General features: G+C 37.2%; 63 protein-coding genes, 1 tRNA gene and 1 pseudogene (2 of these 65 only partly in view). 12 read left to right on the top strand and 53 right to left on the bottom strand.

Annotated elements, in window-relative coordinates; all coding sequences use genetic code 11:
- From nrdR to nagA, 40 genes and pseudogenes are all read right to left on the bottom strand, one after another.
- Positions 1-290, bottom strand: the 5' portion of a protein-coding gene (nrdR, locus tag AC6FXG_RS00565; RefSeq protein WP_075573852.1) for a transcriptional regulator NrdR. Its footprint begins 175 nt before the window's first position; only the first 290 of its 465 coding nucleotides appear in the window; its start codon is at positions 288-290; the stop codon falls past the left edge of the window.
- A 57-nt stretch (positions 291-347) separates the two neighbouring features.
- Complete coding sequence (gene ftsZ / locus AC6FXG_RS00560) at positions 348-1,412, bottom strand: cell division protein FtsZ (RefSeq protein WP_075573853.1); 1,065 nt, start codon at positions 1,410-1,412, stop codon at positions 348-350.
- 45 nt (positions 1,413-1,457) lie between these two features.
- Complete coding sequence (locus AC6FXG_RS00555) at positions 1,458-1,796, bottom strand: small basic family protein (RefSeq protein WP_500571137.1); 339 nt, start codon at positions 1,794-1,796, stop codon at positions 1,458-1,460.
- On the bottom strand, positions 1,796-2,461 hold the full coding sequence (locus AC6FXG_RS00550) for a DUF881 domain-containing protein (protein ID WP_500571136.1): 666 nt from the start codon (positions 2,459-2,461) through the stop codon (positions 1,796-1,798). Before AC6FXG_RS00550 ends, AC6FXG_RS00555 begins: the two co-directional genes overlap by 1 nt.
- Entirely contained in the window at positions 2,448-3,170 is a 723-nt protein-coding gene (locus AC6FXG_RS00545) for a DUF881 domain-containing protein (protein ID WP_500571135.1), read from the bottom strand. Before AC6FXG_RS00545 ends, AC6FXG_RS00550 begins: the two co-directional genes overlap by 14 nt.
- Positions 3,160-3,924, bottom strand: a complete 765-nt coding sequence (locus AC6FXG_RS00540) for a cell division protein FtsQ/DivIB (RefSeq protein ID WP_500571134.1) — start codon at positions 3,922-3,924, stop codon at positions 3,160-3,162. Before AC6FXG_RS00540 ends, AC6FXG_RS00545 begins: the two co-directional genes overlap by 11 nt.
- 1 nt (position 3,925) lies before the next feature.
- Positions 3,926-4,981, bottom strand: coding sequence for a UDP-N-acetylglucosamine--N-acetylmuramyl-(pentapeptide) pyrophosphoryl-undecaprenol N-acetylglucosamine transferase (locus AC6FXG_RS00535; protein WP_500571133.1), 1,056 nt, complete (start codon positions 4,979-4,981; stop codon positions 3,926-3,928).
- Entirely contained in the window at positions 4,978-6,087 is a 1,110-nt protein-coding gene (locus tag AC6FXG_RS00530; RefSeq protein WP_500571132.1) for an FtsW/RodA/SpoVE family cell cycle protein, read from the bottom strand. The genes AC6FXG_RS00535 and AC6FXG_RS00530 overlap by 4 nt, the downstream gene beginning before the upstream one ends.
- The gene (murD, locus tag AC6FXG_RS00525) at positions 6,077-7,381 is read right to left on the bottom strand and encodes a UDP-N-acetylmuramoyl-L-alanine--D-glutamate ligase (RefSeq protein ID WP_500571131.1); all 1,305 of its coding nucleotides are present in this window, start codon (positions 7,379-7,381) and stop codon (positions 6,077-6,079) included. The genes AC6FXG_RS00530 and murD overlap by 11 nt, the downstream gene beginning before the upstream one ends.
- Before the next feature lie 7 nt (positions 7,382-7,388).
- Positions 7,389-8,348, bottom strand: a complete 960-nt coding sequence (gene mraY, locus AC6FXG_RS00520; RefSeq protein ID WP_500571130.1) for a phospho-N-acetylmuramoyl-pentapeptide-transferase — start codon at positions 8,346-8,348, stop codon at positions 7,389-7,391.
- A gap of 17 nt (positions 8,349-8,365) precedes the next feature.
- Entirely contained in the window at positions 8,366-10,531 is a 2,166-nt protein-coding gene (locus tag AC6FXG_RS00515) for a penicillin-binding transpeptidase domain-containing protein (protein ID WP_500571129.1), read from the bottom strand.
- A gap of 2 nt (positions 10,532-10,533) precedes the next feature.
- Positions 10,534-10,953: a septum formation initiator family protein gene (locus AC6FXG_RS00510; RefSeq protein ID WP_500571128.1), complete on the bottom strand. Its 420-nt coding sequence runs from the start codon at positions 10,951-10,953 to the stop codon at positions 10,534-10,536.
- An 8-nt stretch (positions 10,954-10,961) separates the two neighbouring features.
- A complete protein-coding gene (gene rsmH / locus AC6FXG_RS00505) occupies positions 10,962-11,894 on the bottom strand; it encodes a 16S rRNA (cytosine(1402)-N(4))-methyltransferase RsmH (protein WP_099950375.1) in 933 nt (310 codons plus the stop codon).
- Complete coding sequence (mraZ, locus tag AC6FXG_RS00500; RefSeq protein WP_075573865.1) at positions 11,894-12,328, bottom strand: division/cell wall cluster transcriptional repressor MraZ; 435 nt, start codon at positions 12,326-12,328, stop codon at positions 11,894-11,896. The genes rsmH and mraZ overlap by 1 nt, the downstream gene beginning before the upstream one ends.
- 179 nt (positions 12,329-12,507) lie before the next feature.
- The gene (gene deoC, locus AC6FXG_RS00495; RefSeq protein ID WP_500571127.1) at positions 12,508-13,164 is read right to left on the bottom strand and encodes a deoxyribose-phosphate aldolase; all 657 of its coding nucleotides are present in this window, start codon (positions 13,162-13,164) and stop codon (positions 12,508-12,510) included.
- Positions 13,151-13,810 carry a TIGR01906 family membrane protein gene (locus tag AC6FXG_RS00490; protein ID WP_500571126.1) on the bottom strand — a complete coding sequence of 220 codons (660 nt, stop codon included), beginning with the start codon at positions 13,808-13,810 and terminating at the stop codon, positions 13,151-13,153. Before AC6FXG_RS00490 ends, deoC begins: the two co-directional genes overlap by 14 nt.
- Positions 13,794-14,519 (bottom strand): YebC/PmpR family DNA-binding transcriptional regulator, encoded by a 726-nt coding sequence (locus tag AC6FXG_RS00485; RefSeq protein WP_500571125.1) that lies wholly within the window; start codon positions 14,517-14,519, stop codon positions 13,794-13,796. The genes AC6FXG_RS00490 and AC6FXG_RS00485 overlap by 17 nt, the downstream gene beginning before the upstream one ends.
- A gap of 1 nt (position 14,520) precedes the next feature.
- On the bottom strand, positions 14,521-15,237 hold the full coding sequence (nadE, locus tag AC6FXG_RS00480; RefSeq protein WP_500571124.1) for an NAD(+) synthase: 717 nt from the start codon (positions 15,235-15,237) through the stop codon (positions 14,521-14,523).
- Positions 15,234-15,869, bottom strand: a complete 636-nt coding sequence (locus tag AC6FXG_RS00475; protein ID WP_500571123.1) for an IMPACT family protein — start codon at positions 15,867-15,869, stop codon at positions 15,234-15,236. The genes nadE and AC6FXG_RS00475 overlap by 4 nt, the downstream gene beginning before the upstream one ends.
- Positions 15,838-17,061 (bottom strand): GTPase HflX, encoded by a 1,224-nt coding sequence (gene hflX / locus AC6FXG_RS00470; protein WP_500571122.1) that lies wholly within the window; start codon positions 17,059-17,061, stop codon positions 15,838-15,840. Before hflX ends, AC6FXG_RS00475 begins: the two co-directional genes overlap by 32 nt.
- Before the next feature lie 154 nt (positions 17,062-17,215).
- A complete protein-coding gene (locus AC6FXG_RS00465) occupies positions 17,216-17,983 on the bottom strand; it encodes a peptidylprolyl isomerase (RefSeq protein ID WP_500571121.1) in 768 nt (255 codons plus the stop codon).
- Positions 17,980-18,306 carry a DUF1667 domain-containing protein gene (locus AC6FXG_RS00460; protein ID WP_500571120.1) on the bottom strand — a complete coding sequence of 109 codons (327 nt, stop codon included), beginning with the start codon at positions 18,304-18,306 and terminating at the stop codon, positions 17,980-17,982. Before AC6FXG_RS00460 ends, AC6FXG_RS00465 begins: the two co-directional genes overlap by 4 nt.
- Positions 18,290-19,633, bottom strand: coding sequence for an MATE family efflux transporter (locus AC6FXG_RS00455; protein ID WP_500571119.1), 1,344 nt, complete (start codon positions 19,631-19,633; stop codon positions 18,290-18,292). The genes AC6FXG_RS00460 and AC6FXG_RS00455 overlap by 17 nt, the downstream gene beginning before the upstream one ends.
- Positions 19,626-20,384 carry a type I methionyl aminopeptidase gene (gene map, locus AC6FXG_RS00450; RefSeq protein WP_075573874.1) on the bottom strand — a complete coding sequence of 253 codons (759 nt, stop codon included), beginning with the start codon at positions 20,382-20,384 and terminating at the stop codon, positions 19,626-19,628. The genes AC6FXG_RS00455 and map overlap by 8 nt, the downstream gene beginning before the upstream one ends.
- Positions 20,385-20,443: 59 nt before the next feature.
- Complete coding sequence (locus tag AC6FXG_RS00445; protein ID WP_500571118.1) at positions 20,444-22,447, bottom strand: heavy metal translocating P-type ATPase; 2,004 nt, start codon at positions 22,445-22,447, stop codon at positions 20,444-20,446.
- A 337-nt stretch (positions 22,448-22,784) separates the two neighbouring features.
- Positions 22,785-23,714: a carbamate kinase gene (locus AC6FXG_RS00440; protein ID WP_500571117.1), complete on the bottom strand. Its 930-nt coding sequence runs from the start codon at positions 23,712-23,714 to the stop codon at positions 22,785-22,787.
- Between the two features lie 12 nt (positions 23,715-23,726).
- Complete coding sequence (locus tag AC6FXG_RS00435; protein ID WP_500571116.1) at positions 23,727-24,488, bottom strand: nucleoside phosphorylase; 762 nt, start codon at positions 24,486-24,488, stop codon at positions 23,727-23,729.
- 171 nt (positions 24,489-24,659) lie between these two features.
- Positions 24,660-24,905 carry a GlsB/YeaQ/YmgE family stress response membrane protein gene (locus AC6FXG_RS00430; protein WP_500571115.1) on the bottom strand — a complete coding sequence of 82 codons (246 nt, stop codon included), beginning with the start codon at positions 24,903-24,905 and terminating at the stop codon, positions 24,660-24,662.
- A gap of 52 nt (positions 24,906-24,957) precedes the next feature.
- Positions 24,958-25,128, bottom strand: a complete 171-nt coding sequence (locus tag AC6FXG_RS00425; protein WP_099950359.1) for a CC/Se motif containing family — start codon at positions 25,126-25,128, stop codon at positions 24,958-24,960.
- Positions 25,129-25,262: 134 nt separating this feature from the next.
- Positions 25,263-26,621, bottom strand: coding sequence for an L-cystine transporter (locus AC6FXG_RS00420; RefSeq protein WP_075573880.1), 1,359 nt, complete (start codon positions 26,619-26,621; stop codon positions 25,263-25,265).
- Positions 26,622-26,630: 9 nt separating this feature from the next.
- On the bottom strand, positions 26,631-27,176 hold the full coding sequence (locus AC6FXG_RS00415) for a hypothetical protein (RefSeq protein ID WP_500571114.1): 546 nt from the start codon (positions 27,174-27,176) through the stop codon (positions 26,631-26,633).
- Between the two features lie 130 nt (positions 27,177-27,306).
- Positions 27,307-28,161, bottom strand: a complete 855-nt coding sequence (locus AC6FXG_RS00410; RefSeq protein ID WP_075573882.1) for a PSP1 domain-containing protein — start codon at positions 28,159-28,161, stop codon at positions 27,307-27,309.
- A gap of 51 nt (positions 28,162-28,212) precedes the next feature.
- The gene (locus tag AC6FXG_RS00405; protein ID WP_500571113.1) at positions 28,213-29,067 is read right to left on the bottom strand and encodes a DNA polymerase III delta subunit-related protein; all 855 of its coding nucleotides are present in this window, start codon (positions 29,065-29,067) and stop codon (positions 28,213-28,215) included.
- The gene (gene darA, locus AC6FXG_RS00400; RefSeq protein ID WP_075573884.1) at positions 29,067-29,393 is read right to left on the bottom strand and encodes a cyclic di-AMP receptor DarA; all 327 of its coding nucleotides are present in this window, start codon (positions 29,391-29,393) and stop codon (positions 29,067-29,069) included. Before darA ends, AC6FXG_RS00405 begins: the two co-directional genes overlap by 1 nt.
- Positions 29,394-29,475: 82 nt before the next feature.
- Positions 29,476-30,078 (bottom strand): dTMP kinase, encoded by a 603-nt coding sequence (gene tmk, locus AC6FXG_RS00395; protein ID WP_500571112.1) that lies wholly within the window; start codon positions 30,076-30,078, stop codon positions 29,476-29,478.
- Positions 30,078-30,992, bottom strand: coding sequence for an S-layer homology domain-containing protein (locus AC6FXG_RS00390; RefSeq protein ID WP_500571111.1), 915 nt, complete (start codon positions 30,990-30,992; stop codon positions 30,078-30,080). The genes tmk and AC6FXG_RS00390 overlap by 1 nt, the downstream gene beginning before the upstream one ends.
- The gene (locus AC6FXG_RS00385) at positions 30,993-31,445 is read right to left on the bottom strand and encodes a hypothetical protein (RefSeq protein WP_500571110.1); all 453 of its coding nucleotides are present in this window, start codon (positions 31,443-31,445) and stop codon (positions 30,993-30,995) included.
- A 65-nt stretch (positions 31,446-31,510) separates the two neighbouring features.
- Positions 31,511-32,800: pseudogene (ptsP, locus tag AC6FXG_RS00380) on the bottom strand (phosphoenolpyruvate--protein phosphotransferase); the annotation flags it as partial.
- 18 nt (positions 32,801-32,818) lie between these two features.
- Positions 32,819-33,103 (bottom strand): phosphoenolpyruvate-utilizing N-terminal domain-containing protein, encoded by a 285-nt coding sequence (locus AC6FXG_RS00375; protein ID WP_500571109.1) that lies wholly within the window; start codon positions 33,101-33,103, stop codon positions 32,819-32,821.
- Positions 33,091-34,203: an N-acetylglucosamine-6-phosphate deacetylase gene (gene nagA, locus AC6FXG_RS00370; protein ID WP_500571108.1), complete on the bottom strand. Its 1,113-nt coding sequence runs from the start codon at positions 34,201-34,203 to the stop codon at positions 33,091-33,093. Before nagA ends, AC6FXG_RS00375 begins: the two co-directional genes overlap by 13 nt.
- A 117-nt stretch (positions 34,204-34,320) precedes the next feature.
- Here nagA and nagE point away from each other — a divergent pair, with 117 nt between their 5' ends.
- A complete protein-coding gene (nagE, locus tag AC6FXG_RS00365; RefSeq protein WP_500571107.1) occupies positions 34,321-35,784 on the top strand; it encodes an N-acetylglucosamine-specific PTS transporter subunit IIBC in 1,464 nt (487 codons plus the stop codon).
- Positions 35,784-36,245: a PTS sugar transporter subunit IIA gene (locus AC6FXG_RS00360; RefSeq protein ID WP_500571106.1), complete on the top strand. Its 462-nt coding sequence runs from the start codon at positions 35,784-35,786 to the stop codon at positions 36,243-36,245. Before nagE ends, AC6FXG_RS00360 begins: the two co-directional genes overlap by 1 nt.
- Positions 36,246-36,555: 310 nt before the next feature.
- Here the strand turns inward: AC6FXG_RS00360 and AC6FXG_RS00355 are convergent, their stop codons facing one another.
- The 8 genes from AC6FXG_RS00355 to AC6FXG_RS00320 form a co-directional block, all read right to left on the bottom strand.
- Positions 36,556-37,296: a hypothetical protein gene (locus AC6FXG_RS00355; protein ID WP_500571105.1), complete on the bottom strand. Its 741-nt coding sequence runs from the start codon at positions 37,294-37,296 to the stop codon at positions 36,556-36,558.
- Between the two features lie 138 nt (positions 37,297-37,434).
- Positions 37,435-37,523 (bottom strand) — tRNA-Ser (locus AC6FXG_RS00350).
- Positions 37,524-38,024, bottom strand: coding sequence for a tRNA adenosine(34) deaminase TadA (gene tadA / locus AC6FXG_RS00345; RefSeq protein ID WP_500571104.1), 501 nt, complete (start codon positions 38,022-38,024; stop codon positions 37,524-37,526). It lies immediately after the preceding tRNA gene.
- Position 38,025: 1 nt separating this feature from the next.
- On the bottom strand, positions 38,026-38,646 hold the full coding sequence (locus tag AC6FXG_RS00340; protein WP_500571103.1) for a YARHG domain-containing protein: 621 nt from the start codon (positions 38,644-38,646) through the stop codon (positions 38,026-38,028).
- Positions 38,643-39,620: a beta/alpha barrel domain-containing protein gene (locus AC6FXG_RS00335; protein WP_500571102.1), complete on the bottom strand. Its 978-nt coding sequence runs from the start codon at positions 39,618-39,620 to the stop codon at positions 38,643-38,645. Before AC6FXG_RS00335 ends, AC6FXG_RS00340 begins: the two co-directional genes overlap by 4 nt.
- Positions 39,610-40,587 carry an LCP family protein gene (locus AC6FXG_RS00330; RefSeq protein WP_500571101.1) on the bottom strand — a complete coding sequence of 326 codons (978 nt, stop codon included), beginning with the start codon at positions 40,585-40,587 and terminating at the stop codon, positions 39,610-39,612. Before AC6FXG_RS00330 ends, AC6FXG_RS00335 begins: the two co-directional genes overlap by 11 nt.
- A gap of 1 nt (position 40,588) precedes the next feature.
- Positions 40,589-41,488 carry a hypothetical protein gene (locus AC6FXG_RS00325; protein WP_500571100.1) on the bottom strand — a complete coding sequence of 300 codons (900 nt, stop codon included), beginning with the start codon at positions 41,486-41,488 and terminating at the stop codon, positions 40,589-40,591.
- Positions 41,489-41,551: 63 nt separating this feature from the next.
- The gene (locus tag AC6FXG_RS00320; protein WP_500571099.1) at positions 41,552-42,247 is read right to left on the bottom strand and encodes a phosphatidylserine decarboxylase; all 696 of its coding nucleotides are present in this window, start codon (positions 42,245-42,247) and stop codon (positions 41,552-41,554) included.
- 74 nt (positions 42,248-42,321) lie between these two features.
- Between AC6FXG_RS00320 and pssA the strand changes: the two genes are divergently transcribed.
- From pssA to AC6FXG_RS00295, 5 genes are read left to right on the top strand one after another with little or no spacing between them, the layout of a single operon-like run.
- Complete coding sequence (pssA, locus tag AC6FXG_RS00315; RefSeq protein WP_075573901.1) at positions 42,322-42,858, top strand: CDP-diacylglycerol--serine O-phosphatidyltransferase; 537 nt, start codon at positions 42,322-42,324, stop codon at positions 42,856-42,858.
- A 14-nt stretch (positions 42,859-42,872) separates the two neighbouring features.
- Positions 42,873-43,580: a purine-nucleoside phosphorylase gene (deoD, locus tag AC6FXG_RS00310; RefSeq protein WP_075573902.1), complete on the top strand. Its 708-nt coding sequence runs from the start codon at positions 42,873-42,875 to the stop codon at positions 43,578-43,580.
- A complete protein-coding gene (locus tag AC6FXG_RS00305; RefSeq protein ID WP_075573903.1) occupies positions 43,568-45,067 on the top strand; it encodes a hypothetical protein in 1,500 nt (499 codons plus the stop codon). The genes deoD and AC6FXG_RS00305 overlap by 13 nt, the downstream gene beginning before the upstream one ends.
- Positions 45,058-46,557, top strand: a complete 1,500-nt coding sequence (locus AC6FXG_RS00300) for an NAD(P)/FAD-dependent oxidoreductase (RefSeq protein WP_500571098.1) — start codon at positions 45,058-45,060, stop codon at positions 46,555-46,557. The genes AC6FXG_RS00305 and AC6FXG_RS00300 overlap by 10 nt, the downstream gene beginning before the upstream one ends.
- Entirely contained in the window at positions 46,554-47,108 is a 555-nt protein-coding gene (locus AC6FXG_RS00295; RefSeq protein WP_500571097.1) for a hypothetical protein, read from the top strand. The genes AC6FXG_RS00300 and AC6FXG_RS00295 overlap by 4 nt, the downstream gene beginning before the upstream one ends.
- Before the next feature lie 397 nt (positions 47,109-47,505).
- Here the strand turns inward: AC6FXG_RS00295 and fusA are convergent, their stop codons facing one another.
- Both fusA and AC6FXG_RS00285 read right to left on the bottom strand, forming a co-directional pair.
- Positions 47,506-49,566, bottom strand: coding sequence for an elongation factor G (fusA, locus tag AC6FXG_RS00290; protein WP_500571096.1), 2,061 nt, complete (start codon positions 49,564-49,566; stop codon positions 47,506-47,508).
- A gap of 176 nt (positions 49,567-49,742) precedes the next feature.
- A complete protein-coding gene (locus AC6FXG_RS00285) occupies positions 49,743-50,666 on the bottom strand; it encodes an epoxyqueuosine reductase (protein WP_500571095.1) in 924 nt (307 codons plus the stop codon).
- Between the two features lie 54 nt (positions 50,667-50,720).
- Here AC6FXG_RS00285 and AC6FXG_RS00280 point away from each other — a divergent pair, with 54 nt between their 5' ends.
- From AC6FXG_RS00280 to AC6FXG_RS00260, 5 genes are read left to right on the top strand one after another with little or no spacing between them, the layout of a single operon-like run.
- A complete protein-coding gene (locus tag AC6FXG_RS00280; protein WP_500571094.1) occupies positions 50,721-51,860 on the top strand; it encodes an FtsW/RodA/SpoVE family cell cycle protein in 1,140 nt (379 codons plus the stop codon).
- A 1-nt stretch (position 51,861) separates the two neighbouring features.
- Positions 51,862-52,311, top strand: a complete 450-nt coding sequence (locus AC6FXG_RS00275) for a hypothetical protein (RefSeq protein WP_500571093.1) — start codon at positions 51,862-51,864, stop codon at positions 52,309-52,311.
- Positions 52,312-52,315: 4 nt separating this feature from the next.
- Positions 52,316-52,924, top strand: a complete 609-nt coding sequence (locus tag AC6FXG_RS00270) for a DUF1700 domain-containing protein (protein WP_169922821.1) — start codon at positions 52,316-52,318, stop codon at positions 52,922-52,924.
- Positions 52,924-53,169 (top strand): hypothetical protein, encoded by a 246-nt coding sequence (locus AC6FXG_RS00265; RefSeq protein ID WP_099950322.1) that lies wholly within the window; start codon positions 52,924-52,926, stop codon positions 53,167-53,169. The genes AC6FXG_RS00270 and AC6FXG_RS00265 overlap by 1 nt, the downstream gene beginning before the upstream one ends.
- A 12-nt stretch (positions 53,170-53,181) precedes the next feature.
- Positions 53,182-53,784, top strand: a complete 603-nt coding sequence (locus AC6FXG_RS00260; RefSeq protein WP_500571092.1) for a thymidine kinase — start codon at positions 53,182-53,184, stop codon at positions 53,782-53,784.
- A gap of 103 nt (positions 53,785-53,887) precedes the next feature.
- On the opposite strand, the gene AC6FXG_RS00255 is transcribed toward AC6FXG_RS00260, so the two are convergent.
- The 3 genes in view from AC6FXG_RS00255 to nrdD are tightly spaced (each overlapping or abutting the next) and all read right to left on the bottom strand, a layout consistent with a single transcriptional unit that may run on beyond the window.
- Positions 53,888-54,334 carry an ASCH domain-containing protein gene (locus tag AC6FXG_RS00255; RefSeq protein WP_500571091.1) on the bottom strand — a complete coding sequence of 149 codons (447 nt, stop codon included), beginning with the start codon at positions 54,332-54,334 and terminating at the stop codon, positions 53,888-53,890.
- On the bottom strand, positions 54,321-54,815 hold the full coding sequence (gene nrdG / locus AC6FXG_RS00250; protein ID WP_500571090.1) for an anaerobic ribonucleoside-triphosphate reductase activating protein: 495 nt from the start codon (positions 54,813-54,815) through the stop codon (positions 54,321-54,323). The genes AC6FXG_RS00255 and nrdG overlap by 14 nt, the downstream gene beginning before the upstream one ends.
- A protein-coding gene (gene nrdD, locus AC6FXG_RS00245) for an anaerobic ribonucleoside-triphosphate reductase (protein ID WP_500571089.1) crosses the window boundary here: on the bottom strand, positions 54,815-56,488 show its 3' portion. 474 nt of this gene lie beyond the right edge of the window; 1,674 of the gene's 2,148 nt are visible here — the last part of the coding sequence; the start codon falls outside the window, past its right edge — the gene reads right to left on this strand; it ends in the stop codon at positions 54,815-54,817. Before nrdD ends, nrdG begins: the two co-directional genes overlap by 1 nt.

Here is a 56,488-nt window from a genome sequence, read left to right as displayed (position 1 = left end):
TTTCTGCATTCTCTTTCGACATTATCGACAATCTTATTCATAGTTTCAGAAGTAACTGGTCTTTTTTCACAGGCTCTAATGATACCTCTTAAGATCTTTTCTCTATCAAATTCTTGGGTAGATCCATCTTTCTTTGAAACTAAAAGTGGAGCCATCTCATATCTTTCATAGGTCGTAAACCTAAATTGACACTTGAGACATTCACGTCTTCTTCTAATTGTTTTATGGTCTTCGCTTTGTCTACTATCAACTACTTTTGAATCATGGTAGCCACATCTTGGACAATACATAATTACCTCCTATTACATAACAAAAAGACGCTTGTTTACCAAGCGCCTAATCTAATACTATCCTCTTAAGAATGGCGGAATATCAAGCTGCCAAGGATCTGCTTTCTTTTCTTCTTTATCTTCTGTTTCTTCTGAACCTTCAACTGCATCTGCTTGTTTGCCAGCAGCCTTGCCTTCGAATTCAGTTGCAATAACTGTAATCTTGATTGAGTCACCAAGTGATTCATCAATACCAGCACCGAAAATAATATTTGCATCTGGGTCAACCGCTTGTCTAATGAAGTCTGATGCTTCGTTTAATTCAAGCATACCCAAATCTTCTGAACCTGTAATATTAATAAGAACAGATTTTGCACCTTCTATAGATGTTTCTAGTAGAGGAGATTCAATTGCAAGCTTTGCAGCTTCGGTAGCACGATTATCTCCTTGAGCAAATCCGATACCCATGTGAGCAATGCCTTGATCTTGCATAATTGTTTTAACGTCTGCAAAGTCAAGATTGATTAAGTTAGGTACTGAAATCAAATCTGAAATGCCTTGAATACCTTGTCTTAAAACATCATCAGCCATCATAAACGCATCTCTCATTGTCGTTTTCTTTTCAGAAATTTGAAGAAGTTTGTCGTTAGGGATGATAACTAGAGTATCAACTTTCATTTTTAATTCAGCAATACCTGTTTCAGCATTTCTCATGCGTTGTCTGCCTTCAAATGTAAATGGTTTTGTGACAACACCAACTGTAAGTATGCCCATATCTTTTGCGAGTTCAGCTACAACTGGAGCAGCTCCTGTACCAGTACCGCCACCCATACCACTGGCAATAAATACCATATCAGCACCACTTAATTCAGCAATGATTTCATCTTTGTTTTCCATTGCTGCTTGAGCGCCGATGCTTGGGTTAGCTCCTGCACCAAGTCCCTTTGTAATCTTGTCTCCAATTTGAACTCTTGTTTCAGCCTTGCTTGATTGAAGGGCTTGACGGTCTGTATTTAATGCAATAAATTCAACGCCCTTAACTCCACATTCAATCATTCTGTTTACTGCGTTGTTTCCGCCTCCGCCAACACCTATAACTTTGATCTTGGCAAATTTGTCAACGTCCATTTCAAAATCGATCATAACTTTCCCCCTAAAAATTTCTTGTATATATTATACCACAAAATTCTAATTAATGCTATTTTTAATTAAAATTCTTCTTATCTCAGCAAAATTATTAAAAATTCTGCTACCAAAAACTACAATTGTTGCATAGTACATTGGCACTCCTACTTTTTGTCCAAAATAAGTAAGCACAACTGCAATTATTGTATTGCCTATAAAACCCGACAAAAATATTTTGTTTTCAAACTTGTCTTGCAAGCTAGCATTAATTCCTCCAAAAACTGAATCCATTGATGCTAGTATAATAACCGACACGTAAATCGTGTAGGCAGTATTATAAGTGTATGGTAAAATCACACCTATCATTACACCAACTATTAAACCCAAAATAACTATTAACACTATCTCACCTTCTTTGGAATAAATATTTCATCTGATCTATTTATCTCAACCCTTATGCTGTAAACTTCTTCTAGCAACTTTAAATAGCCGTTTGTATCATATAAACCCGCATATAACTTTTCTGCATCACCTATAGCCCTTATTACAAATGGAACCGCCTTTGGTACACCATCAATCCTAACAATTGGGCCTCCACACTTTACATCTGTAGTTTCTATTACCCTTATATCATTAATAGAAATCGCCTCAGCGCCATTAGATTTTAAGTCATTTATTATATTTATGATATCAATATCGTGCACGATTCCAAAATTTGTATTTTGAAATACGCTATCCTTGCTATCTTCTAAAACAATTTCAACTCCCTGGCCAATCAAATCCGTCTCGCAGGCCAGCTCTTGATACTTATCTCTCTCATGCTTTAAATGGTCTTCCATGACCTCAGGAGACTGAAGGCTTTTTATCTGCAAGACCTTTTCATTTAAATTACTAATGATTTCCTTGTTTACCCTTATTTGTTCATTGACAATTGCAAGCTCCTTGTTTTTATTTTCGCTTACAAACTCCTTGTCCATATCCTCAGTTTCAACATTCATTTTAAGGCTCAGTCCAAACAAGATGCTCATAAAAACTGTAACTATGATTATGGATTTATTTATCTTCATTTGAAACCGTCTTAGCAAATTTAAAATCTTTTAGCATATTAATTTTTTCTATGCTGACATTATCATCTTCTTTAACAATAGCTTCAAAGCCATAATTTCTTAAGGAATCCATAACACCGGTTTTAATGTTAATGGCAGGAATAATCGTGTCCTTGTCTCCAATAGCCTTTATAATAATAGGAGAACTAACGCTAACGCCATTTATCTCCAAAAGCCTTTGAGCAAGTTCAACTTCAGTATAGGCAGTAATCCTTTGGCCATTAATTGAAATCGCCTCTGCTCCTGCAGAGTTTAAAACTGAAATCAATCTTAAAATTATCTCCGGATTATTGTCTATAGAAGAACCTGTATCTTCTACACCTTTAGGATTATTTATTGTAATTATAATTCCCTTGCCACTTACATCAGTCATGCAGGCTAGTTTTTTATATTTTTCAATTTCATCGTACAAGATACTTGTCTTGTCGTCATTTTCTTTGTATTTGTTTTCATAGGCCAGAATTAAATTGTTTAAATCTTCTATTTCCTTCCTTTGCCTATCTCTTTCTTCTATTGATTTTTTAAGCTCTGTCGCCAGTTCTCTGGACCTTAGCTCTCCATCCTTGGTTTTAATTGAATTGTTTTTGCTAACAGTCCTAACCTGGAGGCCTATTACTATTCCCAAAAGGATTGATACAATCAATAAAGCTAAAGAATATTTATTCTTCATCCTTGTCCTCCTTTTTTGGAACTATTACAGCCGGGTCCATATTGAGCTTTATAATCTCCGCTGATTTACCCTGATCGCTTAAGTTTTCTAAGGCGTTTATAATAAAGTTTAACTTGTACTTTATATTTTCAGCCCTTCCAAAGTCAATTTTTACATTGCCTTGCCTAAGCATACCAAATTCATTGTTCTTTTGAAAACGGATTTCCTTGTATTTCTTGAGTTCTCCAACCTCTCTGGCTGTATCCAAAATCACCTTGAGCGACTCTAGACTTTCGTCTATTTCAAATATATTATCCCCTGGTTGAATTGCCTTTATTTCGTGACCTTTTACTAGAGGTAAAACATCAGTAGCCTCAACTCTTTTAAGGACCCTGCCCTCACTGTCACAAATATAAATCTTTCCACCTGAATAATAGCTGAAGTCTTCGTCTCTTTCTGTGATTTCTATTGAAATTTTATTTTTCGACTCCCTAGATATTTGCACATCCTTTATATAAGGAAGTTTCCTAATATTTTCCTCAGCCGCCTTAACGTTGGCTTTTAAAATATTTTCTCCATATTTTAAAGCACTCGCATCCACAACTTCTTTTTCAGTCGTTTTTTTACAACCGCTGACTCCAATTACATCCAGTTTGAAAAAACTAGTATTAAAAAGCAAATACAAGACTCCAAGAACACTGATAATAGCTGCAAATATTCCAGCCCGCCTAATCTTTTCGAGCCGTCTTTTTTCTTTTCTTGTCATCTTTTTCATTTTATTTTAGAGCCTCCAAGATATTTCTAGCAATTATCTTTGCTGAGTCAGGCTCATAAAACTGACCAACATTTTCAGACATTTGGTTCATCTTTTCTTTGGTCTCAATAATATCTTCAACCATGGCCAAAAGCTTTTCACCATTTAGCTGGTCTTCAGTTATCATTTGGGCAGCATTTTTTTCATAATATTTAAGAGCGTTGTAATATTGATGATTTTCCTTTACATAAGACTTAGGAATCAATATCGACGGCTTTTTCATAGCCGCAATTTCTGTAAGGCCTTGAGCTCCGCAGCCTGATATAACAACTTTGGCCTTAGCCATAATATCAAATAGCTCGTGGTTGTATGTGTAAACTTCGGCGTATGCAGGAAGATTTTTTACTGCTTCTTGAAATTCTTTTTCCCAATTCAATCCGCATATATGGACCCATCTAAAGGGCAGATCCGCGTGACTATTAAAAATTTCAGCCACGGCTTCATTAATGGATTTTTGTCCGCCGCTACCACCAAATGACAAGACCAAGTCTTCAGTTTGTCCATCATAGTGATCGAAGTTTGACCTAATAGGAATTCCGCCATAAACCTTGTTTGATGATTTTTTAAATTTTTTTATGTCATCTTTAAATGGATAAAAGGTAATGTCTGAATACCTGTCTAAAAACCTAGTCGTAACCCCATAGTGAGCATTTGACTCATGAATAAAGAGTGGAACTTTTTTTAAATGAGCCGCATAGCCAATTGGCCCTGATACATATCCCCCAGTTGCCACTACAGCATCTGGTTTGTATTCTTTGATATGTTTTTTGGACTCCCTTAGCCCTTTAAAAAACGCATTAGCAGATTTTATAGCCTTTAAACTCGGCTTCAAGTAAAGGGGCTTAGAATGTATGCCCAAAAACTTATAGCCTTCCCTCTCAGCAATTTTTTCTTCCAAAAGTCCAGGCACACCTACATAAAATATTTCCACATCTGCTTGTTTTTTAAGTTCTTCGCCGATGGCAATAGCAGGATAAATGTGGCCTGCTGTTCCACCACCTGTTAAAAATATCCTCATTTTCTTTGCACCTTCAACTTTCCTTTGCTCATTATATTTAAAGCCACACCTGCAAATCCGCAATAAGTAATAATAGATGACCCACCATAACTTATAAATGGCAGAGTGATTCCCTTGGCTGGAATAGCATTTAAAACAACAGCTATATGAATAAAACTTTGAATAAAGACAAATAATGAAAAGGCAAGCAAAACTAATCTTTCATACTTATCTTCAAGTTTTCTGGAGAAAAACACTGGTATCAAAACAATTCCAAGTATTGCAAATATTACCAGCATGCCGCCAAACATTCCTAGCTCTTCAGATATAATAGAAAAAATGTAGTCCGAATATGCTGCATAAACATAGCCGTGTTTTTGTATTGAATTTCCAATTCCTACGCCACCAAAACCTCCGTTTGCAACTGCATACATACTTTGAATTGCGTGCCAGCCCGTATCTAGTCTGTCTGAAAATGGGTCTAAAAATGCATTCCACCTGTTTCTTCTATACTGAGTACCAAATATAGCATATACAAGAAATATAACTCCTCCACTTGTGTATAGGAGAAATTCTGCCATTGTCATATGAGTTATAAAATATAAAATAAATATTACGCCTAATATTACAATAACTGTCCCCAAGTCCTTTTGCAAATATACTACGCCAGCAGAAAGAGCTATTATAAATAAAATTATAGCCCTAGTTTGTCCTGAGATTTTTCTCCTAGACATAACAGCCGGGAAAAATAAACCCACACCAAGCTTCAAAAAGTCACTCGGTTGAAAGCTTATAGGCCCAATCCTTAACCACCTATAAACATCATTTACCGTTTGATCTTTAAATAGCGTAAAGGTTAAAGCACACATAAATACAGATCCAAAAAGAATGGCTGGACTTGCGTACCTAAAGAAGTTAATCGGTAGTTTGTATGCAACAAGCATGCCAATTAATCCAATTATAACAAATATAAATTGTCTCTTACCAAAATAGTTGGGGTCGTTATTAAACCTTTCTGCATACTTGATTGCAAAAGGATAACTGGATGAATAAACCATCATAACTCCCAAAGTTAAGAGAATTAAAACCAATATTAAAAAAACTATTACTGGTCTTCTATTTGCCATTAATTAACTCCTTAATATATTCTTGAAATTTTTCCCCGCGTTCAGCATAGCCTTTAAATTCATCAAAACTGCTGGCCCCAGGGCTTAAAATCAACTTATCGTTTGCTTCAGCAATTTCAAAGCCAAACTTGCTGGCCTCTTTCAAATTATCAAAAACTTTATAATTTTTAATGCCGAGTCTGTCAGCATTTTCCTTTAATTTATCCTTGATGCCACCTTCAAGCAAAAACATTTTAATGTCCCTACATTCCTCAAAGATTTCAGAAAAATCTGTTCCCTTGTCATAGCCACCCAAAATTAAAATTGCATTATCATCGTAATTTCTCATAGCCATTACGACAGCGGAAGGGTTTGTGGCCTTTGAATCGTCCACAAATTCAACTCCCTTATGGATTAAAAAGCTGTCCATCCTGTGCGGGTCGAGTTTAAAATCCTTTAAAAACCTATCTATATCCCCTTGGTCAGCTCCCATTAAAACAGCCGCCATAACCGAAGCTGCCAGATTTGATAGATTGTGTTTTTGCTTGTATTTTATTTGGTCCAAAGAAATCTCAAATTTATTGCCTTCAAAATTGAAATTTATCTTTTCCCCATCAAAATATGCATTTGCATTTTTATCTTCTAATGACACGGTCAAAATTTTGGATTTTGTCTTTAATGAAGACTTATCAATCCTATCCTTATCTATAATTAAATAGTCATCTTCTCTTTGATTCTTGAAGACATTGTACTTGGCATTTTTATAATTTTCAAAATTCCCATGCCAATCCAAATGATCTTCTTCGATATTTAAAAGTAGGCTGACGTGAGCCCTAAACTCATCTATATCATTTAATTGAAAACTGGAAAGTTCAAAGACATAAATATCTTCGTCTTTAACTTCAATTTCCATAATAGGCGTGCCAATATTGCCCGCAACTCTTGCATTTTTATCTTCAAGGAGCATGCCAATCATCCTGGTAACAGTAGTCTTGCCATTGGTCCCTGTAACTGCAACAATATTTTGCGGTTTAAATTCATGGTAAAAAAATTCTATATCGGTAATTATTTTTACACCTTCGTCTCTTAAGGCCTTCACATGGGCCTCGTGTGGCGGAAAGCCAGGACTTTTAACAGCAAGGTCAATATTTTTTAAATCTATAATTTCATCGCCTGCAAAGGATTTAATACCACGCTTCTCGTAGTCTTTGACTTTTTCAGAGTCACCATCATAAACTGCAAAGTGAACTTGTTTTTTTGTCAGATATTCACAAATAGAATTGCCGGTCTTGCTAAGACCCATTACCAAAATCATCTTTCACCTACCCGTAGATTGCTGTTAAAACCGCTACAATTGCGACTAATACATATGATACAAGGACAATGTTTTTTTCCTTGTGCCCTTTCATCTCAAAGTGATGGTGAATAGGGCTCATCAAAAACACCCTCTTACCCGTCAATTTAAATGAAGCAACTTGAATAATAACTGAAAGTGTTTCAACCACATAGTAAATTCCAAGCACTATCAAGTGTAGGGGCATCTTCATTACCATAAAGCTTGAAGCTAAAAAGCCTCCAATAAATAGGGACCCTGTGTCTCCCATAAAAACCTTGGCTGGATTGAAGTTATAAAATAAAAATCCAATTAAAGCGCCTGATAAGGCCAGGGATAAAATTTGAACTTCGCTTTGGCCATATCTCTTAGCCAAAAATGAGAGCCCCAAAATTACGATTGCACTGACGCCTGCACACAAACCATCAAGTCCATCTGTAAGATTAACTCCGTTTGATGCACCAGTGATCATAATAATCATAATTGGATAATAAAAATATCCAAGGTCAATCATTTTATCTGAGAAAGGCAAATGAACATTAGTGTCGATTTTTAAAACAAATCTAGAAAATAAAATCATCAAGACTGAAAATACCAGCTGAGCCAAAAACTTTTGCTTGGCAGTTAGTCCCAAATTGTCTTTCTTAATTACTTTTTGTATGTCATCAGTATAGCCCAAGTATCCATAATAGAGGCTTGAAAAACCGATAAATAAAACCTTTACCAAATCGGCTTCCTTTGTAGTCAGCAAGCAAATTGTCAGCATAATCACAAAAGAGAAGGTAAATAATATACCTCCCATCGTTGGTGTGCCTGCTTTTTTTAAATGACTTTGCGGCCCTTCTTTTCTGATTTCTTGTCCGTATTTTAACTTCTTCAAATAAGCTATAAAGGGTTTGCCAATTAGCAAAGTAATTACCATTGGCAAACCAAAATATAAATATTCCATATTTCCCCTTATAAAAACTATTCCTTAAATGTGAGTTTAATCTTCTTTTCTTTTAGGAAGCTTCCCGCTTCAATCGATTGCTCTACACATTTACCTTCGCCACTGACACTTACATCTAAATCATATTCTTCAGCAAGCTTGATGGCATCAACAATACTTAGGCCAATAAAGTCTGGCGTAAATTTGTTTTTATCAACTTTTTCTAATTTTATATCTATAATTGTACCCCTGTCAACATTTGTAAATGCAGGGATGGAAATTTCCTTTATAATAGAGTATTCACTTAACTCTTCTTCATCTATATAATATTTAAGTCCAACCTCTCTCAAAGCCTTTGTCGCTTGAGAAAATGGCAGGCCAATTATATCTGGAACTGCTACTACACCAGTCTTCAATTCTACATTTTCGTCGGATGGTTTGACACCCAGCATAGGAAGCACTTTTTCCATAATGCGAGCGCTAACAGGTCCTGCAACTGAACCACCAAAACTTTGTCCATTACCTGGCTCTTCTACATTTACCAGAACCAAAATTTTGGGATCGTCAATTGGAGCAACTCCAATAAAACTTGACATATAAAGTCCGTCTACGTACTTGCCGTTTTTAGCAACCTGGGCCGTGCCACTCTTGCCACCAACTCTGTAGCCTGGAACTGCACCCTTTTTATTCATATGAATAACAGAGTATTCCATAATTTCTCTCATCTTATCAGAAGTGTATTTGCTAATAACTTTTCTTCTAATTTCTACAGGAAATTTTTCTATAACTGTATCGCCAGATCTAACTTCTTTTACAATTCTTGGTGTCAAAAGGTTTCCACCATTAACAGCTGCAGCAGTTGCCATAGCCATTTGTAAGTTTGTGGTCGCAATCCCCTGCCCATAGGAAGCTGTAGCCAACCTAACAGGAGTCATCTCCCTTAAATCATTTGGAATAAGTCCAACTTGCTCTGCGTTTAAACGCACGCCGGATTTTTCTCCAAAGCCAAAACCCCTAATGTATTTCAAAAACTTTTCTCTGCCTAATTTTCTGGCTATTTCTATAAATGCAACGTTGCAGCTTTCTGAATAAGCCTCAGTTATATTTAGATGACCATGAGGATGTTGCCATCTTACACATCTAAGCGTAACTCCTGGTATATCGGTTATAGCTCCGCCACAATAAAGGTCAGTTGAATCATCTACAACTCCCTCTTCAATAGCAGCCGCCAAAGTTACAGTTTTAAAAGTAGAACCAGGTTCAAAGAGGACATTGACATTTAGATTATTCCAGTTTTGCTGCCAGAGTTCTGGCATCTCTTCTGGAGTTTTATCCTTCCATTCCTCTGCTTGCTCTTCATCTACTGGTGCCCTGTGGTCATTTGGGTCAAACAAATTTGTATCAGACATAGCCAGTATATCTCCAGTCATTGGATCTATAAGAGTTATGCTTACTGATTTTGCTAAATTATCTTCTTTTGTTCTGATAGCTTCGTCTTGAACAATCCTTTGAATTTTACTATTTATTGTAAGCACTACATCACCATGATTTTGTCCACCATAGTGAATTGTGTCTTGAAATGGGAGCTCTTGGTTTGAGGCATCCGTCTTTTTAACAATGCGTTCAGGTTCGCCTTTTAACTCTTCATTAAAGGTCATCTCAACTCCTGAAAGCCCATTTTGGTCAATATCAGTAAAACCCAATATATGATTAAAAAGCACACCATCGTTATAAAAACGCTTTTGCACTTCCTCTAAAGATATTCCTCTTAAATCTTCAATTTCACTAATTTTCTTTACTTGATCTTCGCTTGCCCATTGGACAATCTTGCTTCTCTTTTCGCCGTTTAAGTATTTTTTTATATCCTCAGAATCCATTTCCAAGATCTCGGCTAATTTCGCAGCCAATTCTGTCTTGGCGGTATTTTCTTCGTATTCTTTTGGGTTGGCCCAAATGGTAAAGGCAGGGATATTAACTGCAATCCTAACGCCTTCATCATCTAAAATCTCGCCGCGATTATCATTTCCTCTGAAGGATTTGGTAAGTTGCTCCAGGGCCATCTTTCGATATTCTTCCCCTTTGACAATTGAAATATTTGCATATTTAATGATAACGTACAAAACAAAAAGAGTAAATGCAAAAAATACCAATGATATACGCAGGTTTTTTTGATTAAGCCTATTCTTTCTTTTTTTATTTGCCATAATTACTTAGTAAATAACCCCATAAATCCAATTTCTTTTTTCGGTTTTTCTTTAACATATTCTTGTTCCCTTGAGTTTATATAAATCTTATCTTCTTCTGAAGGGTAAAACATGCCTAATTGTTCTGTTGCAATTTCTTCAACAGCCTTGGCACTAATAATTTCCTCTAGCTTAGCTTCCATTAATTTAATTTCTTTTTCCAGTTTTACATTTTCTTTTTTCTTTAATTCAACTGAATTTTTTACATTAGCGAGAGTTGAATAATTAATAAGTATATTAACTGAGCTTATGCAAACCACAAGAACAAGGAAAAATGCTTTTGACATAATTCTTTTACCAAAATTAGTCTTTGCAACCGGCCTTTCTTTTTCTTGAACAACGGTAGTTTCTTCTAAACTATAATCGTATGCTAGATTTGTCATAATTCCTCCTATACTCTCTCAATTACTCTTAACTTTGCACTTCTAGACCTAGAGTTATTCCTAATTTCTTCTTTTGATGGAATAATAGGTTTTTTAGTAATAACTCTTCCCTCTTTAACTTTATCGCAAGTACAAATTGGTGCCTTAGGATCGCAAATGCAGTCTTTGGCCGCATAGTTAAAGGCCTCTTTTACAATCCTATCCTCCAGTGAGTGGAAGCTGATAATTTCTAATCTCCCACCTTTTTTAAGTAAACTTAAAGCATCTGGTATAACCTTCTTTAAACTCTCAAGCTCATCATTGACTTCAATTCTGATGGCTTGGAAAATCCGTGCGATGATTTTTATCTCAGATTTTTTTGCCTCATAAGGTATCGAAATTTTTATCAGCTCAACTAAGTCTGAATTCAAAACAATAGGCGCTTTTTCTCTTTCCTCTACAATTTTTCTTGCAATTCGCCTCGAATACCTTTCTTCGCCGTATTTAAAGAAAATTTCCGTCAGCCTGTCAAGGTCGTATTCATTTACAACCTCGTATGCACTTAGGTCTTGACTTTCATCCATCCTCATATCGAGTTTGGATTCACCGCTAAAGGTGAAGCCTCTGTCTTTATTGTCAATTTGATATGAGCTAACCCCTATATCCAAGAGGATTCCATCAAAGCCAAACAAACCGTATGGCATTAGGAGTTCTCTCATATTTTTAAAATTGCCTTTGATTAAAATAATATTATCTTTAAATTCTGAAAGTCTATTTCCTGCAAAATCAAGTGCATCCTGGTCCCTGTCAATCCCCACAAGCTTGCCTGTAGTTAAGCGCTTGGCGATCTCATAAGAATGGCCTCCGCCACCTATGGTTCCATCTAGATACAAACCATCCGGTTTAATTCTCATTTCATTAATAACTTCATCTTTTAAAACCGAAATGTGATTGAATTCCATTAGAATAACCCCAGCTCTCCAAATTCAGCTGCAATGTCTTCAATAGATTTGTCTGTTGGGTTGGAGTATTTCTTCCAAGCGTCTGCATCCCAAATTTCAATCCTTGAACTTGCACCAGTAATATAAACTTCTTTTGATAAATTTGCGTGCTCTCTCAAGCTTGGTGGAATTAAAATTCTGCCTTGCTTATCAAGTTGCACATCTGAAGCGCCGCTAAAGAAAAATCTTGACATAGCACGAGCTTCAGGTTTTCCTGAAGGAAGGGCGTTAATTTTTTCGCTGAATTTTGTCCACTCTTCCATATTGTAACCAATCAAACAACCGTCGAGCCCTTTTGTAATCATAAAGGTCTCGCCGAGATCGTCACGAAACTTAGATGGAATTGTCAACCTTCCCTTTTCATCAAGGTTGTGATTAAATTCACCAATTAACATTTTTACCACTTAGTGACACTTCTTGCCACTCTCCTCCACTTGCTTATATTTTATACCATTTTTATGTTGATTTCCATACATTTATGACAATCAGATTAAATTTGATAAATAAAAAAAGAAGTCGGGCTATTAATCCCGACTTCTTTCAAGCGTACCTCTTGACAAAATTTTAAACTTCGTTATTTATTTTTTTCTGACTCTTCCATAATGATTGCAGATTTGCTTGCTCCAATACGGTTAGCCCCGCATTCTATCATCTTTAAAGCGTCTTCGTAAGTAGAAACTCCACCAGCTGCTTTAATTTTTATTTTGTCCCCCACAACTTCCTTCATAATCTTGACATCTTCAAAATTTGCACCCCGAGTGGAGAATCCTGTGGAAGTTTTTACAAAATCTGCCCCACCTTCAACCACGCACTTACTTGCAAGTCTAATTTCATCTTCACTTAAAAGTGCAGTTTCAATTATAACCTTCAAAACATGGTCCTTGCAGGCAGCCTTAATCTTTTTAATTTCATCGACCACATATTCCCTGTCACCCATTTTTAATCTGCCGATATTTAAAACCATATCGATTTCATCGGCTCCTTTTTTTATGGCGTCTTCAGTTTCAAAAACCTTTGCCTCTGTGGTCATAGCTCCCAGCGGAAAACCTATTACAGTGCAGACCTCTACATCTGAGCCTGCAAGTTTTTCCTTGGCGTAAGCTATCCAAGATGGGTTAATGCAAACACTAAAGAAATCATATTTTTTTGCTTCATCAATCAACTTATCGATTTTATCTTGTGTAGCATCCGCCTTTAAAAGTGTGTGATCAAAATATTTATTTATTTTCATTTTTTTCTCTCCTCGTCAAATACAAAATGTAAATCAGTCCCATAAATATAAGCCAGGCTATCAAAAAGCTAATAATAACTTTAATAACAATAGCGTTGAAAATTTCCCCTGGCAAAAGATTTATCATCAAAGATTCATTTGGATCCATGAGCCACAAGTCATTCCTAAAAAGGATCTTGTGGAAAAAGGTCCAAAATTTATCAAAGTTAAAGATAGCTGGCAAAATTAATACAGCTGGTACAAAGGGAATAATAAGAGAAAATTTCAAAAATTCTCTTAAATTTTTCTTGTCCATTATTAATAAGAAAATGATCGCAATAATAAGAGTCACTAAAGCAAATGTTTTTGCCCCCTTAAAAATATCTCTAACATCTTCCATGTGGAGGATTTCATTTTCAGTGTACCTCTTGTCACTCGTCAGCGCCAAATCATTTGACTTCAACAAATAGTCTTTATAATTATCGATTTCTTTTAAATATTCTTCTTCTGAATAACCAGTATTTTCACTAATATTTGTTTGCCAGTAAATTTTTTTATAAGTTTTCTTGTTAAAGCCTTGGTAAAATATAGCTGCAATCAGTAGCATAAAGCTGCTTGCAATTATTAAAATAATTTTTAAAGTCTTGGTCCTATAGATCTTCGACATTGTGGTAGACCTCTTGAACGTCGTCATGATCTTCAAGGGCGTCAACTAATTTTTGCATCTTAACCTTGTCGTCTTCAGACAAAGTAATTGTGTTATCTGGGAAGTAGCCAATGTCCTTGGCTGCAACTTTATAGCCTGCATCTTCAAGGCCTTGGGCAACAGTGTCCAAATCATTAGGAGCGGTAAACACTTCTACTACTTCTTCGTCATTAATAACATCTTGGGCGCCTGCTTCTAAGGCTGTCATCATAAGTTCATCTAAATCAATCTTTTCATTTAGCTCAATTGCCAAATAACCAAGCATTTCAAACATATACATAACAGAACCTGATGTGCCTAGGTTGCCACCATTTTTATCAAAGAGGTGTCTAACGTCAGCTGCTGTTCTATTTCTATTGTCTGTCAAACAGTGGGCAATAATTGCAGCTCCGCCGACCCCATAGCCTTCGTACATAATTTCTTCAAAGTTTACGCCTTCAAGTTCTCCAGCACCTTTTTTAATTGCACGCTCAATGTTATCGTTAGGCATATTAACAGATTTTGCCTTGTCAATAGCTGATTTTAATGATGGATTAAATTCTGGATTTGGTCCACCTTCTTTTGTTGCAACCATAATGTACTTAGCAATTTTTGTAAATTCTTTTGCCTTCCTTGCGTCTTCCTTACCTTTTTTGTTTTTAATATTATTCCATTTTGAATGTCCTGACATATTAATCCCTTCCTTTTCTATAAATTGGAATTCCCGCCCTCTTGTGGTCGGAAATTTTTATCATCCTTTGAATCTTTTTATTTTTCTCTTCGTCCTCTAGCCTACCTTCGACACCAGCATCCAGGTCGTCATAGGAAAGTCCTATTTCCTCTTCGTCCGACTGGCCAGTATAAAGTCCAGCAGATGGAGGCTTTAAAATAATTTCATCTGGTACTCCAAGGTCTCTTGCCATCTCATAAATCTCATGCTTGGTAAAATCAGCAAGCGGCAAAATATCAACGCCGCTGTCTCCGTGTTTGGTAAAATATCCTATCATATACTCGGTCTTGTTAGAAGCGCCTGCCACCAACAAATTATTGGCCTGGGCTATGTTATAAAGTGCCGTCATCCTAAGACGCGGCTTTATATTTGCATAGGCCAGCTTGTGGTCGGTCTTGGGTAAGACCCTTACAAGATCGTCGTATACATCTGAGAGATCAACTTTTAAAACATTTGCTTCGTTGCCTCGGGTTAAAATTCTCGCGTGGTCCTCATCGGTCTCCAAGGAATGGATGGGGAGCATGACGGATAAAAATTTTAATTCCTTAACCGGCTCTATAATCTTGTATAAAACCGAGGAATCAACTCCGCCAGAAATTCCAAGCACATATCCATCCGTGCCCGACTTTCTTGCATAATCTATTAAAAACTCTCTAATCTTTTCTATTTCTCTCTTCACTTGAGTTTAATTCCCTTCTTTTCTATAAGAGCTTTTCCAGCAGTTAAATTTAAAATCTCGCCCTCGATTTTTCCGACATCTTCAAGCTTAATACTAATAGTAGCTCTAACGTTTTCCAAAAATTCACTGTCGATAAGGTCTATTTTAGCATTTTTTACATAATTTAGAAAGATGTCATAGGATTCATAATCCATATAAATATCCAAGTCTTGGTATTCTTTAAATTCCCTGATACCAAACTCTTCTATTACTCCAGTTGTCGCAGCCATGTAGGCTCTTGATAAGCCTCCTGCCCCAAGCTTTATGCCTCCAAAATATCTGGTAACTACAATTACAATATTCTGAAGACCATTTAATTCTATGGCCTTAAGTATTGGCATGGCAGAAGTACCGCTTGGCTCTCCATCATCATCCGCCTTTTGCTTTAATCCACCGTGGATAATGCTGTAAGCATAAACATGGTGAGTGGCCTTTGGGTGTTTGTCTCTAATTGACTGAACAAAGTCCTCCGCCTCTTCTACTGTCAACACCATTTTGCTTTCGGCCAAAAAAATGGATTTTTTAATCTCATACTTGTATTCATAAGTTGACTGGGATGACTTAAAGGGTTTTACTTGTCCCTGTATATTCAAGGGCAACCACCTCCGCTCCATTTTCGTCGTAATTTATATCTAAAACCTTGTTTGATTTAATATATTCATCCATGTCAGCCTGGGAATCAAAAGAAAATTTTCTATTGACCTTCTCTATTTTACCAAATAACCTCTCTTCAATCTTTAATAAGAGCTTATTTATATCCCCGTCATCAAAGGCAGAAATATTCAGATCTCCGTCTTCTTTGAAGTCTCCATGGTCGGTCTTATCTATTTTATTATAGACCTTTAAAATCTTTTTATTGCCTAAATTCAGATCTTTTAAAAGCTTAGCCATGGTCTCCTCCTCTATGTGGAGGTTTTCATTTGAAATATCCAAAACATTTACCAAAAGGTCCGCATATTTAATTTCATCTAATGTCGATGAAAAAGCGTCCACCAATTGGTGTGGCAAATGCGAAATGAGTCCAACAGTATCTGTTAAAATAATCTTGGCCCCGTGTGGAAGTTCCACTTCCCTGGCCGATGTATCCAGGGTTGCAAAGAGCCTATCGTCTGCATAAACTTGAGCAGAATTTTCTTTGCCAGAAAGCTCCAAGATCCTATTTAAAATTGTAGACTTACCCGTGTTGGAATAGCCAACTAGTGATACAATCGGTATAGCCGATCGTTTTCGGCGTTTGGCCTTGGTCTCTTCGACCTTGACTTGGTTGGCAAGTTCTCTTCTCAAAGAGTCGATTGATGCACGCAAGCGTCTCCTGTCGAGTTCCAGCTTTTGTTCACCGGCCCCCCTCATACCTGTAACGCCTGCCTGCCTATCCATATTTTTGCCAGCCCCAATAAGCCTGGGCAGCATATATTCTTTGTTGGCAAGTTCAACTTGGAGCTTACCAAAAGAAGTCTTGGCCCTTTGACTAAAGAGCTCTAGGATAAGCATATTTCTATCCAAGACTTGTAAATCAAAAAAATCTACCAGATTCGATAGCTGAGACGGTGAAATCTCATGGCCTACTACCACTGTATCTATATTTAATTCCTGGCAAATATTTTTAAAATATTCCAGCTTGCCCGAACCAAAGTACATGGCCGGTTTAATTTCTCTATTTTTTTGGATACCAGTAGCCAGCACTTTGCCGCCAGCAGATTTTATTAGCTCTCGATTTTCTTTTTGCTCAAAAGTCTCATCAGAAAAATCAATAGCTATTAACATTACATTTTTATCTTTAATCAATATATCACCAAGGTCTATTTTAACATAAAAGCTTACAAATTGCTATATGCCAAGCAAAACATTTTAAATTTACAAACAAAAAATACTCCCAAAATCGCCATTAAAATTTTTAAGCGTCTGGGAGTATTTATTAAATTAAATTTTATTTTATTTTCTACTTTGTTTCGATTGTAGCTTCTTCGATTACAACATCTGTTTTTGGTTTGTCCATTTCATCTCTTTCGACTGCTGCAATCTTATCAACTACATCCATGCCTTCAATGACTTGGCCAAAGACTGTGTGCCTGCCGTCTAGATGTGGAGTTCCGCCCAAGTGTGAATAAGCGTCTATAAAATCTTCACTGTAACCTTGGCTAACAGCTTCTTTCATCATCTTAATCAAATCAGGAGAAACTTCCTTGGCTTGAACGATAAAGAATTGGCTGCCATTTGTATTTGGTCCAGCATTTGCCATTGATAGAGCTCCGCGAATATTTAGCATACTATTTGAAAATTCATCTTCAAAAGCTTCGCCCCAAATGCTTTCGCCACCGCGGCCAGTACCAGTTGGGTCTCCACCTTGGATCATAAAGCCGTCAATTACCCTGTGGAAAATAATTCCATTGTAGTAGCCGTTTTTAATATGTGTTTCAAAATTTTCTACTGTCTTTGGTGCGTATTCTGGGAACAATTTAATTTTGATGGTCCCCATATTTGTTTTTAAAACTGCAATCTTGTCTCCTGCCTTTACCTCTTGTAATTGTGGTAGGGCTGCAATTGTTTCTGCCTTCAATTCCTTTACCTCCTCTTTAATTTCCTCGTCAGCACTATTTTGTGCTTCATTTGTATTTTCATTTACCTTTTCCTTATCTTCATCTTTCTTTTGACAAGCTGTAAAAGTTAAAGCTAATGCCAAAAATAAAATTAATAATTTATTTCTCATAAAATTCTCCTTTGAGCTAAAAAGCTAACACCTGTTCCCCCCAGATTAAATATAACTAGTTGCCCTTTTTCAATTGGCGGATAAATTTCAATCTTGGAAATCAGCTTCTGCAATTTTTCTTTCTCTTCTTCAGTAACGGGCACGTCGCTCCTAATAGCCAAATGGCCTAGGGCAGCCTCCTTGATCTTGACCCTGGTGTAAAAAATCGATTTTTCACCCATAGTTCTGTATTCAAGTCCACGCGAGCACCTGTTGCCAAATACCTTGCCATCTTCTATTGTGAGTTCGCATCCAATCGGGCAGTTTTTACATATTACCTTCAAGTTTTAATTTCCTCCCTTTAATAGAAACAAATATTAGAAAAGAAGTAATCCCTTTTAAAATAGAAGAAATGGAAATCGCCATCCAAATCCCCGTCAGTCCAAAATAATCTATCAATAAATATGCAAGAGGTATGCGAAGTATATTACCTGTTATACCTATAATGCTTGGAATATGCGTCATTGAAATACCGTTAAAGGCCCCGCCGTTTGCAATCTCAATAGCCATAAAGACTTGTGAGAAACTGAGGACCATGAGGTACATGGCTCCGATTTGTATAGCCTCAGCCTCGTGCAAGAATAATCTAATAATAGGAAAGCGGCCAAAATATAAAATTAAATTTGCGGCCAGGCCTATTATAAACATAATCTTGCAGCTTGAATAAAAAGCTCGGTTGACTCTGTCATATTTTTGAGCCCCGTAATTTTGCCCAATGAAACTTGCATTTGCGGTTGCATAGCCCTCAGCCGATAGCCAAGAGATGCCTTCAATGGTACTACCGATTGATTGGGCGGCCACAGCTGCTGAACCAAAGCCAGCAATCATCCTGCCCATATACATGCTTATAAAACAGTGAACGGCCGATTGCATTGCAGGTGGAATGCCCAACTTTAAAATTTCTCTTACTTTTTTAAGTTCCCAAGGTTCCCTATAATCAACCAAAGCATATAAATGCCTATGTTTGATACCGAAAAATATATAAATAAGGGTTACCAGGATTTGGCTAATGGCCGTTGCCAAGGCAGCACCAAAGACCCCCATATCAAGAACAATAATTAGCAAGGGATCCAAAATCATATTGCATGCAACGCCTATGCAGCTAACCTTAAATGTTTCCTTAGAATCGCCTGCGGAATTAATAATTACCGCGAGTATTGGATTCATAAATAAAAACGGAAAGCCAATGCTTACAGTTTTTAAATATATAACTGTTGAATCATAAGTTAGCTGGTCTTGGACTTGAAAGAAATTAATCAAAGACTTGTGAAAAAAATAAACTATAAGCGTATAGGTCAGGGCAATTAATATATTTAATTTGATCCCTGAATTTATATATTTTTTTGCAGTCGCGACATCTTCTCTGCCCAGATTTTGGCTGACGGTAACAGCAAGGCCAACATTGCAAATTAAAACTAAACTGGAGACCATCCACCAAAAAAATCCACTTATACCAACAGCTGCCACAGCCTCTGTGCCAATCTTTCCCACCCAGTAAAGGTCGGTTAAGTTGTAAGCCATGGTTAAAAAACTTGTCCCCATTAAAGGTAAAGCAAGCTTCATCAGCTGATCTGATATATTGCCTTCGGTTAAGGACCTCCTATTAGTCATCTAGACCCTCGTCTGTCAAAATAAAAACTCCATCCTTGGTAACGGCCATGGTGTGTTCGTATTGGCAAGATAGTGATCCATCCTTGGTCCTAGCTGTCCAACCGTTTTTGTCCATTTTCATTCTCCAATCGCCAACATTTATCATTGGTTCAATTGTAAAGACCATGCCTTCACGCATCCTGGCGCCCTTGATTCCACTGTTGTAATGAAAAACTTGTGGATCTTCGTGCATTTTTCTGCCAATTCCGTGGCCAATAAAATCACGAACAGGCGAAAATCCAAATTGACTTACATAGTCTTCAATGCAAATACCAATCTCGCCAAAGTGGACACCTGGTTTGCAAATTTCAATCGCCTTCATCAGCGAATCATGGGTTACCTCCATGAGTTTTTTGGCCTCATCAGAAATTTCACCAACTGCGTATGACCAAGCCGAGTCTGATAAATAACCATCTAAGTCCACAACCATATCTATGGTTAAGATATCTCCTTCTTTTAATTTATATGAGTTAGGAAAACCATGGCAAATTTCATCATTAACGCTAATGCATGTTGCATACTTGTAGCCTTGGTAGCCTATTTGCGCAGGAATGCCCCCATGGCTCCTAATAAAATCCTCTGCAATTTTATCCAATTCCATGGTAGTAATACCTGGCTTGATATGCTTTTCAAGTTCATAATGAGTGGATTTTAAAAGTCTGCCTGACTTTTTCATACCCTTAATCATCGATTCTGTTTTAATTGAAATCATAATAAACCTCCAGCAACTATTTTACTATATTAAAAAGCTTTTTACAAGCAAAAAGGAGTCTATTTAGACCCCTTCTTATATCTTATTCTTAGATTCATAAGAGCAATGCCAATTGAGATTAAGCTTACACCTACGTCTGCAAATACCGCCAAATACATGCCGCCGTAGCCCAGATAAATTAAAATCATGGTTATGACTTTAACTGCAAGGACAAATCCAATTATAAATTTTACATTTGAAATAATCTTTCTGGCGTCTCCTATGGTCGTTGCGACTTTGTAAATTGAGTCGTCTGTAATTACAACATCACTCGCCTCAACAGCTGCATCGCTACCCATATTGCCCATGCTTATACCAACGTCGGCTGCCTTTAAAACAGGAGAGTCGTTGATGCCGTCTCCTACAAAACCAACCTTGCCCTTGGCTTTTAAACTGTGGACAACATTTAATTTATCCTCAGGACTTTGACCTGCGTAATACTTATCAATATTTATAAAGTCAGCAACCTGACTAACCTTTTCTTCGCTGTCGCCTGAAACTAAAATTGCCTTTACATTTAAATCATGGAGCTTGTCGATTGTCTCGTTGATCTTATCCTTTAATTTTTCAATCATGAAAAATTCTCCAACGATTTCCTCGCCGCGAATCAAATTAATTTGACCGCCTGTGGCTCCGCCTCTTATCTTATAAGATTTTCCTTCAAAGGCAAAGTCTATACCCTGGCCTACAATTTCCTTGTAATCCTCAGGGTCGGGTACATTATCCATCTTAAACGCTTGGGCGATTGGGTGGGTGGAAAATTTTTCTCCAATAGCCATTAGTCGTCTGAGTTCTGCTTCATCTATGTCGGCTGGACATTCAACGCTTTCAATTTCCATATAATTTTCAGTTACAGTTCCCGTTTTATCCATGGCCAAATATTCAACATGACTCAAAGTGTCGATGTATTCTGATCCCTTCATGAGCACACCCTTTGTGCTAAGAGATGCAATACCCACTGCATAAGAAAGTGGAACGCCAAGCACGAGAGCACATGGGCAAGCCACGACTAAAAAGGCCAAGGACTTATAAATATATTCGCTAAAGTTGCCACCATTAATCAAAGGAATTAAGGCAACTATTATTGCAAGGCCAACAACAATCGGCGTATAAATTTTAGAGAAGGTAGTAAGAAATTTTTCTTGCTTGCTCTTTGAAGCCTCTGCTCTTTCCAAGAGATTGTTCATCCTTGAGAGAGATGAGTTCTTGTGGTCTACAAGTGTTTTCAAATTTGCAGGATTATTTACAAGAATGGCTCCTGCCATAACGGTCTCGCCTTTTTTAATAACAATTGGATCTGATTCTCCTGTAAATGATGAATTATCAACAACTATATACTCATCCAAGACTTCTGAGTCAAGGGGAACCATTTCGTGTGGCTGGACAATAATTTTTGTGCCGATCTCCACGCTTTCAACATCCACAAGCTTTGATACTCCGTCTTCGCCAATAACTCTGACATCTAATTTTTGTGAAACAGCCAGCCTCTTATATTTTTCGCTGGCTTTTTTAAGTGCATAATCGCTTAGAGCTTCACCTAGTCTGTATAGAATCATTATCATGGCACCTTCTAATGGCTCGCCAATTATAATGGCCCCAATCATGGAGATGGACATCAAAAATTTCTCATCCAAGCCCCCGCCGTTAAAAATAATCTTAAAACCATCTATAACTATGGGTGCGCCTGCAAAAACTGCGGCAAAAATCGCCAGATAATTATTTTTTATAAATAATGCTGCGATGGCCAATGCACAGCCAATTATTAGCGAGTATTTAAATAGGCTTTCTCGTCGGCTAGGCTCCTCTGCTTCTTCGACTCCGCCTTCTTCTATAACTTCAACACCAGGCTCATATTTTTTGACAGCTTCAGCAATAACTTCTTTTAGATTGTCGCCCTCAGCCTGAATGGTAAAGTTAACCTTATCAAAGATCATATTCTTAACTTGATCATTGTTTTTTAATTCATTTTCAATTTTACTTGCACAATGTGGACATACATTGCCCTTTAAAATAAACTTTTTCATAAGACCTCCTTTAAACAAATAAATATCTGTTCATTTGTATTATAGGACAAATGTTTTATTATGTCAAGCATAAAGTTGGAAATTTTAAAAATTTTTTTCTTATTTTTTAATTTCTTTTTTATTTTGAAATTACTCAAACTCCTAAAAATATACTCTCATATGAATAAAAGCTCTTACCCGCCCAAAACATTCCTAAAAAAACTTTGCTCGCCAATAATTATCTTACACTTCTTATAGAAAATACATCTCCTATTATTTTATTAAAAATAATTTTTTCTAACAAATTTTTACAAACAAAAAAGCGACCATAATAGTCGCTTCAAAATCAATTTTATTTTTATTTTACAATTAAAGTTCCTGTTTCTCCTCTCATACCTTCAACTAGTTTATCTAATGAAGTAATCAGAGTTTCGCGGCCTTCTCCGCTTTCAACAAAGTCAATTGCTGATTCAACTTTAGGTAACATAGACCCGGCTGGGAATTGGCCTTCTTTCATATATTTTTTAGCTTCGTCTATTGTCATCCTATCCAAGTCTTTTTGATCAGGCTTGTTAAAGTTAATGGCAACTTTTTCAACACCTGTTAAGACAACAAGGCTATCGCAATTTGTATCGTGGGCTAGCATAACAGAAGTTCTATCTTTGTCGATAACCGCATTTACTGCAACGAGTTTACCATCTTCATTGATGGTAGGGATCCCTCCGCCGCCACCTGCGATTACAACAGGAGAATTCTTAAGGCAATCATTGATAGCCTCTACTTCTACAATTTCGATTGGATACGGGCTGGCTACAACTTCCCTGTAACCACGGCCTGAATCTTCTACCATTACCTTGCCTGCTTTTTCTAATGTCTCAGCTTTTTCCTTTGAATAAAAAGCACCGATTGGTTTGGTTGGATTATCAAAGCTCTTGTCATTTTTGTCAACTATAACCCTAGTTACCACTGTTGGAACTTTTTTCTCAATTCCGTAATTTTTTAATTCATTTTCAATGGCGTTTGACAATTGATAGCCAATAAAACTTTGGCTCATAGCAACGCATTCTGATAGAGGCAGCGATTCTGTTTCACTCTCCATAGCGCCCACATCAATATTTTTCTTTATATATCCAACTTGGGGGCCATTGCCATGGCAAATGACAACTTCATTCCCATCTTCAACTAATTTTGCAATTGGCTTTGCAATGATATTTACACTTTCTAAAAGTTCATTATACAAAGTTCCCAAAGCATTGCCACCAAGTGAAATTAAAATTCTCTTACCCATAAGTCCTCCTAATTAAAATATAATATAAGCTAAATCAATAGCAATATCACAAATCAAGTATTTGTCATCTAACTTATCTTCACAGGCCAAGCTTCTTCTATCATGAATTTCTGCATCTAGATTATCAGCACTATAGAAGAAATGCGCAATTTCTAGATTACGAAACTGGCCCACAGCAGCAACTGCAGAACATTCCATATCAACAGCCACCACTCCACGTTCTTTCATCAGTTTAAATTTATTTTTTGTCTCTCGATAAAAAGCGTCAGTTGTCCAAACTTTTCCTATAGTGTGCGATATTTCTTTCTCATCAAAGTATCTTATCATCTTATCAATAGTTTTTGTATTTACATCTATCTCACTAGATGCTTTTACATAATGAAAACTTGTGCCTTCTTCACGAACAGCAGAATTTGGAACTATAATTGACAAATCCTTTATGCTTGAATCTAAAACCCCACACGTACCAAAAAGCATAAACTTTTTAAAGCCCATGGGTATACATTCCTCAATAGTCCCTACAGTCATTGGCGCCCCAACTCCCCACATGGTAACGCCAATGTCTTTTCCATTATAATTAATTTTATAAATTGGAACCTCCCCATTTGCAGATAATGTGTTCGCAATTTGAGTGCCCTTATATTTTTTTGCAATATAATCAATCAAAGGATATGAGAAAGCACCTATTAAAATTTCTGGACAATCATCTATATAATCAATCGTCTGTTCTGCCTTAATAATTTCTTCGCTCTTGTCATCAAATATAATACACATAAATCCTCCTAATCAAATCGTCAGGTGAGAATACAAAACTATTATAACATATTAAATTAAAATAATTCAAGCAAAAAATTCTATATATGTGGCTCTTATATTTAATAAAAACTAAATCAAGCGTGCAAATAAAAAACTCGCCAGCCTAAGCTGACGAGCAAAATTTGTTTTTTATCTTTTTCCTCTAATAGCCTTTACTACAAAGATTACGATGCAAGCACCTACAACGCCGCTTACAAGGTTTCCTACTAGATTGTCCTTTGGTACAAGTCCAATTATACCTAAGACGCCACCTCCGATAGCGCCGCCGATTAAACCGGCTACTATATTAGCAAGTCCTCCCATACTTTCGTTGGTTCCCATAATCATAGATGCGATCCATCCACATAGGGCTCCAATTAAAATTGCATAAATCATATTCTTCCTCCTTATTTTATAAAGCTTTTACATCGTAATTGAGACTTACAAATTAAAAAGCTAGTCCTTCTACGATCAGTTTCTCACTGAATAATATCTTCCTATAAGCTACAGTCAACTCTCCGGCTTTAGTGTTTGCTGCAACTGTTACATAAACATTTACTCCATTCACCTCATAGAGGTCAAAGTCGTCAATATTTTCTTTTGGTTTTCCCAAGGTCACGCTTGGATTTGGCTCAACGCCTCAGCTAGCACAGCCTTCTATATCAACCGTTATTTCATTTGAATTTTTCTTTTTCAGGTAATCAAAAACCTTGTCTTCTAAGATAACTTTCATTGTTAATTCCTCCTAATTTTTTATTCAGAAATTATTTGTGCTCTGTTATAAATTTCTTCGTCTAGAACTCCTTCTGATTTAGCAGCTACAACGCCAGCTACAACTGAGTCAGAAACATTAAGAGCTGTTCTACCCATATCGATGAGTGGTTCAATAGCGATTAGTAGACCTGCGAGTTCAATTGGCAGACCCATACTTGATAATACAACGATGGCAGCAAATGTTGCACCTCCACCGACGCCAACTATACCAAATGATCCTAAAGCTGTAACTATAACAAGTTTTGCTAGGAAACCAATTGACATTGGATCTATACCCACTGTTGGTGCGATCATAACAGCAAGCATTGCAGGATAAATTCCTGCGCAACCATTTTGTCCTATACTTGTACCCAAACTACCAGCCAAGTTTGCAATACCAGATGGCACACCTAAATTTTCTTCCATATTTGTAATGGTAATTGGAAGTGTACCTGAGCTTGACCTTGATGTGAAGGCAAACATAAAGTTAGGCATTGATTTTCTAAAGAAGGTAAATGGATTTAGTCCAAATGCTCCAACAATTAATCCGTGGATAATAAACATAATAATTATTGCCACATAGCTTGCCAAGATAAATGAGAGAAGTCTCAAAACTTCTGAGTAATTCGAAGTCGCCATTACATTGGCCATAAGAGCCATAACACCGTATGGAGTCAATCTTAAAACGATCTTAACCATTCTCATAATAACATCTGAGAATGAATTTAATACATCAATAAAGAGGTCTGCACTCTTTACGTTTGCACGTTTTAAATATAAGGCTGCAAGTCCTAGCATTGCTGCAAAAAATACTGTTGCAAGGGTTGCGTTTGGACCTTGACCTGTAAGAGCATAGAATGGATTAATTGGAATAATTTCCAAAATTTGTTGTTGAACTGGCTTTGCTTCAAAGTTGTGCATGGTTTCCAAAAGCTTTTCCCCGCGTTCAACTTCTGCTGTCGAAGATTGGAGTCCTTCTGCTGTTAGATTAAAGACTGATGATGTCAAAGCTCCAACAAGGGCAGAAATTGCAACAGTTACCATGAGCACAGCCATAATTTTTGCAGCTGACCTACCAACATTCTTTTCTTGATTGGCTATAGCTTTTGTAATTGAGACAAAAACCAGTGGGAATACAATCATCCTTAAAAGTCTGACATATCCAGACCCAACCAGGGTAACCCAGCTCATTGCCTTTCCAATTTGATCTTTTGGTGTGGTCAACTGGAGGACAACGCCAAAAATAATACCTACAACTAGGGCACTAATAACCCTAACGTTGAAAGAGATGTTTAGTTTTTTCATGTAATTTACGCCAAACATCAAAAGGGCGAAAATTAAAATAATTAATAAATACATAGCTACCTCCTATTTAAATTCTATATCCTTATAGCCTTTGGCTTTAAGGTACTCAGTTAAAACGGCCTTTAGCCTATCTGTAAGGACTTCTTTGGCACCGCTTGATAAAAACTCATCTTCGATTTCTATTTTTTTATCACTAATGGCCCTATTTTGTTCAATAAAACCTTCATCTGAAGAAGCTTTAACATTTAACTTGTAATCCATTATTACAGGCTCTGGTAAAATAACTTTTGCTCCATGCTTGCCATCATAAATTAATATCAAGGCGCCTTGAACTTGGTCTGTCCTATCGCCAAGTTTTCCGACAAAAATCTTGCCATTCACATCAAAGAAGAGTTTTATGTCTGTAGGATCTATATTCTCATCCGAATATACATAATCATAGACAATGTTATCTGCAATATTTGTAATTGCAGCAGCCATATCTTCATTATATTTCTTTTCTTTTTTCTTGGTAGCAACCATAAAGTAAATCACTGAAATAATTAAAAAAACAATGATTGCTATCGAAATATATAAGATTCGCTTTCTCTTTTTATCCTTATTATCCATCTTAGCCTCCTATTTATATTCCTACTCTAATTTTACCCTATTAGATCCTTTTTAATCTGCTTGAAGTAATTAGTTGTTATTTTATTTATTGTGTATAAATAAAAAAGGCTGGTTCAACCAGCCTCTTAGATTAATTATTATTTTTCTTAGGGCACTTGCACTCTTCGCAGCCCCTTTTGTATTTCTTTTTTAAATCATCCACGCTAAAGATATGATATTCAAAGGAATCATTTTTTTCAATTTGAACCTTTACTTCGTCTTTAATTGCATATCTCTCAACGACTTTCCCCTCTCCTTCAGGTGTGATAACAATTTCCTTTAGGTCTGGTAATTCTTTTAGTCTTTCTTCATAAACATCTTGCTCATATCTCAAACAGCACATCAACCTGCCGCACATACCGCTAATCTTGGATGGAGTTAGCGATAGGCCCTGGTCTTTTGCCATCCTAATAGTGACATTGTCAAAATCTTTTAAGAAACGCGAGCAGCAAAGCTCTTGTCCACATGGACCCAAGCCTCCCAACATTCTGGCCCCATCTCTTACACCGATTTGCCTAAGTTCTATTCTGGTTTTGTAAATATAAGCAAGCTCTTTTACCAGCTCACGGAAATCCACACGTCCGTCAGAAGTGAAATAAAATAATAACTTTTGATTGTCAAATGTATAAGCACAGTCCACGAGCTTCATATCTAGATTATGTTTTGCTACCAAGTCTTTAAAAACTTCAGAAGCCTCAGAGGCCTTGATAACATTTTCCCTATATCTTTCAAGATCGTATTCTGTTGCAACCCTTATAACGGGCTTTAGTTGTCTGCCGATTTCCTCTTCATCACGGTCGTAGCTGGCCTCTCTTGCAAAGCCAAGTTCCTTGCCGTGAATGGTTTCAACAACAACGCCATCGCCCACTTTTATATCTAAATCAAGACTGTCAAAACTATATATTTTACCGGAGTCGTTGAATTGTACACCTACAACTCTAACCATAAATCCCTCCTTACAAGCTTATTTTATCATATTTTTTTAATAATAACAAATCTAAAAACTACCCATCATTAAATCTGCAAAAATATTTTTCTTGTTAAAATTTCCCATATATAAACTCATGGCCTGGTCCAATTTAAGAAGCAGCCTATCTATAATCTCTGGCCTAATCTGTAATTTGTTTTGAAAAATATTTGCATCATGTAAATCCGACTTGCCTCCGCAGGAAATTTTTCTCATTTCCTTTAAAACACAGGTCGCATAGGTCGCCATAACTTTAAATTCTTCGGCATCAGGGTCTTTGCTTGTATAGTTTCCATCCCTATACAAAAAAGCCCTTACAAAATCAGTGAGGCCACTCATATCATAATCCATATAATATTTTGCCTTGGCCACGCTACCGTCTGCAAGGGTTAAAACTTCTGTAGAAAGGTCCCTGCCAAGAGCGGTCTTTATTTCATCGTCCGTCAGTTTATTATAGGAAACTTTTATGACCCTGCTTCTAATTGTGGACAAAAGCTCATCATACTTGTCAGTAATTAAAATTATGGTCTGGCCTTCGGGTGGGTCTTCCAAAATTTTTAAGAGGGCATTTTGACTCTCCATATTCATCAGGTGAGCATCATTTATCAGAGCAAACTTCCTCCCACCCGAATAAGATTTTAAAAGCGAAAACTCAATAAGCTCTCGAATTTTTTCAAGTTTGATAAGAGAATTAGTTGGTTCTACAAAAAAGAGGTCGGCATGAACTGCCGCCTCATCTGTATTTACCCTTAAAATTTGTCCAATAAGCTCTAGGGCCTTAGATTTTTTCCCCAGACCTTCTGGACCACTCAAACATATAGAAAGTGTGTCTCTTTTTAAAAGCTCTTCTAATATTTTATTTGCCTTTTCATTACCAAGAATCATTATATTCTAACGAATTGATCTACATCCAGCACAAATACTGTTGCGCCCCCAACCTTTACTTCCAAAGGATATGGGATAAAGGCATCTCCTGGCATAGTAACTGTGAGAAGTGATGTGGTAATTTCTCTTTGCTTGCAATTGTGTTCGATAATTCCGAGTGCATCGTCCAGCATATTATCTTCAACACCAATTAAAAGAGTTGTGTTGCCTGATTTTAAAAATCCACCAGTACTTGAAAGTCTAGTGAGCCTGTATTTCTTTTCAGTAAGTTCTTCTACAAGAGCATTTACGTCTGCGTCTTGAACAATAGCTACCAATAATTTCATATCTCTACCTCCCATTCTTGTTTTTGAAAAATAAGAATTATTTCTTACTTTATTATAACATAGTCATTTTATTTTAGCAAGATTACCAGCCCATTTCGCCGTTTATAATTTCTACAACATCCGAAAGAACTTCTTCCTTGCTTCTGGATGCGTCGACTACCTTAACCCCTTGGCTGTTAGTAAACTTTTGGTATTCGCTTACAACCCTCTCGTGAAAGTCAAGGCCTCTTAGCTCAAGTCTATCCAGCTCTCGCTCCTGAAGCTTACGGTCGATACCCTGGTCTGCATTTAACATGAGTAAAATATTTAAGTCGGGCCTAAAACCCTTGAGGGCAAAATCATTTACCATCTCAACTTCTTTAACTCCAAGCCCAAGGCCTGCTCCTTGATAGCAGATACTGGACATCAAAAACCTATCTGCTATTATCAAGTCGCAATCTTTCAAATCTTTTTTTAGCATCTGGTAATTTTCGCTCCGCATAGCCGCAAAAAGAAGGGCTTCAGTGGCTGATGAAATTTGAGTATCCTTATTCAAAAGTATAGTCCTAATTTTTTCACCAACTTGAGAACCGCCCGGCTCTCTAAAATATTTTATATTTTTGTCCTTATAAACTCTCTTTAAGCCTTCGATAACTGTGCTCTTGCCAGTTCCATCAGGACCTTCAATAACAATAAACTTGCCCATTATTTTGTGTTAACTAAAATATCGTAATAATATCTGTTGCCCTTGTTTACATCAAAGAATTTCTTGTAAAGGCCAATTTGTTCATCCATCTTTTGCTTGTCAATCTTAATTTGTCTAACCTTGGTTAAGATTGAAGCTAGTTCCCCTCTAGTAATTGGTCGGTCGCAATCGCTTACGTTTTCGATTCCGCTAATCCAGCCATCCATGTAAGCTCTTTGCATTTCGCCTTTTGCCCAATGGTCTTCAGGAACCTTTGACATATTGCCTTCCATCTTTGTATAACCCTTATATCTAACAAAAACTGTTACAACTTCAGCCAGGGAAATATTTTTCATTGGCATCATATCGCCACTATCATCACCTTTTAAGTAACCTCTTGTCTTGGCGTGGTTCATAGCCTCTTGGTACCAGTTTTCCCCTGTCCCCAAAAATATTTGATTGTCCATCCTTGCAAGAATCATGGCAAATTCAGCCCTGGTTAGATTGTTGTCTGGATTAAAATTATTTTTTTCATCGCCCTTTAATAGCGGCTTGGACTGGAGTTCAGAATCGTCTTTTTTGAAGGCAGCAATCGCAGCTTCATAATCTCTTGGGTCTAAGATATCGCGTGGATTTACAGAGTCCAAGAATTTTTCTAATTTTTGAACAGCCCCATAATATCCTGGCTTGCCCTTGAACTGATCAATCATACTCAGAATTTGATTTTGCAATTGCTCAACCCTGTATTGTCTATCGGCTTCAACAGCCCTCCAATAATCTTCCTCTTCTCTTCTTTTCTTTTCCTCTTCGGTCAGTTCGGTTTTTTCACCATCTTCTGCAAAAACATTTGGCATAGCAAATAAGATTACTCCTATAACCATCATAGCTGCAAGTAAAATTGCTAAAACCTGTGCCATCTTTCTTGTGTTCTTCATTTAATCCTCCACTTCACCAACAAAGGCCACGTGACCCCTGTTATCTTCTTGATATTTTTTGTTTATTTCATCATCAATCATAATATAGTCTTTGAAATCAAGAGCCAGTATCTTTTTTAAGCGTTTGAGATTTGAAACTCCTTCAACATAAAGGATGCCGTCTTTAATTTGAGTTTTAAATCCAGCCTTTGCAATTTTGTCCTCGTCTCTACCGGAAACGCTGCCAAAATAATCTATCATCTCAGCGCTTGCTGTTCCTATATAAAAGTCGTCGGCCTCTTTCAAAAATTCAAAAGTGTACCTCGACCTTCTGACATAAACAGTAAATACGTGCTTGTTAAAAAGAATTCCTTCAGTCGCCCATCCGCAAGACATTGCATTTATGCTTCCGTCTTTTTTTACTGCAAAAAGTAAAAAATCTTTTTCCAAATACTTGTCTATTATGTGATTCATAAAACACCTCTTCGAAAATAAATTATATCATCTTTTATATAAGTCTTCAAGCCAAAGACTTTAAGCTAGCTATTAATAATAGCTTCTTTTGTATAAGCAATCCTAGTAATGGGCACTGACAATTCATCAATGCCGATTTCTATAAAGTAATCGAGTAAGCTAAGATCCGCTCCTGCTGCCCCACAAATGCCAACTTCAATTTTATTTTCGTGGGCTGCAAGAGCCGCCATCTTTATAAGTTTCAAAATCGCCTGGTGGTGGCTGTCCAAGTAGACTGATAGCCTTGCATTTGTCCTATCGACTGCAAGAGTATAGGATGTCAGATCATTTGTCCCGATTGAAAAAAAGTCACATTCCTTGGCAAGCTCATCTGCTATTATACAAGCAGCTGGGGTTTCAATCATAATGCCTAGTTCAATATCTCCATAGGCTTGGTTTTCCTTATCAAGTTCACTTTTACATTCTTCTATAAGATTTTTTGTCTGTATAATTTCATCCGCAGAAATAACCATTGGCAATAAAATTTTTAATTTGCCATAAACACTCGCACGCAAGAGGGCCCTGAGCTGGGTTTTAAATAAATCTGTTTGGCTCAAGGAAATTCTAATTGCCCTTAAACCCATTTGCGGATTGTCTTCTTTTTCTAAACCCAAATAATCCACTTGCTTGTCAGCACCTATATCCAAGGTTCTAATGGTAACTGGCCTGCCCTTCATGTATTCCAAAGCGTTTTTGTAGGCTACAAATTGGGTTTCTTCATCAGGGGCATTGTCTTTGCCCAAAAACAAAAACTCTGACCTAAAGAGGCCAATACCTTCTGCCCCATTTTCGTAAGCGTCCTTGGCTTCTTCATCGCTTCCTATATTTGCATAGACAGAAATCCTTTGTCCTGAATGGGTTATGGCCTCCATGTTCTTGTACTTGGACAAGTCTTTGGCCTTAAGATTATTTTGATTTATTTTTTCCCTGTATTCTTCTATCGTCTCATCGATTGGATCCAAGATAAAAATTCCTTGACTCCCATCAATAATTGCCAGCTTCTTATCGCAAGCTTTCAAATCATCTATGGCCAGAGAAATTACAGCCGGAATTTTTAAATTGTTGGCCAGAATTGTCGTGTGGCTTGTCACTGATCCATTAATAGTTGCAAGCCCTTTTATTTTTTTAAAGTCCATTTCCATGGTCTCAGATGGATAAAGGTCATCGGCCAGCAGAATATAATCATCGTCTAGTGTCTTGGCTTCCTTGCCTTGCAGGGCCTTTATAAGCCTTGTCATAACGTCTTCTATATCATTGGCTCTCATCCTAAAATACTCATCGTCCATGGCATAGAAGATTTCTTTTAAATCTTCTTTAGCTTGAAATACTGAATACTAGGCCTTGAAACCTTGGTCAATATAAGAATTAATCGTTCCTATAAGCTCAGGATCTTCCAACATAAGTTGGTGGGCTGTAAAAATTTCTTTTTCATCGCCGCCAATATTTTCTTTTATTTGTTCCAAAGCTTCTGCTGCTTTTTTAAGACCTGCATCAAGACGCTTGTGTTCGACATCAGTATCATCAGTCTTATTTGAATCTATATTTTGCTTTCTATCTATAACATGAATTTTTCCAATGGCGATTCCATCCGATACGCCCCTTGCATTTATCTTTTCCATCTTTCCTTCCCCCTAATATATACGGCTTCAAGATTAAAATCCTCGTCCAAAATTAAAAAGTTTGCAAAATATCCCTCTTCAATCTCGCCAATATCCTTTAAGCCAAGAGTTCTTGCAGGATTTACACTGGCGGCCTTGACCGCCTTTACCCTGTCAACACCCATGGCGATTGCAGTCTGCATGCAGGCAAATAAATTTGTAACTGAACCGGCAATATTTCCCTTGTCAACAATTCTTGCAGTATTGCCCTTTACCTCTACATTTTGTCCGCCCAAATCGTAGACACCATCGCTAAGGCCAGTAGCCCGCATGGAATCAGAAACCAAAATTATTTTATCTCCCATAAGGTCAAAGACCATTCTTACTACGGGTGGATATACATGAACGCCGTCTGCAATTAACTCAATATATTTGGCTCGCTCATAGGCTGCAATTATCGGCCCAGGTGCCCTATGATGGATGCCATTCATGGCATTAAACATATGAGTTAGATGAGAAAATCCATTATCAAAAGCTTCTATTGCAGTATCGTAATCACAATCAGTGTGGGCGATGCTAATTATATAATCATCTTTCAGTTCTCTGGCAAATTCCATAGCCCCTTCAGTTTCTGGCGCAATGCTAATAATTTTTAATAAACCGCCGGATAAATTATCCAGTCTCTTTGTCATTTCTACATTTGCCTTTGAAATATATTTTGGATTTTGCGCTCCAATTTTACTCTCTGCAATAAAAGGTCCTTCCATGTGGATGCCCACAAGCTTTGCATAAGAATTATCATAGGCTCCTAGGCAGGCGAAAATACCAGATAAAATATTTTCACTATAAGTCATAGTCGTCGGCACAAATTGTGTAATCCCATTTTCCATCATGTACTTGGCAAAAGTATTTATGGATTCAATCTTGCCATCACAAGAATCTGCATTCATAGCCCCGTGGGTGTGAATGTCCGTAAGGCCTGGAATAATATATTTTCCATTTATATTTATAGAATCTTCACTTGGAAAATTTCCAAAGGATTTAAATTTTTCGTTTTTAATTTCAAAATCTATTTTTTGAAATTTATCTTTATAAAAAACACTTGCGCCGCAAAATTTCATAAGAGCCTCCTTTTAAATAAATTATAACATAAGGATTAAAAATATAAAACTATTTTGTTTTAAATTATTTATCGCTGTGGTATAATATAATTGACTACTTAATAAGGAGGTTTATTTATGAAGTATTTACAAAAACTTGGCCGCTCTTTGATGCAACCAGTTGCAGTTCTTCCAGTAGCGGCTATTTTACTCGGCATTGGCTATGCCATCGACCCTTCAGGCTGGGGCAATGGAAGCCCTGTAGCTGCATTTTTAATTAAATCCGGCGGCGCAATTATAGATAATTTACCAATAATTTTTGCGGTAGGTGTTGCCTACGGTATGAGTAAGGACTCGAATGGTGCAGCAGCACTCTCAGGCTTGGTAGCATTTTTAGTTGTCACTACGCTTTTAAGCGAAGGTACAATTACAATGCTAAGAAGTGGACAAGCCCCACTTGATACAGAAGGATTTGGTAAAATCAACAATGTATTTATCGGTATCCTATCAGGTGTAGTTGCATCCTCTGTTTATGACAAGTTCTCCGGCAAGAAATTACCGGACGCTCTGGCATTTTTCTCAGGCCGCAGAATGACTCCGATCATTACATCTTTTGCAATGATCCTTGTATCAGCAATTCTCTACTTTGTATGGCCAGCCATCTACTCAGCCCTAGTTGCATTTGGTAAGTGGATGATTGGACTTGGACCTTGGGGAGCAGGTATTTATGGTTTCTTCAATAGATTATTAATTCCAACCGGTCTCCACCATGCACTCAACTCAGTTTTCTGGTTTGATATTGCAGGTATAAACGACATCCACAACTTCCTAGGCGGAGCAGAAAAATTGGCAAGCGGAGAAGCTGTCGTTGGCCTAACAGGTATGTATCAAGCAGGTTTCTTCCCAATTATGATGTTCGGTCTGCCAGGTGCTGCCCTTGCTATGATTAAAACAGCAAGGCCAGAACGCAAAAAAGCTGTCAAATCAATTATGATGGCAGGAATTTTAGCAACTGTTGTAACAGGACTTACAGAGCCAATCGAATTCTCATTTATGTTCTTGGCTCCAGGCCTATATTTAATCCACGCTCTATTAACCGGTATATCCCTAATCATTGCAGCCTTCCTAAAGGCAACAGCCGGCTTTGGATTCTCAGCAGGTTTAATCGACTATGTGCTCAGCTTAAAAAATCCAGTTGCAAACAAGCCATGGATTTTATTAATAATGGGCGTAGCAGCATTCTTTATCTACTACTTCCTCTTCAAATTCTTAATTGAAACATTCAATTTAAAGACACCTGGCCGTGAAGACGAGCCAAATGAAAAGGAAGGAAAAACTTTTGACGAACACACAGACTTTACTCAAATGGCAAAGACAATTCTTGCAGGAATTGGCGGCAAAGAAAATATTGACACCCTCCACTACTGCATAACCAGACTTAGATTTGAAGTAAAAGATGAAACCAAAGTTAACGAAAAACAAATCACATCATCAGGCATCTCAGGTATTATTAGACCATCACAAAAATCTGTACAAGTAGTCGTTGGACCTCAAGTTCAATTTGTCTATGATGAAATTATGAAAATAGTTGGTGAAATCTAGTGGCTTTATTTAAAAAGAAAATAAAACTCACATCACCCATGACAGGTGAAATTGTAGATATAACAGATACTTCTGATCCAGTCTTCTCAGGCAAGATGGTTGGTGACGGCGTGACGATAATTCCCACAGATGGAGATGTCCTCGCTCCAATCGACGGCAAAATAATTCAAATGTTTGACACTGGCCACGCCCTTGCAATTGAATCAAATGGTATACAAGTCCTAATTCACATAGGCCTTGATACGGTTGAATTAAATGGCCAAGGCTTTACAAAAATTGCCCACGAAGGCCAAGAAGTAAAACAAGGCGACTTGCTTATAAAAGTTGATCTTGAAAAAATAAAAGCCCTGGGCAAATCAATTGAAAGCCCCATGGTTATTGTAGAGGCAGCAGGCAAAAGCTTAAACAAAATACTCGGGCCCGCAGAAAAGGGACAGACAATTGCAATTGAATTAAAATAAGCAAATAAAAATTCCAGGCTGTACCTGGAATTTTTTTGTTTTAAAATAAAATTTTTTCTTATCTTTCTTTGCTAATCTATTTTTATTTTCCTTTGTGAATTACATTTTAATTTTCTTTGCAAGTTACTTTTTTGTTTTCTTCGCCAATTACTTTTTGTTTACTAAACTCGTTTCAACTTTATTTACTATTTATTTTTTATTTTCCATTGCCATTTACTTTTTGTTTACTAAACACATTTCATATTTATTTGCTAATTTATTTTCTATTTTTATTCGCAAATTTATTTTATAGGTCTCTTTAAACCTATTTTTATTTTACATCAATCCTATATACATCTCCAATAGAAATTGGAATGGAACTTTCAGCTTCAAAGTTTTTAATTTCTCCGCCAAAATAAACTTCAACAAACTTCCCTTCAAGGCCTTCTGTGCTTACCACTCCATCTTTTTCATGCCTTAGATTGTCAATTGCTAGGACAATCGGTTTGGTAAAAAGTTTTTTAAAATAAAATACATCATCTATTTCAGTTGCTTCAACCATAAGAGAAGCTTCTTCTACACTTATAACCTTGCCTGTAAAGTGGGCAACCCACTCGGGAATCTCATCTTCCTTATCTTTGAGCTTGATGTCCTTAAAGAGCATCCATCTATTGTCAATCTTAACATTTATATAGCCGTCTCCCCATTTTTGGTATTCATAGCCCTTGCCAAAGTTTGACTCATCATTATTAGCAGGTTCTTTTGTCCCGTCTACAGTGCTTTTAATTTCTCCATCCGGGGTCCCGCATTTAACCATTGCGTTTTGATAGCCAGTGTCTACATAAATAACTCCATCAATCTTAACCATGGGTGGAAAAACGCTTTCAACTGTTTCCTTCTCATCGTTCTTGCCTTCACTGTTTGCTGTCTCTGTATTTGCAGATTCATTTTGCTTTTCTGCACCTGCATTTTCATTGGTCTTTACATTTGCCTTTTCATTTGTGTTTGCCTTCTTACAAGCAATAGAAAAAACCATCAGTCCTGCCAAAAGAATTAAAAAATATTTTTTCATCTATAATACCTCCTTTATATACACAAAGATTCTAAAAATCTTATTTACTTTTATACTTATATTATAAAACATTTTTTCCCAATTGCAAGAAAAAATTTTCAAGGCAAATAAAAAAGCGGCATAAAAACCGCATTTTCTTGGCGGAGAGAGTGGGATTCGAACCCACGTGCGTTTGCACGCAAACTGATTTCGAGTCAGCCCCGTTACGACCTCTTCGGTACCTCTCCTTATTTATTTTTCCTTAAATCCCTCAGCTGGCTAAAAAAATCTGACAGCATTTGGCTGGCCTCTTCTTGCAAAAGACCTGCTTCCACTTGCATTTTGTGGTTACTACAAGCAGAATCTATGAGACCTAAATTGGACTTGACCGCCCCACGCCTGTCATCCAAGGCCGCAATAACAAGGCGATTTAACCTGGCTTCAATAATCGCACCAGTGCACATCACACAGGGTTCAAGTGTTGTATACAAGGTGCAGTCCGGCAGGCGATAATTGTTTAATTTCTTGCAGGCCTTTTTAATTGCAAGCACTTCGGCGTGAGCAGTCGGATCATTTTTACTCCTCACAGCATTTTTTGCACTTGCAATTATTTCTCCATCCCTGGCAACAATTGCAGCAATTGGGATCTCTCCCTGGGCTCCTGCTTTCTTTGCCAGGGTCATTGCCTTCTTCATAATTTCTAGGTCATCATATTTTTTTATTTTACAATAATCATCGCCCTTTGTCAAACTACTGGCCGCCTTCCTCTGTATCCTTGTTTTCTTCTTTTTCTTCGTCTTTCTTATTATCATCCTTTAAAAACTTGCCAATCAAATCCAAATTTTTCTTCTCAACATCGTTTAATAAATCGTCTGTGTAATTAGGATTTTTTACATACCAGGTCTTTTCTTCAAAATACTTTTGAGTCTCCCTGTCCTTAAAGACAAAACCATGACGAGCATATATCTCATCCCTGATTAATTTTATCTGACCTATTTCAGTATCCTTTAAAAAAGCCTCAGTCAAAAGTTCGCTATCAGTATTTTTTAAATAAGCACTTGGCAGATTGTACTCTTTGATATCATCTTCGCTTGTGTCCTCGTAAGAATTTTCTTCCCTGTCCTTTGAGTCCACGGTTTGAATTTTAATCTCTTCCTCTTTGTTGCCTGCCTGATCTATTTCGCTGGCGTCTTTTAATATAGACTCCTCCTCTTTGGCCGTATCCTTGCTAATGGGATCCCTGGAAAGTAAATAATATAAGGCCCCTGCTGCAAGCAAGATTCCAATTATAAAAATTATTAACCACTTATTAACCCGCCTCCTCTTGGAATCAGTCGTGTAATATGGAGGAGGTATTGGAGAAAGTCTCATTTTATCACCTCATACTTGCCTGTTATATCCTCAATTGTCCTGGATGAAGATACCAACATATATTTCATAAAATTTTCTATTCGTGAATCCATTTGATATTTTGCATGATCAAAAGACCCATAAGCTAATTTTAAATAATAATAAGAACTGGCTGTCATCTGAGCACCCAAAGCAAAGGACATAAAGATATCTCTTGGGCTATCGATACCGCCTGATGCAATTACAAAAAGCCCTAAATCCTTGGCATTTAAAATAGATTCTGAAGTTGGGATCTGTGGATAATAAATATCCGCAAAATCATCTGTTAATTCATATTTTGAGATTGCCCTGTTTCTGGCAATTTCTATCTTAGAAAAATCTGTACCACCCGCTCCAGAAATATCCAAGTTTTGTACACCCAATTCTTTTAATATGTGGATACTTTCTTTAGAAAAACCTTGGCCAACTGCCTTTACAATTAAATTCTTACCAAAATATTTTGCCGCTTCCTCAATATTTTTTCTTTCATTTTTAAAAGAAGTATCGCCAGCAAATTGAAAACACTCCTGCATGGTGTTTAAATGCATGGACACATAAGGCGTATTTAATTTATCAGAAACTCTCTTTAAGTCATCTAGAGAATTTCTGGCAGATAAATTTGCAATAACAAAATCATAATCTAAAAATGGCTCAAAGCCCAGGAAATTGTTTTCCTTTATATAGGGATTTAAAGACCCTGTCATAATTGGAACTTTTAAATACTTAGCCATGGTAACTAGCCTTCTGTTAATCTTCTTGGCCAGTTCAGTCCCGCCAGTCATTGCATTTATATAATTGGGAAAGTCAATAGTCCTACCCAAAAATTCCACGCTCAAGTCCAAATCATCAAGACTTAAATCACAGGGTTCAATAGTTTTTATTCTGTAATTTTTAAAATCACCTCTACGGTCTAGCCTAAGGCTATAGTAGAGGTGAGCGTTTTTCCTACTGAGCATTCATGTAGTCTCCAAAATTTTCTTTTAGTAAATCCTTTGTATTATTTTCATAATAAATCCAAAAGCTTTCTCCTGCAACATACTTTCCTTCTCCAGGAATCATTGACATTTCAAGATTATTCATATCGACCTTTGGTAGGCTTACAATGGCTTCTAAAATTTGCTTTTCACCAAAGTTTGTCCTTAGGTTTGACTTTATACTTGAGAAAATCTTTGGCAGTCTACCAATGTTTTTTAAACTTAAAGCTTGGTCCATAACCACTTTAAGAAACTCTTGCTGCCTGTTAATTCTATCGATATCGCTGGTGTTTCCCCTATATCTTAAAACTTTTACAGCGTCCTTACCATCAACATGTTGCATACCAGCCTTGATATTTATTACCAGTGGTGGCTTGTCAGTTGGATCTGTGTAAATTAAATCGTATGGAACATTATAGTCAACCCCACCGATAGCGTCAACAAAATTTTCAACCAGTGTGTAGTCGACCTTTACATAATAGTCAACATTTAAGCCAAAGTTATCTTGGATTGTTTTCATCAAAAGATTTGGTCCACCATAAGAGTGAGCTGCATTAATTTTAGTCAGTCCATGGCCAGGAATATTTACACGAGTATCGCGTGGAATATTTACCATGCGGACCTCACCGGTTTTGAAATTTACCTTTGTAAGTATAATGGTATCTGACCTATAGCCCTTTGATACATCTATATCGTGTGAGTCAGTTCCAAACATGACAAACATAAACTCATCATCTATCATCTGCTGAGGTTCTTCTTCAGGCTCTTCTACCTCTTTCTTGTCATCATCTTGGCCCTTGTTTTCATCCACGATATTGGTCTCTCCCTTGGACTTATCCTTGGAAAAGAGATTTTCGTATGGGTTCTTGGCTCCCTTAACAATAGCAAAGAGATAAAAGGCCAAAAACACAACAAAAGCTAAGGTAAATGCTTGCTTAAATTTTTTCATCTTATTTCATCTCCGCTCTATCCTTGAGGTCAAAAACAGATTGTCTGACAAGAGTTCTGATCTCATCCATTAGTTCATCGTCGAACTTATTATTATTTTTGTGGATATAGTACATGCCATCCAAAAAAGTTTGGTCAGCAATGGTCTTGGCTTCCAAATTTTTTTCTAAGTCTTCAAATTCCTTCATTAGCTTGCCATCTTTATCCACAAGCGGACTAGATGCAGTCCCAGTTAATAGCACATAAAGCCAGGATTGGTATCTGGCAACAAAATCCATATTCCTTGGGAAATCTTTGTTGTCAATAACAAACTTCTCTATCCTGTTAATCCTAGCCAATAAATCTTGTGGGCTCAACATAACTTGGCCCTTAAATAGAGTTGGCTTTTTATTTTCTTCAAGCTTAATACTATAGTAATCGGCCAAGGCTTTGTTATCCTTGTCTACTAATTTTAAAATCTTTTCGTAGTCTACGCCAGGTACAAAGCTGTCGCCTGATTTGAATACTGTATAGTACATATCATAGATTTTTTGTATTTCATTTTTTATGGAGGAGTCTTCAATTTTTTCAATGTCGGATTCGCTTAAAACTTCTCCATCCTTGACAAAGGAAAGTTCTCCCTTGCATTCATCTGAATTTACAACTCCACTTACAATATTTAAATTGACAACCAAGGTGTCTTCTAGAGTTAAAATATAAAGCTCCTTTTTATTATCGTCTACCTTGGCAATATTTTCATTTATATAATTAATTAAACTTATTGGATCATATGGCAGTTCCTTAACCGCTTCATCCCTTTCGACAATTGTATTTGCAGGTTCTTCAGGTTTTTGTACTGCCCTATTGCAACCAGTGATTAACATTGCCGCCAATAAAATTTTTGCAATCTTTCTTTTTTTCATACATTCCTCCCAAAGGGTTTATCATTGATATTTTAACAGATAATATAAAAATAATCAACTAAGTTAAATGAGATCTTCCCTAACTTTAATCTCTCCCAGCTTCAAACCTTCAATTTCTTCCTTGTAAAGAATTACAATTGTCGATCCAAATCTGAATTCGCCAATGGTCTCCCCTCTTTTAAATTTATCTTTAAAAAATTTAACAGAGTTTACATTTGTAGCTCCAATTGCAATGTAAAAATAATTCTTGGTCTCAAGAATTACCCTGTAATTATCTAAAAAGGGATTTCCCATTTCAAAGCCAAGGTCGTTTACGGGTATGCTCTTGTCGCCCAGCTCATACTTATCAATAACCTCGTTATCGTCTATAGCATGAAACCTGTGATAATTGTGGGGTGACAAATAAATAACTTGAAAGGCCTTTACATGGGCCTCTTTATTCAAAAGAGTTTTGACATCGACCATCTTTCCCTTGACCTCAAAAGTCATACCATGAGATATATTTCCGCCAGCAGTAATTACTCCGTCACAAGGCGAAATATATTTGCCCTCTCCCATAGGCCTGTAATCCATATCAATAGCCCGGGCAAAGTAATCGTTAAGGGACTTAAATTTTTGTCCTTGCAAAATTTCTTGGCTATTGATTTTGTAATGCCTCCTAAATGCTGGAATAAAAATTTTTGAAAATCTTGTATTGACTAAAAAATAAAAAATTTTATTAATAATTTTTAAATTACAAAATCTGACTAATAACTTCATCGCCGCTCCTATTACTTGATAGTTTTTTTCTTTTCTTGTATAATTAAACTATATTATACCATAAGGAGAAAAAAATGAAAAATAAAAAGTTTTTCCATGACAACGCTGCAAATTTTGTCACATTTTGCAACATGCTTGCAGGTGCAATTTCAATTATAATGAGTTTGAATGGAAAATTTAGAACGGCCATGGCCTTTATAATCATAGCCAGCATCGCTGATAGATATGATGGCAAGGTGGCCCGCAGATTAAATACAGATTCAGAGCTTGGCGTGCAAATGGATTCCATGGGAGATGTAATAAGCTTTGGAGTTGCTCCAGCAATCCTGGTTTATACTTTTAGGATTATGCCCCTTGAAGGAAATATTAGAATTATCGGAGGCATTTCCACCATGATTTACATTTGTGCAGGCGCCTTTAGGCTAGCCAGATTTAATGTAGATGGCATGGACGAGGACAATTCATTTTCCGGCATGCCAATTCCAATTGCAGGACTAATAATAGTAGCCATGTTAATGTTTGGTCACAAAATCGGAATCATTCCAATTATAATAGCCGAATTTATTTTGGCCTTGTTTATGGTTAGTAAAATTAAAATTAAGAAGAAATAAGAGGAGGAATTTATATGTCAACACCACATAATGAAGCAAAAAAAGGCGATATTAAAAAAACAGTTTTAATGCCAGGAGACCCACTTAGGGCCAAGCACATTGCAGAAACTTTCTTGGAAGATGTAAAGCAATTTAACTCAGTTAGAAATATGCTAGGCTTCTCTGGCACCTACAAGGGCCACGAATTTTCCGTAATGGGAAGCGGCATGGGCATTCCTTCATTTGCAATATACGCCCACGAGCTCTACACAATGTATGATGTAGAAAAAATTGTAAGAGTCGGTTCATGCGGAGCCTACCAAAAAGATTTGGATCTCTTTGATGTCATCATTGCCCAAGGGGCTTCCAGCGACAGCAATTTTGCCCACCAATTTAATCTTCCGGGCAATCTTGCAGCTCTTGCAGACTTTGATTCCCTTGAAAAAGCTGTCCAAGCTGCTCGCGAAATGAATAAAAAAGTTCATGTTGGAAACATTTTCTCATCCGACATTTTCTATAATGCAGATTCCGACGAATGGAAAAAATGGGAAAAGATGGGAGTGCTTGGCGTAGAAATGGAATCCTATGCTTTATATTTGATCGCCCAATATCTAAATAAAAAAGCCCTAGGCATTTTTACAGTTAGTGACTCCTTCCACAAAAGCGAGATCACAACACCAGAAGAAAGGCAAAAATCATTTAACGATATGATTGAAATAGCTTTAGAATCATGCTTGAAGTAAAGAAAATATTTGAAGAATTATTAAATATTGATGCACTGACCTATGATCGCGGAGAGGTCGACATTGCCAAGGCCCTTTATAATATATATTTGGGCCTGGATTACTTTAAAGACCATCCTGAAAATGTCAAGCTCCTAGCCACAGACGAAGATGAATTTGTCAGGTTCAATCAAATGGCCATGGTTCAAAAGGGAGATAACAAGGATGTTGTCCTTATAATAAACACCATTGACGAACCACAACTCACTGGCAAATACAGCAAGTCCGATGTCAAGATAATTAAATCCACTCTTGCATCCAATGTTGTAGTTTTGGATGAGCTTTCAAAGACAGACTTTGATGGCAATGTAATGATTTTAAATATCTGCGACCGCTACGGCAATAACAAGGGCATGGAATCGGCAGTAAAATATATTATGTCCATGAAAGAGGAAGGTTATAATTTTAAAGCTGCCATTACCACCCACTCATTTTTAACCAATGGCGAAGAAGCCATATTTTTTGGTGCCCAGGCCATTATTAAGCCAGCAATTTTTGTGGCAGGCAAAACAGTCCGCACCCTTCTCTTTGATGAAGGCTTGGATCCAAGCTACATGCTTTCAACTTTTGCCCGCGACCTAACTCTCAATTCTGTTTTGATGGACAACTATCAAAACGAAGTTTCTGAGCCCATATATGTAAATAGGTTTATTGTACCAGGAGGCACAGAAGTTCAAAGCTCTGCATGGGGCTATACTTCATTTATGACTTCTACTGTAAGCCAAGACTTAAAGGCCTATATGAATAATCTAAAAAACTTAGTCATTAATTCTTACAACAAGGCCATAGCAGAATTAAATACAAAATATGCTTCCTACTGCCTAAAGAGAAATATTCCCTTTAGTCCCCTTAAAATCAGACCAAAAGTCTACACTTGGGATGAATATTTAAATGAAATTATCACAGTAAGGGGCAATTCTGTCTTATCTTCTCTTAGAAATGATGTAGAAGATAAAATAAATCGGTCCCCTGACCTGCCGCTCTCAGAACTCAGGTTGCAGCTTGTAAAAAATGTTTACGACAAACACAAATTGGCAGATGAGCCCATAATTATAATTTATTTTGAAGAAGCTCCAAGCCAAAGGGTGGATATAACTGGAACAAACACCCTACAAAGGGATTTGATGCTGTCTTTTACATCTGCCATAAATACAGTTAAACCAACTATCAAAAGGAGATTTTTCTATCCTGATATGAGCTATCACTCCTATTTAAATTTAAGCGAAGACTACAGGGACTTAAAAGAATCTCTCAAATTTATTCCAATGGCAAGGCCCGAAGAATATCACAGGATTAATAATGCGGCAAAGCTTTCGATTCCAACTGTAAATGTTGGAGGTATAAACAAAATCCAAGACGGCAAATTTACCTTTGATGAAAAATACCACTTCGAAACCTATCCTGCCCTTATGATTGAAGGGATAAAAAGGCTTTTTAAATGCAATTAATAAATATAAATACCAGCCTAGACTACGATGACAAAGAAATTCAAAAAGAAATTTCCAAAAAATATGGCATTAAGGTCAAGGATTACAAGATAATACAAAGGAGCCTTGACGCCAGGCGGCAGACTCTTAAATTCAATTTAAAAATTGCAGTAAACGTTGACAAAAAGTTAAAGGACTCCAGCCAAATGCCAGAGCCTTATCAGCTGCCAGATAAAAAATGCGACCTAAAAATTGCAATTGTCGGTGCAGGTCCTGCCGGTCTTTACGCTGCCCACGTCCTAGAAAATACAGGGGCCACAGTCCATGTATACGAGCGTGGCGGTGACGTTGACCAAAGGGTCAGAGATGTAAATGACTTTTTAAAAAGTAGAAACCTTAATCCAAACTCCAATATAAGTTTTGGTGAAGGAGGAGCCGGTACTTTTTCAGACGGCAAACTCACTTCCCGATCCAAGGATGCCCGCAAGGAATATATAAAAGAAGTTCTCTTTAAATACGGGGCCGATGAAGAAATTACTATCATGCACAAGCCTCATATCGGAACAGATGTTTTGCGTGAGGTCATCAAGCATTTTAGAAAAGACCTGGAAGACGCTGGAACTAAATTTTATTTTAACACCAGGGTCGATAACATTTTAATAGAAAATGGATCTGCCAAGGCGGTTATTGTCGATGGCAAGCCCATCTATTACGACAAAATAATTTTAGCTATTGGCAATGCAGCTAGGGACACTTTTAAAAATCTAATATCTGACGGCCTGCATTTAAATGCAAAACCCTTTGCAATTGGCTTTAGGATTGAGCACCTACAAACCTTTGTAGACAAATCTCAATTCAAAAACTATGCTGGCCACCCCAGACTTTTTAAAGGCGAATACAGTCTAGCCTGCGACGGAGTTTATAGCTTTTGCATGTGCCCAGGTGGAATTGTCGTTCCAAGTTCTAGCGAACCCAATCACCTGTGTGTAAACGGAATGAGCTATCACAATCGTGGCCTTAGAAATGCAAACTCGGCCATAGTCACAACTATAAATAATTATACAAAGGCCTTGGACTCAATCGCCTTCCAAGAGGAAATCGAAAAAAGAGCCTTTGAGCTTGGCGGCAAAGATTACACAGCTCCAGCTATCCACGTCCAGGACTTTTTAGATAAGTCAGAGGCAAAAACTTTAAAGGAAGTTCGACCCAGCTATCCGCTTGGAGTCCGTTATGTAAAAATAGATGAAATTTACGGGGACAAAATATCAGACAAGCTCCGACAAGGCTTGCTGGCTATGAACAATAAGATGCATGGATTTTTAGACGACGCAATTTTAACTGCTGTCGAATCAAAAACCAGTTCCCCTGTCAATATAGAAAGAAATGAAGAATTTATGACCAATATTAAAAACCTCTACGCTTGCGGAGAAGGCGCAGGATATGCCGGCGGAATTGTAAGCGCAGGTTTGGACGGATTAAAATGTGCAGAAAAAATTTTGGAGGTATTATGAAAGAGTTTAAAATTAAAGCAAAACATATTGAATATCCCGAACTATTAAAACATGATCTGGACACAATAACCAGACACGGATATGAAGTCGTTGATGTCAAAGATGGCAAGCTCTTGCTGGAAGAATCAGTCAAGACCTATAATTTTTTAATCGACGAAAACACCCAAGCCCTTCGCGACTACTACCGCAAGGACGGATGTGGCTATGTAGAATTAAGTGTTGAAGAAATTCCCCTAAGGGTCATCGGCCAATCAATTACAAAAGTAAAGCCTGCCACCAGGGAAAATGCAAATTACCTGCTGGTAAAATCCACCAACCGCGAGCCAGTTTTCAATTACAAGGAAAGCCTAGCCGAACTCCACAAGGCCAAATCACAAAACAATCTAATACTTACAATTATATATGCAATTTTCTTTATATCAGTTCTCGTTCTCCAAGACAGGGCTGTTAGGAATTTGACAATCTACGGATACTACATCCTAAGCTTTGTGATCATAGGACTCTTGGTAAGTTCCTTCTACAAATTCCTCAGACACAAAGAATTTAATTAATTGAATTTAAAAATCTAAATAATAATCAGAACCTTGTAGTGGCTGCCTTTATGGCAGCCATTTTTAAATGAATATGATCAATATTTTTCTCAGATTCTTGCATTCAATCAAACAAAATTTATTGTCCGAAATAAATCGGACACTACAGAAATTTTGTTTTCTTGATAAATAGGTTGCATGAGTCAACGCTTGCCAATCGAGCGACGCTAATCGGTTTTGGCTAACATAAAGTTAGCCGCTACGGACCGATTAGCATCGTTATCACTCGCTCTCTTGGGCATTAATGCAATCTGATACATAAAAAATTTTGTTTATTTTTAAAAATTAATTTTACCCATCTCCTTCATAATTTTCCAACAAAAAAGCTACCCCATGGGTAGCTTTTACTTTTCTTATTTTATTCTTCCATACCTGCTTCGGCTTTGATTTTGTCGACCAAGTTTGCAGGGACTTCTTCGTATCTAACGAATTCCATCTTGAAGGATCCTCTTGCTTGGGTCATGGCCCTTAGGTCAATCGCGTAGTCAAGCATTTCAGCGTGTGGAGCTTCAGCTATAACTTTTTGTGAGCCATCTCTTTGTTGTTCCATACCGAAGATTCTGCCCCGGCGTTTATTCATGTCGCCCATAACATCGCCCAAGTATTCTTCTGGAATTGAAATTTCAGCTTTGACAACAGGTTCTAGTAAAACTGGTCCCGCTTCTTCCATACCTTTTTTGAAGGCGAGTTGAGCAGCAATCTTAAAGGCCATTTCGTTTGAGTCAACATCGTGGTAGGATCCATCGTAGAGGACTGCCTTTAAGTGAACTACAGGATAGCCTGCCAAGATTCCCTTTTCCATGGACTCTTCGATACCCTTTTCAACAGCTGGAAAATAGTTCTTTGGAACTGCACCGCCGAATACTTCTTCTTCGAATACAAAGTCTTCTTCGCATGGTTCAAAGCGAATCCAAACGTCACCATATTGGCCAGCACCACCTGATTGTTTCTTGTGCTTACCTTGGACTTCTGCTTTTTTCTTGATGGTTTCACGATAGGCAATCTTTGGTTTTCTCAAATCAACTTCAACGCCAAATCTGGATTTCAATTTGTCTGAGATAACTTGGATTTGCATATTTCCTTGACCACCGATCAAGAGTTCCTTGGTGTCTTTGTTTCTTTCAATGATAAATGAAGGATCTTCTTCAACCAATTTATTCAAGCTGGTGCCGATCTTTTCGTCGTCGCCTTGCTTAACTGGATATACTGCCATAAATAAGGTTGGTTCAGGATATCTGAGTGTTTCATAAACAATTGGATTTTGCTTTTCGCAAAGTGTGTCCCCAGTCTTTGTATATTGGAGTTTTGAAGTAGCTGCTATATCGCCAGCGCGTACGATGTCTGTTTCAACTTGGTTCTTACCTCTTAAGAAGAAGAGGCCGCCGAGTTTTTCGTCTTCTTTTCTGGTGGAGTTAAAGATGTGGCTGTTCTTGTCCAAAGTACCACTTATAACTTTAAATAGTGTTAGCTTTCCTACGAATGGGTCAACTATTGTCTTAAAGACTTCTGCTGAGAAGAAATCGTCGTCCTTGGTTTCGCGTTCGATAATTTCTTCGTTCCAAATACCTCTGTGTGGACCTGATTCTGCAGGTGAAGGAATATATCTGCGAACTGCGTCAAGCACTCTCAAAACGCCCTTGCCTTCTGTGGCAACGCCCACAAATAGTGGGGCCATTTCACCAGTTGCAATAGCAGTTTTTAAACCGCCAACAAATTCTTCCCTGGTGAATTCTTCGCCTGAGAAATATTTTTCCATGAGTTCTTCAGAGCTTTCAGCTACGATTTCGTTTAGAGCGTCTTGGTATTTTGCACAAAGCTCTAATTTGTCAGCTGGTGCTTCAACTTCTTTAACATCCATGCCGTCAAATTGATAGCCTTTTTTATCAAGGACGTCTACATAACCTGTGAAGTTTTCCCCATCACCAAATGGAATTGTAAATGGAACAATTTTGTCGCCCAATTTTGCCTTCATAAGTTGATAGGTCTTTTCGAAGTTTACATTTTCCTTGTCCATTTTATTTAAAAATATTATACGCGGAGTATTATATTTTTCAACGTTGTTCCAAGCCTTTTCTGTTCCAACTTCAACGCCTGATTGAGCGTCAACTACGATAATTGATCCGTCAGAAACCCTCTTGGCTCCGTACCATTCACCGATAAAGTCAAAATAACCTGGAGTATCTAAGATATTAAACTTGTAATCTTTATATTCTATAGGAATAACTGATGTTCCAATTGAAACTCCTCTTTCCATTTCTTCATGGTCAAAGTCTGAGACTGTATTTTTGTCTTCTACGCGACCTTGTCTATTTACGACCTTGGTTGCAAATAAAAGTGCTTCAGTAAAAGTAGTTTTACCGGAGCTCGAGTGTCCCAAAAGTGATACGTTTCTGATTTTATCAGCTGTAAATGCTTTCATATTATTCCTCCTTCAAATGAATTACAAATATGTAATTCTTTTTTATAATTTTATCTTACAACTTTATTATAACATAGAAGAAAAAAATTGTACAGTAAAATTAACAAATAATTACAAAAAAGTTTCTACGGATTTATTTTGCAAATAAAAAAGGAGATCAAATCTCCTTATAAAATTTATTTTTTCAAATCTTTATAATATTTTATGGCTGAAAAAAGATAATCATTTCCCTTTTCTTCTTCCATTTTTATATATACGTCAATATTTTGCCCCAAATTTGCCGCTCTAAGAATTGCATTTCTCTTTATGATATTTCTCTTCCGCCAAAAGAAGGCCTTGTCTCCAAATATTTTTTTATACTCCTTATTTGAAATAGCAAAAAGCTTTTCATAATCAATGTCCTCATCCACTTCAAAAACCTTGAGGCCCAGTCGCGTATCCTTGTTATAAGGACAAACCCTTTGGCAAATATCGCAGCCGTAAAGAGTTTTTATATATGGGAAAAATTTCTCGTCGATCTCCACAGCCTGTGTCAGATGGCTTAGACATAATTCAGCTTTAAATCGCCCTTGGTTGATGGCCCCCGTTGGACAAGCCCGCATACACAAATCGCATTTCCCGCAATCGTAATCTATATTTTCACTGTACTCTTCAAACTTTTCTTCAGTTAACAAATAAGCAATATAAAAATATGTGCCGCAAGTTTTATTTATAACAAATTCATTCTTGCCCTTAAAACCCAAACCAGAAATCAAGGCTGCCGACCTATCAAAAAGCGGGCCCGTATCTGTAAAGGCCTTGAAGTTTCCCAGGACTCCTGCATTTTTTATGTCTTCTGCCAGGCCCTCAAAGACCCTGTGATAATCGGTCGACAAAGACCCCATAGACATGAGCTTACTTTTCTTCTCATGCTTATAGGGTATGCACATTACAATAATGCTGCCCGAACTTAGAGCCGTAAATTCTTCCATGGCCTTTGAATAATATCCTGCCATCTCCTTGTAGCCTTCAGGTTTCATATACTTATCGGCATCCACTATTGCTATTGGACCAAGGCCCATATTCTTTAATAATTCAATCGCCTTATCATTTTTCTTCATAGTCTTATATTACCATATTTTTTAAAAATATGGTATAATAAATCTGGTGATAAAATGTTTTTTAACAAGAAACGACCATTTCAAAGGGTTGAGTACATCACGATTTTAATCACTCTAGCCCTCCTGGTATTTGGTCTTTTAATATTAAAATCTTCAACAAATTCATACGAGGCCCAGGCATCATATATGAAAGGCCAATACGTTGCTACCCTCTTGGGACTGGGAGCAATGTTTGTTTTGATGTTTACGCCTCCAAAGCTATTTAAAAAATTGGATTTTCTAATATATTTATTAAGCGTTGGCCTCTTGGTCTATACTTTACTCTTAGGCGAGGAAATGTACGGATCAAAGAGCTGGGTCGACATTGGCGGATATGTTTTTCAACCAGCAGAATTTGCAAAAGTTGGACTTATCGTTTCCCTTTCGGGATTTATGAACAGGGCCAAAGATCGTTTTAACGACCTGCCAGTTCTTTTAATTTTAATAGTCCTGGCCCTTATTCCAATTGCCCTTATCTTAAAACAACCTGACAATGGTACAGCCATAGTCACCTTTGGAATAATTGCAGTTATGTTTTTTATTGGCGGACTCAATTTCAAATATATTTTGGCGGCACTGGGTCTTTTAGCTGTTGGCATACCAATCTACTGGTCCCGCCTGCCAGACTACGCCCGCGACCGTATCTTTGTATTTTTAGATCCAGAGAGCGATATCTTGGGCAAGGGCCTCCAAGGTTATATGTCAAAAATATCCATTGGCTCTGGCAAATTTTGGGGTACAGGATTATTTAAAGGCGTGCAAAACAATTCCAACTATACGCCCTTTAAGCACTCTGACTTTATATTTGCAGTTATTGGTGAAGAGCTGGGATTTTTTGGCGGAATAATCCTCATCAGTCTCTACGGACTACTCATTACTAGGATGATTTTTATTGCAAAAGATTCGGATTACTATTCCAGAGTTTTAATATCTGGCGTTGTCGCCCTGTTTTTTATCCATATCTTTGAAAATATTGCGATGACAATGAATCTAATGCCAATTACAGGTATTCCACTTCCCTTTGTTTCCCACGGGGGAACATTTCAGGTGGCAAATTTGATTTGCATTGGCCTGGTATTGGGTATAAAATACCATAAGGAAGTTGAAGTAAAAGTGCCCGGTGCACAAATAGAAAATTTATTAAGCGGGAGGTAATATGAATATAAATTTTACAGAAGCTCTTATTCTAAACTACATGCTTAAAAATATGAATTCAAATGTCAACGAATACCATATTTTTAATAACTTAAAAGATTTTAATATATCTTCTGCAGATGTAGTTGTAGAATTAATTAAGCTCAAAGAAAGAAATATTATAGAAGAAGTTAACAATGGAGATAAAAGGCTGGTCTTAAGTCCTGAGGGCTTAAAATACGCGAAAAATGTTGTAGACGGCAGACTTGAATATATAAACTTAGTCCAAGCTGAACTAAAGCCATCACTTGCCGACAACAAGAGCCAGTATACCAAATCCACTCCAGTTATCAGCCACATCGATGAAGTTATCGACGAAGATGCAGATGTGAGTGGAGACATACACGTGGATGAAGTCGTGGAAATTATCGACGAAGACCAGCCACAAATAACCGATGGAACAAAGGAGTGATATTATGATTAATGAATTTTTATCCAATCTAGAAAAATCACTGAGATCTGAAACCGTGCCCCAAGCTTATATAGATAATATTCTTAACACTTACAAAAATATTATCAACCAAGCCTTGGCAGAAAATAAAAGAGAAACTGATATTGTTTCCGAACTTGGAAATCCAGTTCTCTTGGCAAGAGACTTGAGGCAAAAGTTTGATATAAAACCAAAGACCATGAGCCAAGACGAGATACAAAAAATCCAAGAAGGCGAAAAACCAACTAGGGTCAAGAGAAGCGCAGGAATTCTTTTCTTATCACTGATTGGCAAAATATTAATAAATATTATAGCCATACCGGTAAGCATCATCGGACTCCTATTAGTCCTTGGCCTCTTTGCAGCACCAGCTGCCTTGGGAGCTGTTGGCCTATCGGGCATTCTCTATCAGGTCGTCTATATTAACGGATACGAACTTATCCTTTCGACACTAACCAGCATTGCCCTAGGTATTGGACTAATAGGACTTGCCATTTTACTCTTAATTGGCCTAATCTATGTCCTAGTTTGGTATATAAAGATGATCACACTTATGTTTTCAAATCTGGCAAGCATTATCAGGAGGTATGAATAATGAAAAAATTAATAAGTATAATAGCAATTATAACTCTCCTTGGCCTAGTTGTAGGAATTATATCCTTCTCCTTTAACGAATTAGGAGCCGCCAAAAAACTCCTGGCTGAATCTTCCTACGGAAACTATGAAGATATAGAATATTATCCTATATACGACTGGATTAAATATACTGGAGACCAAATTTACGAAAATGTAGATAATCTAATCTACAATATAGATTATATAATAAATAATATGTTCTAGAGGGAGAATTTAATGCACCAATACAAAGGAAGATTAATTTTACACTGTGGGTCAATGTTTTCGGGCAAAACATCGGCCCTTTTTCGAGAAGTAAACCGTTTTTCAATCGCAGGCTACAAGGTCCTTGCGACCAAGCCTAGCTTTGACAAAAGATATTCCAAAAAAGATATACTTACCCACGATAAGCTCGGCCTGACCGCAGAAACTTTTTCAAGTATGGACGAACTCTTAAGCTTGGTTGAAAAAAATAAGCCAGATGTCCTGGCCGTTGATGAAATCCAATTTTTAAATGACCAAAGAGACGAATTTATCGACCTGATAAATAAATTTCTCAAGCGTGGACTCACAATCGTCCTAGCAGGACTTGATATGGACTACCTGGGCACACCCTTTGATGTCACCGAAAGAGTCTTTGCCATCAGCGACTATGTAACAAAACACCACGCCGTCTGCTCCAAGTGCGGATCTGACGCCTGGGTGTCACACAGGACAGTCGACAATGCAGACAGACTTGTCCTCGGCTCATCGGATATATACGAGCCCCTATGTCGGACTTGCTTTAACAAGGAAAAAGAAAAGCAAGCAGCCAACAAAAACCAATTAAAATTTGACTAAAAAACATAAGTTGCAAAGTAAAATTTGCAACTTTTTTATTGGTTAAAACTTAAATTTGTTCTTATAAATCATCGTAAAAAAAGAGCTTGCATTTTGCAAGCCCTTATACATACACGCATTCAAATTCTTCAACCACAATTAACATATCTTCTTCAAAGGTTTTCCCAAATTTTTTCAATTCATTTTCAAAAAATTCTCTGTGAGATTTTTTCCAGTAAGCTAATGTCTTGTCGCCTTCTCCCTCTTTTATTGCAATGCTTTCATCTGCCTCAGAAAATTTAATCTCATAAATCTTCTTCGTTTTTATTATGCAAACTGGCTCATCCCTGCCGTTCAGAACGACATCATATTTATCCTTATGAAGGCTAGGTAGTTCTTCATCTTCATATTCATAGAGAATTTTTAAACTGCAAGTCAGGGTCTTCTCTCCACTTACAACTAAGGCTGCAAGTTTATCTGGATCTACGCCAAATTTAAAAGCCTCGCCAAGAATTGCCTTTGAATTTCCTTTAAATTCCTCAAAGTATTTTTCTATTTTATTTTGGTTCATAGATAACGACTTCCCCACTTTCCAAAGATTTTTTTATATCTATTATCCTTTGGTTTTCGCTGCCGCGGAATTTTAATTTTAGATTTTTTAATTTTTCTACAAATAATCCATCGACCAGGATATCGCACTCTTTTAAGAGGTCTAGTTTTTTGGGATCGGCTAAAATTTGTTCATAGGTGTAGCCCGAGTAAATCCAAATATTTTTTTGGACCTCTTTTTTTATATCCCTCAAAACATTTGTGAGTTCCAAATTTTGCATTGGCTCTCCACCCAGCAGGGTAAGTCCAGAAACATTTGGGTCCTTGAGATAGGAAATAATTTTGTCGGTTGCCTCTTGGTCCCATTCGTCTCCGTAATTAAAATCCCAGTACTCTTGGTTGAAGCATCCCTTGCAGCCGTGAGTGCAACCGGTGACAAAAATAGTCGACCGTATTCCCTCGCCATTTGCCACATCGTATCTTCTAATTTGTGAATATTTCATTATATGTGGAGGACTCTTGCACCAATTTCCTTGGTCCTGCCTTCATTCCAGAAATTTTCTCCCAGGTATCCACAGGTCCTTCTAATAACTGTGAGTTTGCTCTTGTCGTGGTTATGGCAATTTGGGCATTCCCACTCATTGTCATCATTTAATTTAATTTCCCCATCAAAACCACATTCATGGCAGTAGTCGCTCTTGGTATTAAATTCAGCGTAGGCAATGTGGTCATAAATATATTTTACAAGTGTTGCGACCGCCTCAATATTGTTGGTCATATTTGGAATTTCAGCGTAGGAAATCATGCCACCTGTTGAAAGTTTTTGGAATTCGGATTCAAAATCAAATTTGTCAAAGACAGAAATATTTTCACGAACGTCTACGTGGTAGGAGTTGGTGTAATAACCCTTGTCTGTGATGTCTTTGATTTCTCCAAAACGCCTTCTATCGATTTGGCAGAAACGATTGGTCAAACTTTCTGCTGGTGTGCCGTAAAGGGCAAAGCCCAGATGTGTTTCAGCCTTCCAATCATCGCAGGCCTTTCTAAGTCTTTGCATAACTTTTAAAGCAAATTCCTTAGCCTCAGGATCTGTGTGTGACTTGCCTGTCACAAGTTTTGTGGCTTCATAGAGGCCGATGTATCCCATGGAGATTGTAGCATAACCATTTTGTAAGAGCTTGGTGACCTTTTCACCCTTCTTTAGTCTTGCAATGGCTCCGTATTGCCAGTGAATTGGACTTACGTCGCTAGTTACATTTTCTAGGAGTTCATATCTAAACATCAGAGCTTTTTTGACGAGTTCTAGTCTCTTTTCCAAAATTTCCCAGAACTTATCTTCATCTCCACCAGATAAAATTCCAATTTGTGGCAAGTTTAGTGAAACCACGCCCATATTGAAGCGGCCATCAAATACATATTCGCCGTCTTCGTTCTTCCATGGGGCCAGGAAGCTCCTGCAGCCCATTGGTGAAAATACATTGCCCTCATAGAGCTCACGCATCTTCTTGGCTGAAATGTAGTCAGGATACATGCGTTTGGCTGTGCATTTTGCAGCGAGTTTTGTTAGATAATAATATTTTGAATCCTCATGAACATTGTGTTCGTCCAGGACATAAATCAATTTAGGGAAAGCTGGAGTTACATAAACATCAGCTTCATTTTTGATGCCTTCAAGCCTTTGGTTCAAAATTTCCTCTTGGATCAGTGCAGCTTCTTTTTCATATTCAAAACCAGGCATAAAGTGCATAAAGAGAGTTACAAATGGTGCTTGACCGTTGGTTGTCATCAGGGTATTGATTTGATATTGCATGGTTTGGATCCCATCTTTAACTTCTTTTTTGGTCCTCTTCCAAGCAATTTCTTCAGCCTTTTCAAGGTCAGGCTCCATGCCGTAAATTTCCCTTTGCTCTTCGGTTACAGCTGATAGATATTTGTTAAAGCTCTTTCTAACAAAGGGAGCTAAGATAGTATCAATGCCGTTTATGCTTTGGCCACCGTATTGACCGCTGGCGACTTGGGCAATAATTTGTGTTGTAACTGTACATGCAACTTGGAAAGACTTTGGGCTGTCAATTTTTTTGCCGTTAATAACAGTTCCATTGGTCAGCATGTCTTTGAGGTTGATCAGGCAGCAGTTAAACATTGGTTGGATAATGTAATCCATATCGTGGAAGTG

The sequence above is a fragment of the Ezakiella massiliensis genome, assembly GCF_059862345.1.
The sequence above is the reverse complement of the archived record's forward strand: the minus strand, read 5'-3'. Positions and strand labels throughout refer to the sequence as shown.

What these genes read in the sequence shown, in the direction of transcription:
- AC6FXG_RS00430 (WP_500571115.1), bottom strand. Translation starts at nt 24,905, where the DNA reads ATGATTTATGCAATTTTAATTGGAGCCCTATGTGGATGGATCGCATCT.
- AC6FXG_RS00305 (WP_075573903.1), top strand. Translation starts at nt 43,568, where the DNA reads ATGCTTGAAGTAAAGAAAATATTTGAAGAATTATTAAATATTGATGCA.
- rsmH (WP_099950375.1), bottom strand. Translation starts at nt 11,894, where the DNA reads ATGGAATTCAATCACATTTCGGTTTTAAAAGATGAAGTTATTAATGAA.
- AC6FXG_RS00445 (WP_500571118.1), bottom strand. Translation starts at nt 22,447, where the DNA reads ATGAAAAAGTTTATTTTAAAGGGCAATGTATGTCCACATTGTGCAAGT.
- AC6FXG_RS00320 (WP_500571099.1), bottom strand. Translation starts at nt 42,247, where the DNA reads ATGAAGTTATTAGTCAGATTTTGTAATTTAAAAATTATTAATAAAATT.
- AC6FXG_RS00415 (WP_500571114.1), bottom strand. Translation starts at nt 27,176, where the DNA reads ATGGATAATAAGGATAAAAAGAGAAAGCGAATCTTATATATTTCGATA.
- pssA (WP_075573901.1), top strand. Translation starts at nt 42,322, where the DNA reads ATGAAAAATAAAAAGTTTTTCCATGACAACGCTGCAAATTTTGTCACA.
- AC6FXG_RS00420 (WP_075573880.1), bottom strand. Translation starts at nt 26,621, where the DNA reads ATGTATTTATTAATTATTTTAATTTTCGCCCTTTTGATGTTTGGCGTA.
- AC6FXG_RS00300 (WP_500571098.1), top strand. Translation starts at nt 45,058, where the DNA reads ATGCAATTAATAAATATAAATACCAGCCTAGACTACGATGACAAAGAA.
- AC6FXG_RS00465 (WP_500571121.1), bottom strand. Translation starts at nt 17,983, where the DNA reads ATGAGAAATAAATTATTAATTTTATTTTTGGCATTAGCTTTAACTTTT.
- nagA (WP_500571108.1), bottom strand. Translation starts at nt 34,203, where the DNA reads ATGAAATTTTGCGGCGCAAGTGTTTTTTATAAAGATAAATTTCAAAAA.
- AC6FXG_RS00540 (WP_500571134.1), bottom strand. Translation starts at nt 3,924, where the DNA reads ATGAAAAAGATGACAAGAAAAGAAAAAAGACGGCTCGAAAAGATTAGG.
- AC6FXG_RS00490 (WP_500571126.1), bottom strand. Translation starts at nt 13,810, where the DNA reads ATGTCGAAGATCTATAGGACCAAGACTTTAAAAATTATTTTAATAATT.
- AC6FXG_RS00405 (WP_500571113.1), bottom strand. Translation starts at nt 29,067, where the DNA reads ATGATTCTTGGTAATGAAAAGGCAAATAAAATATTAGAAGAGCTTTTA.
- AC6FXG_RS00390 (WP_500571111.1), bottom strand. Translation starts at nt 30,992, where the DNA reads ATGAAGAACACAAGAAAGATGGCACAGGTTTTAGCAATTTTACTTGCA.
- AC6FXG_RS00385 (WP_500571110.1), bottom strand. Translation starts at nt 31,445, where the DNA reads ATGAATCACATAATAGACAAGTATTTGGAAAAAGATTTTTTACTTTTT.
- AC6FXG_RS00545 (WP_500571135.1), bottom strand. Translation starts at nt 3,170, where the DNA reads ATGAAGAATAAATATTCTTTAGCTTTATTGATTGTATCAATCCTTTTG.
- AC6FXG_RS00275 (WP_500571093.1), top strand. Translation starts at nt 51,862, where the DNA reads ATGAATATAAATTTTACAGAAGCTCTTATTCTAAACTACATGCTTAAA.
- mraY (WP_500571130.1), bottom strand. Translation starts at nt 8,348, where the DNA reads ATGGAATATTTATATTTTGGTTTGCCAATGGTAATTACTTTGCTAATT.
- AC6FXG_RS00335 (WP_500571102.1), bottom strand. Translation starts at nt 39,620, where the DNA reads ATGCTCAGTAGGAAAAACGCTCACCTCTACTATAGCCTTAGGCTAGAC.
- AC6FXG_RS00285 (WP_500571095.1), bottom strand. Translation starts at nt 50,666, where the DNA reads ATGAAGAAAAATGATAAGGCGATTGAATTATTAAAGAATATGGGCCTT.
- AC6FXG_RS00435 (WP_500571116.1), bottom strand. Translation starts at nt 24,488, where the DNA reads ATGTGTATTATATTTGATGACAAGAGCGAAGAAATTATTAAGGCAGAA.
- AC6FXG_RS00265 (WP_099950322.1), top strand. Translation starts at nt 52,924, where the DNA reads ATGAAAAAATTAATAAGTATAATAGCAATTATAACTCTCCTTGGCCTA.
- AC6FXG_RS00280 (WP_500571094.1), top strand. Translation starts at nt 50,721, where the DNA reads ATGTTTTTTAACAAGAAACGACCATTTCAAAGGGTTGAGTACATCACG.
- deoC (WP_500571127.1), bottom strand. Translation starts at nt 13,164, where the DNA reads ATGAAAATAAATAAATATTTTGATCACACACTTTTAAAGGCGGATGCT.
- tmk (WP_500571112.1), bottom strand. Translation starts at nt 30,078, where the DNA reads ATGGGCAAGTTTATTGTTATTGAAGGTCCTGATGGAACTGGCAAGAGC.
- murD (WP_500571131.1), bottom strand. Translation starts at nt 7,381, where the DNA reads ATGATTTTGGTAATGGGTCTTAGCAAGACCGGCAATTCTATTTGTGAA.
- ftsZ (WP_075573853.1), bottom strand. Translation starts at nt 1,412, where the DNA reads ATGATCGATTTTGAAATGGACGTTGACAAATTTGCCAAGATCAAAGTT.
- AC6FXG_RS00325 (WP_500571100.1), bottom strand. Translation starts at nt 41,488, where the DNA reads ATGAAAAAAAGAAAGATTGCAAAAATTTTATTGGCGGCAATGTTAATC.
- AC6FXG_RS00510 (WP_500571128.1), bottom strand. Translation starts at nt 10,953, where the DNA reads ATGACAAATCTAGCATACGATTATAGTTTAGAAGAAACTACCGTTGTT.
- map (WP_075573874.1), bottom strand. Translation starts at nt 20,384, where the DNA reads ATGATTTCAATTAAAACAGAATCGATGATTAAGGGTATGAAAAAGTCA.
- mraZ (WP_075573865.1), bottom strand. Translation starts at nt 12,328, where the DNA reads ATGTTAATTGGTGAATTTAATCACAACCTTGATGAAAAGGGAAGGTTG.
- AC6FXG_RS00455 (WP_500571119.1), bottom strand. Translation starts at nt 19,633, where the DNA reads ATGACTAATAGGAGGTCCTTAACCGAAGGCAATATATCAGATCAGCTG.
- AC6FXG_RS00530 (WP_500571132.1), bottom strand. Translation starts at nt 6,087, where the DNA reads ATGGCAAATAGAAGACCAGTAATAGTTTTTTTAATATTGGTTTTAATT.
- AC6FXG_RS00270 (WP_169922821.1), top strand. Translation starts at nt 52,316, where the DNA reads ATGATTAATGAATTTTTATCCAATCTAGAAAAATCACTGAGATCTGAA.
- AC6FXG_RS00515 (WP_500571129.1), bottom strand. Translation starts at nt 10,531, where the DNA reads ATGGCAAATAAAAAAAGAAAGAATAGGCTTAATCAAAAAAACCTGCGT.
- AC6FXG_RS00485 (WP_500571125.1), bottom strand. Translation starts at nt 14,519, where the DNA reads ATGTCAGGACATTCAAAATGGAATAATATTAAAAACAAAAAAGGTAAG.
- AC6FXG_RS00255 (WP_500571091.1), bottom strand. Translation starts at nt 54,334, where the DNA reads ATGAACCAAAATAAAATAGAAAAATACTTTGAGGAATTTAAAGGAAAT.
- AC6FXG_RS00440 (WP_500571117.1), bottom strand. Translation starts at nt 23,714, where the DNA reads ATGGGTAAGAGAATTTTAATTTCACTTGGTGGCAATGCTTTGGGAACT.
- deoD (WP_075573902.1), top strand. Translation starts at nt 42,873, where the DNA reads ATGTCAACACCACATAATGAAGCAAAAAAAGGCGATATTAAAAAAACA.
- darA (WP_075573884.1), bottom strand. Translation starts at nt 29,393, where the DNA reads ATGAAATTATTGGTAGCTATTGTTCAAGACGCAGACGTAAATGCTCTT.
- AC6FXG_RS00295 (WP_500571097.1), top strand. Translation starts at nt 46,554, where the DNA reads ATGAAAGAGTTTAAAATTAAAGCAAAACATATTGAATATCCCGAACTA.
- nrdG (WP_500571090.1), bottom strand. Translation starts at nt 54,815, where the DNA reads ATGAAATATTCACAAATTAGAAGATACGATGTGGCAAATGGCGAGGGA.
- AC6FXG_RS00550 (WP_500571136.1), bottom strand. Translation starts at nt 2,461, where the DNA reads ATGAAGATAAATAAATCCATAATCATAGTTACAGTTTTTATGAGCATC.
- AC6FXG_RS00260 (WP_500571092.1), top strand. Translation starts at nt 53,182, where the DNA reads ATGCACCAATACAAAGGAAGATTAATTTTACACTGTGGGTCAATGTTT.
- AC6FXG_RS00375 (WP_500571109.1), bottom strand. Translation starts at nt 33,103, where the DNA reads ATGGAAAAGATAAATGCAAGGGGCGTATCGGATGGAATCGCCATTGGA.
- nagE (WP_500571107.1), top strand. Translation starts at nt 34,321, where the DNA reads ATGAAGTATTTACAAAAACTTGGCCGCTCTTTGATGCAACCAGTTGCA.
- AC6FXG_RS00410 (WP_075573882.1), bottom strand. Translation starts at nt 28,161, where the DNA reads ATGGTTAGAGTTGTAGGTGTACAATTCAACGACTCCGGTAAAATATAT.
- AC6FXG_RS00355 (WP_500571105.1), bottom strand. Translation starts at nt 37,296, where the DNA reads ATGAAAAAATATTTTTTAATTCTTTTGGCAGGACTGATGGTTTTTTCT.
- fusA (WP_500571096.1), bottom strand. Translation starts at nt 49,566, where the DNA reads ATGAAAGCATTTACAGCTGATAAAATCAGAAACGTATCACTTTTGGGA.
- AC6FXG_RS00535 (WP_500571133.1), bottom strand. Translation starts at nt 4,981, where the DNA reads ATGAGGATATTTTTAACAGGTGGTGGAACAGCAGGCCACATTTATCCT.
- AC6FXG_RS00340 (WP_500571103.1), bottom strand. Translation starts at nt 38,646, where the DNA reads ATGAGACTTTCTCCAATACCTCCTCCATATTACACGACTGATTCCAAG.
- AC6FXG_RS00330 (WP_500571101.1), bottom strand. Translation starts at nt 40,587, where the DNA reads ATGAAAAAATTTAAGCAAGCATTTACCTTAGCTTTTGTTGTGTTTTTG.